The following is a 55325-nucleotide window of genomic DNA, read 5'->3' as shown; positions in this document are numbered from 1 at the left end:
ACCTGAAACGACGCGACCTGATAGAGCGCCTTGTTCATCCACGCTGTCTTGAACGCAGTGCCGTGACCGCTTTCGTGCCAGCGCGAATCCGCGGGACCGCAGTAGAGCGCGCCGTAAAGAAGGAATGCCGGAATCGCCCAGAGCGAATGTGCTTGCCACGCGAACCATGCAAGCACGCCGCTCGCGATGATCGCCGCATACCACAGCAACGTGTCGCGGATGGCGCGTGCGTCACCGCGCTGCATCAGGCTCTTCATCACGGGGCGCGGCACCGCGCACTTGTACCACTCGGCATTGACGAGGCCCGCGGCTTTCGCACGCTCGCACGCGCCGCCGATCAACTGGTAATCGCGATAGCCGTCCCGCTCGCCCGCGCGATGCCCTTGCCCGGATTCCATCATGTCACCTCATCCGATGATTGGAATTACATCATTGCTTATTATTGGATCGATGATAGGAGCGGAAGCGTCGGCTGTGCAATGTTCGCGCGCATTTGCTATCTTTAGGCATCATCGCGCGATCTGAAAATCCATCATTTACATCAACGATGAGCAAGCGTCCCACTCTTCAGTCAGTGGCCGAAGCTGCCGGGGTAAGTCCCGCAACCGTCGATCGCGTGTTCAACAGCCGCATCAGCGTGCGTGAAGGCACGGCGTTGCGCGTGATCGAAGCGGCCGAGCGTATCGGTTATCACGGCGCCGGACTGATGCGCGATCGCCTGCGCGCGCAACGCGGCGAACGTCATGAGCGATACACGCTGGGCTTTTGTCTGCAGAAGCGCGCCGATCCGTTCTATCAGACCTTCGCGCGCATCCTGACGGACGCGGCCGCGCGTCATGAACCCGAGCATTGCACCGCCGTCATCGAATACATGGATGAACTGGACCCGGCGTCGATTGCGCGCACGCTGCTTTCGCTCGGCGAACAAGCGCAGGCGCTCGGCGTCGTTGCGGTGGATCATCCGCATGTGACCGCCGCCGTCGAAACGCTTCACGCACAGGGAAAGCCGACGGTCACGTTATTGTCGGATTTGAGCGCGCCGTTACGTGCAGGTTATATCGGCGTCGATCCGCGCAAGAGCGGACGTACCGCAGCGTGGGCCGTGAGTCGTCTAACGCGTCGCGACGAAGGCACGGTCGGCGTATTCGTCGGCACGCCGCGCTATCTCGGTCAGGAAAGCTGCGAGATCAGTTTTCGCTCGTATTTGCGCGAGCACGCGCCTGGGTTGCGCGTGCTCGACACGCAGATCAATCTCGAAGACAAGCAACTCGCCTATGAAGCAACGCTGGCGATGCTCGCTCGCCATGCCGATCTCGCCGGCCTCTATATTCCCGGCGGCGGCGTGGGCGGCGTGATTCGCGCGCTGCGCGAAGAAGGCGCGGGACGACGCATCGTCACCGTGTGCAGCGATCTGATGCCCGACCGATACGAGGCGCTCGTCGAAGGCGTCATCGACCTTGTGATCGACACGCCGCTTCAGCGCATCGCGGAGACCGCCATTCAGGCGATGCTGCGGAGTTTGCAGGCGCTGCCGGGCGAAGCCGCGCAAGCGAGCCAGTATCCACTGCCAGCGCAGCTCTACACGCCGGAGAATGTCTGAGCGTTGGCGAAGCACTCACGATCGGCTAATTCTTCGCGCTTAGTCTCCTTATCGAGGTCCACTCAATCAAGGAGAATGATCATGAAGAAACTCGCAGTCGCGCTGCTCGCAGCCTCCGTCATGGTGCCGATGCTTTCCTATGCGCAAACGCCCGCGCCGGCCAGACGTGGCGACACCGAAGCGCAGAGCGAACAGTCGCATAAGGCCAATTCAGATTACGGACCCGGCATAGAGGGCAGCGTTCAAAGCGGCTGGACGACGCAGCCTTCGCCGCAGGCGCTTGGGCAATCGCTCTACATACATCATTGAAGCGAGTGGAAGCGCGACATCCGGACATGAACTTTTTTCTGCTTTACGTGTGAAAGAAGAAAAATGTACTCACGTTTCCAACAGCGCTTGCAACATGAAACGGTTTGTCACGCTTCCTTACTTTCAATGAACTTCGCATGTGTCCAAACGCACGGAGGACTATGCAACGAGTCCGGACGATAACGTTTGCGAGCCACTTCAGATGGCATTCCAGCTTCGCGGGCGTCACGTCCTCGTTTTTCTACTAGTATTTCTGAAGGATCAACTTGCAGACTGTCGGGGAACGTAACCCCTCCGATCTGCTCTATTAACGTGTTTTCCATCGACATGCACATCAGGCGGGGACATCCGGGGCCCGCCATATGACGTGACATGCTCCAACAACAACGCGTCCCTTGCGTCGCCATCAGACCAACTGCATGTCTCACCGTGCCGCGATTCACGCGCGTGGCACACGGAAACCCAATCATCGACGGAGAGCGTCATCTATGCCGTTTGAGAGTGACTCATTGCGAGACACCGGTCCGCTGCTCAGCATCGTCGTGGCGGCGTATAACATCGAGGGATATATCGAGGAAGCGCTCGAATCCCTTTTATCCCAACCTCATATCGACGCGATGAAGATCATCGTGGTCGATGACGGTTCTCGCGACGAGACCTATGCGGCAGCGCGCGCCATCGTGGAGCGCGATCGCGGCGTGCACGTCGAATTGTTGCATCAGGAAAACCGTGGCCTGAGCGCCGCGCGCAATACGGGCCTCGCGGCGGTGCGCACGCCGTATGTCGGCTTCCTGGACGGCGACGATATCTATCTGAAGGGTTTCACCGACGCGATCATTCCCGTGCTCGCCGAGCGCAAATGGGATGTGGTCGAATACAACGTCAAGATCATCGACGATAACGGGCGCGAGCTCGACGAAATCGAAATCGCCGACGACGCGACGAGCGGCGGCCACCCGATGGATCGCGCGGCGTTGAAGCAATTCGCGGATCGATTCCATACCTTCGCATGGGCGCGTACCTATCGCACGGACCTCTTCGACGAAGCGCCGTTTCCCGTCGGACGAAACTACGAGGACATGGCGCTCGTGCCCGCGACCTATCTTCGCGCGAACAGCATCTATCGTATTCCCAAGGCGCTGATCGGCTATCGCCGGCGCTTCGGCAGCATCACGCAAACCGCCAAGCTGAGCGATATGCTGAATCTGCGCGTGTCCGGCCAGGAGGCGCTCGCGCGTTGCGACGGGAGCGAGACGGACGATTACTGGCTCACCGTATTCGACAAGCTCTTCCATCGCGCATGCCATGTTTGCGCGCGCGTCGATCGTGCGTCGTTCAAACAGGCATCGGAGACGCTCACGGCCATGGCCGTCGATCATCGCAAGATGCGCGAGAAACTCACCGCGCACGGCGGGCGTGAAGTCGTCGCGCTTGCGCCGTTCGATCTGAACGTGCGCGCCGACCGCTCGATCCACTTCCTCAAGGGGCTCGTCAAGAAAGTATTGAGGCGCAGCCTCGATCATCATCAGCGCGAGCGCCGCCCGAGTACCTCGAATCAATTGAGCGGATAAGCGCGCGTCGTCTTCATGCCTCGTCGATCGCCCGCAGGCTCATTCGCTTGTAGGCATCGACGAGCATGGCGCCTTCGCTGCGCTTGTGCGCGACGGCGAGGCGCATCGTCTCTTCTCCTAGCTGCCAGATCAGGAACGCGAGCGCGCTGACGCGCTTGCTGTCCGCGCGCGGCGCCACGCGCCGGATCGCCGCTGCGAGCAACGCGCCGCATGCGCGGCTCTCCGCAATCTCGATGTTCATCAATTCCTTGTCCGAGCGCAGCGCCGACGAAATGTCGCGCATCACAGGCTTGTCCATCACGATCTCGTAGTACTGGTCGACCAGCGAGGCGAACGCGTCGAGCAGTTGCGCCTTGTTCTGCACGGCATCGAGCGCTTCTCGCACGCATCGGCGGCTTTCGTCCGCGTACAGCTCCGCGAGCGTGCGCACGATCGCGCGCTTGTCGGGGAAATACTGATAGAGCGAGCCGATCGATATTTCCGCAAGCTCGGCGATCTCGCTCATCTTCACGTGCTCGCTGCCCTTCTCCGCAATCAGTTGCTGCGCAACCTCCAGGATGCGATCGAGGCGTTCGCGGCTGCGCTGCTGCGCGGGCTTTCTGCGCGCGACGCTTCCCTTCGCTGCGATGCGTGGCGGCTTCTCCTGCATGGTGACTCCTTTGCCGCATGAAAGCAGGCTCGAAAATGCTTGACAGTCAAATGTGAGTATCTATCATGTTTAAAACGTGAGCAACTCTCATGTTTTAAACTCAGGAGACAGTCATGGCTCAATCGGACTTCGACGCCGCGCCCATCCTCGTTCTGGGCGCCAACGGCAAGACGGGACGACGCGTGGCGGAGCGGCTACGCACACAGGGACTCGCGGTTCGCGCGTGCGCGCGCTCCACGCAGCCCCGCTTCGACTGGAACGATCGCGCGACATGGCGCGCGGCGCTCGAAGGCGTGAAACGCGCGTATGTCACGTATCAGCCGGATCTGGCTGTACCAGGCGCGCTCGATACGGTCAGCGCATTCTTCGACACCGCGCTGGCAAGCGGCGCCGAACGAATCGTGCTCCTCTCGGGGCGCGGCGAGGAGGAAGCGCAAGCCGCCGAAGAAGCGCTGCAACGCTCGGGCGCGACGTGGACCATCCTGCGTTGCAGTTGGTTCATGCAGAACTTCAGTGAGAGCTTTTTGCTCGATCCGATTCGCGAGGGCACGCTCGCGCTGCCCGTCGGCGATATAAAGGAGCCTTTCGTCGATGCGGAAGATATCGCCGACGCAGCCGTTGCGGCGCTCACGCAGCCGGGCCATGAAAACAGGCTTTACGAACTCACCGGCCCTCGCGCGATCTCTTTCGCCGAAGCGCTCGGATGCATCGCGAAGGCTTCGCGGCGCGACCTGAATCTCGCGCCCGTACCCGCCGATGCGTTTCGCGCCGGTCTGCTCGAAGCGGGCGTATCGAACGAGGACACCGATCTGATCCTCTATCTCTTCACCACCGTGCTCGATGGCCGCAATGAGCAGCCTGCCGATGGCGTGCGCACCGCCCTGAATCGCGAAGCCCGCTCCTTCAAGGACTATGCGGCGCGAACCGCGGCAAGCGGCGTCTGGTGCGCATAGGTGCACAAAAGCGGTCACTGTTTCGCGGTAGACTTTAGGAATGGAAAAATGTCCCTACTGTGAGCGAATCCGTGACGAATGGGATTGTCACGGGCAGGAATGCCGCACCGCCATCGCCCGCGCGCTGCGCCGGCAGCGCATGGGATTGCCGATGGTGCCCAAGGTCATCCGCAATGAAATCCCGGCAGGCGCATCGACTGGCGAAGTGATCGCGCAGTTGTCGCGTCAGCGCTTGCGCGCGCGCCGCGCGAACGAGGAACGCCGCGCGCGCAAGGAAGCCGACGACCTCGATCTTTAGCGGCGGCACGCCTCATCAAACGCGCGCGGGCGGATCGACGTTCGATCCGCCGCGTGGCGCAAGCGTCCCTTCCTCGCGCCATGCACGCCGCGATTCGCGCATTTTCGTGAGCGCCATGCGTGCGACCTTGAGCCAGCCATAAGGACGCGGATCGGCGACCATGCTGAGCGCGCGCGCATAGTCGAGCGTGAGGCCGGGCGTCCAGGCCATCGTCACCGCGCGCTTGCGCACCTGCGCCGCGACCCACAGTTCCGGCGTGACGATCATCCTGAAGAGCGCGCCCCAGCCCGCGCGCGCACCGTACAAGCGCCCTGCCGCGCCTTCCAGCGCGGCATCGAGCGCGCGCGACACGCTGCTCGAACAATTGCGGTGCGTGAGGTTATACGTCGTATCCTCGCGATAGTTGCGCCAGAAGCTATCGAGCCGCGCGGGATCGTAATTGCGAATGCGCACGCGCACGGTCGATGGGCACCATGCCTTCGATTCGATCGCATAGCTCGGTTGAAACGTGCCCGGCACGTCGTTCTCGCGCGTGGCGCGCAAGAGGCGCGCGAAGTCTTCGGGTGAGCGGTCGATTTCCACTGCGGGATAGAGGCTCACGTAGATGCCTTCCGGCGATTCGAGCGCGGCATGCCCTGTCGAGATCACGCCATTGCGATCCACCGCGGCGATATAACGATCGACGATCGGATGCCACTGCGTTTCTGCCTTCGACGATCCCACCGGCGTCCATACGTGCACCGTGAGCGCTGGTTCATCGTCGGCGGGCGGGCCGTCCCACTCTCTCGCCTGCAATGCCGGAAGCGCGCTGTCATGTTCCTTGCCCGCAACGCTCGCCGCTTCCGCGCTCGCATCGCCCCATACGGCAGGGTTGCTCGTCAGCTTGCGCACGCGCGTCGCGATCATGATGAGATTCCATCCCGCGAAGATGAAGAACGCACCGATGCAGTACGGCACCGTGCCTTTATAGTGCGTCGGAAACGGTTGAATCATGAAGACTCCGAGAGCGATCTCGAAGATCGCGAAGCCGAACGCGACACGATAGCGCCGGTAACGCACGACGAGCGCCGACGTCGCCTGCAAGAGGCCATCGAAGAGAAACGCAAGACCGATCAGTATCGAGAGAATGAAGTGGCCGTGATGATTGCCTTCGAAGATAAGTGCCGCCGTGAGCGCGAACGCGATGCCCTTCGCGTAGCGCAACCTGCGCTGACCGCCGACGCCAGCCCATGCCACAGCCAGCGTAAGCGCGGCCTCGATCAGCAGCAACCAGCCGACGAAGGCGATCGGAAAGCCCAGCGCGCCGTCGAGCGCATCGATGAATACACCGATGCCGATAACGAGCAACAGCCAGCCGATCACCAGCAGACTGCGCCAGCGATTGCGCAAATAGTCCACGCCCAGCAGGATCATCATCAGCTTGACCATCGTTCTCTCTTTCCAAAAAATGACGGTAAGTGCCGGTACATGTTAGTGCAGTCAGCGCAGCAATCCCTATCGTACGATCGTTCGAATGCGCTGTACCGCATCACGAATGCGCCGTGACATACTTGCGCTGCCCATCCTCACGCGACGGAGACGCCATGTTCGAGCAATGCCGATGGATCAACGAGCCGGCGCAATGGCGTGTCGAGAACGACACGCTCTTCGTCACCACCGACACGCACACCGACTTCTGGCGCAAGACCCACTACGGTTTCGTGCGCGATAACGGCCACGTTCTGGCGGCGAGCATGGACGGCGATTTCACGGCCGAGGTCGCTGTCGATGGCGATTTCTCCTCGTTATACGACCAGGCCGGCCTCATGGTGCGCGAAAGCGCCGAGCGCTGGGTCAAGGCGGGCGCCGAATACAGCGACGGCGCGCTCAGCTTCAGCACTGTACTCACGAACGAGCTCTCCGACTGGTCGCTCAGCTCGCGCGCCGACACGAACCGCTTCCGGCTGCGCATGACGATCGCGCAAGGCGTCCTCAAAGTGCAATGCAGCACCGATGAAACCAACTGGACCCTCATGCGCCTCGCGCCTTTCGCGCCGGGCGGTGCGACTGCGCGCTGGCTCGTCGGCCCGATGTGCTGCACGCCTGAGCGCGGCGGTCTCAACGTGCGTTTCTCAGACTTCAGGATCGGCCCGCCCATCGTGAAGGACCTGCACGACGTCTCGATGTGAAGCGGCGCACTCCGGCTCGGTAAAAACACTCACTTGCTCCGTTCGCCTGCGCTTCCTAATATTTTGAAACGTTTCAAAATATCGACGACATCGCGCCTTGGACTCACGAAAAAAACCGGCCCGCACGTTGAAGGACGTCGCCAACGCGGCGGGCGTCTCACTCGGCACCGCGTCGAAGGTCATGGCGGGCGCGGAAGGCGTGAGTCCCGCACGGCGGCAGCAGGTCCGGGACGCGGCGCGCAAGCTCGGCTACCGGCGCAACAGTCTTGCAGCGGAATTGCGCAGCAGCCGTTCGACGTCCATCGGTTTCGTCGTGCCGGATCTGACCAACTCGTTCTTCATCGAGTTGCTGTGCGTGGTCGAGGATCATGCGCTCGCGAGCGGTTATCGACTGCTGCTCGCCCATGCGCAGGAGGATCCCGCGCGCGAAGCCGAACGCATCCGCTTCGTGCTCTCGCGGCAGGTGGCGGGCATGATCATCATCCCGTGTCATGGCTACGATCACGCGATAGAAGAGCTGCGCGAATGCGACGTGCCGCTCGTCATGGCGGATCGCGTCGACAACAGCTTTCCCGCCGATACCGTCACCACCGATAGCCGCCGCGCCGCGAGCGACGGCACCGATCATCTGATCGCGCTCGGGCACAAGCGCATCACGTTCATCGTCAATGCGCTCGATCTCGTCAACAGCCGCGAGCGCGCGGACGGCTATCTCGACGCGATGAAGCGCGCGGGGCTCGCGCGTCATGCGCGCGTCGTCGTGTGCGGGATGACGGATACGGAAAGCCATGCGGCCACGCTCGGGCTGCTGTCGGAACGCGAGCGGCCGACCGCGCTGTTCACGGGCGCGAACGTGGCGACGCTTGGTGCATTGCGCGCGATACGCGACGCCGAACTGCGCCTGCCCGACGACATCTCACTGCTCTCCTTCGACGATGCGCCGTGGATGTCGGTGCTGCATCCGCGCATCAGTTCGATCCATCAGCCCGTGGAAGCGGTGGGGCGCGCGATCTGGCAACTGCTGCACAAGCAGTTGCAAGGCGAATCATCGGAGCCGGTGCATCTGCGCATGAAAGCCGATTTGCGCGTGCGCGAAAGCACCGCGCCGCCGAGCAAGACCATGACCAGGGAAACCCGCAAGCGCGCCGCCCTCGCGGATCGCTGACGGCGCTATAACGTTTTATTTTTCATCGAAGATCAGAACCAGCGAGAGCATCAGCAAGCCCTGAAAACCAGACCCGAAGCTGGCAACCAAAACAGGAGAGACGCAATGGACAGCAAACGACGCATCATCACCGCGAGTCTCATCGCCGCACCGCTGGCCGGCGCGATCGGCTCGTTATCCGCGCTCATCGCGCAACCGGCGTTCGCGCAGCAGAAGAAGTATCGCTTCGGGTTCTCGCAGGTCACGACCGTCGAGCCGTGGCGCGTGCAGTTCAACAAGGACATGAAAGCCGAGGCCGCGAAGCATCCCGAGGTCGAGTTGATCATCGCCGATGCAGGCGACCGCACCGACAAGCAGAACGCCGACATGGAGAACTTCATCACGCAGAAGATGGACGCGATCTTCATCTCGCCCAAGGAGTCGGCGGGACTCACGGGCGTCGTGGAAAAGGCCTTCAAAGCAGGCATTCCCGTGTTCGTGCTGGATCGTGAAGTCAACGGCGACCAGTTCACGCAGTTCATCGGCGGGGACAACGTGCAGATCGGCGAGGAAGCCGGCAACTTCATCGTCAAGCTGACGGGCGGGCCGGGCAAGGCGCAAGGCAATCTCGTAGAGATCTGGGGCGGCTTCGGCGCGCAGCCCGCGCACGATCGTCACGACGGCGCGGACAAGGCCATCGCTAAGGAGAAAGGCATCAAGCGCGTCGGCGAACGGGTCGATTGCGACTGGAAGCAGGACAAGGCCTACGACTATATGAAGACCGTGCTGCGCGTGCAGCCGAAGATCGATGTGGTCTATGCGCACAACGACCCGATGGCCTACGGTGCATATCTCGCCGCGAAGGATGCGGGCCGCGAGAAGAGCATCAAGTTCGTGGGCATCGACGGCCTGCCGCAGGAAGGTGCGACATGGGTCGAACAAGGACTGCTCGCGGGCACGTTCATGTACCCGACGCCGGGCGCGGAAGGCATCCGTCAGTCGCTCAAGGTATTGCATGGCGACAAGGTGCCGAAGAAGGTCACGCTGCCGACGCAAGGCATCTTCGTCGACAACGCGAAGCAGTACATCGCGAGCCATTGAGCGAAACGGAGACACGCGATGGCAACCGTCGCAGCGCCGCTCATCGAAGCCGCGGGTTTGTCGATCTCGTTCAACGGGAGCGCCGCGCTGTCGGACGTCGACTTCGATGTTGCGGCGGGCGAGGTGCATGCGCTCGTCGGCGAGAACGGCGCGGGCAAGTCGAGTCTGATGAAGATTCTGGGCGGCCTCTATTCGCCCGATGCGGGCAGCATCCGCGTGCGCGGCGAGCCGACGCGCATGACGAGCGTGAACGACGCCACGCGCGCGGGCATCGCGATCATTCATCAGGAGTTGAATCTCGTCGACACGCTCTCCGCCGTCGATAACATCTTTCTCGGCAAGGAAATACGCACGCGCATGGGCTTTCCCGATCGCCGCGCGATGCGCGCGGCCGCCGCGAAAGTGCTCGCGCAACTGGGCTTTCGCCTGCAGCCCGAGACGCTCGTGGGCACGCTGCGCGTCGGCGAGAAGCAACTGGTCGAGATCGCGAAGGCATTGCTCGCCGATGCGCGCGTGCTCATCATGGACGAGCCGACATCCGCCCTTTCCGATACCGAAACGCACGCGCTGCTCGCACTCACGAAGGACTTGCGCGCGCAAGGCATCGGCATCGTGCTCATCAGCCATCGTCTGGGCGAAGTGTTCGCGGTCGCCGATCGCGTCACCGTGTTGCGCGACGGACGGCGCATCGCGACCTTGCAGATGCGGCAGGTGGAATCGTCGGAGGCGCTCGTCTCGATGATGATCGGCAAGGACTTCGCGCCGCCCGAACGCACCGAAGCCGAAGCGCCGCAAGAACGCCCGCTCGCGGTGACCGTGCGCGGACTCACGTTGTCGGGGCCGGCGCGCGCGCTCGTGTCGGCTGTCTCGTTCTCCGTGCAGCAGGGCGAAGTCTTCGGCATCTCGGGGCTGCTCGGCGCGGGCAAGACGGAGATACTGGAGGCGATCTTCGGTGTTTCGCCGTATCGGCGTGAAGGCGAGATACGCGTGGCGCATCATGCGCGCACGATCGATTCACCCGATCGCGCGGCCGCCGCAGGACTCGCGTTCGTCACCGAGGACCGCAAGAAGGACGGGCTCGTGCTGGATCAGTCGCTCGAAGCGAATCTGCTGTTGCCGTCGCTCTCGCGTGCGCCGGGTTTTCCGTTCTATCGGCGCGCACGCATGCACACGTGGGCCGCTTCGCAGGCGCGGGCATCGAACGTCAAGCATCGCACTCTCGCGCAGGATGCGAGCACGTTATCGGGCGGCAACCAGCAGAAGCTCATCATCGGCAAATGGCTGATGACGAAGCCGCGCATTCTTCTGCTCGATGAACCCACGCGCGGCGTCGATGTCGCCGCGAAGGCGGAGATCTATCGGCAGATACTCGCGGCTGCACGCGAGGGCGTCACGGTGATCGTCGCGAGCTCGGAAATCGACGAGCTGATGCTGCTTTCCGATCGGATCCTCGTGATGTGCGAAGGACACGCACGCGGCGTGCTGGCACGAGAACAATTCTCGGGCGATGTGCTCATCAAGATGGCCTCGCCCTGAAGGAAGAACCGGAGACTCACACCATGCTGCACGCGCAGGACCAACTCGCCGAGCCCGCGGCCAACGCCCGCCAGCGACACCTGAGCACGTTCCTCACGTATCTGAAGTATTACCTGGGGCTCATCGTGCTGCTGGTGGTCGGCGCGCTGACATCGCCGCACGCAGCCGATGGCGGCAACATCTTTCTGTCGAGCGCGAATATCTCCGACGTGTTCCGTCAGGTGGCGAACGTCGGCGTGATCTCCATCGGCATGACGCTCGTGATCATCACGGCGGGCATCGATCTCTCGGTCGGCGCGATCATGGGTCTCGGCAGCGTGCTCACCGCCATGCTGCTCACGACCGATGGCTGGAATCGCGCGACGTATGCATCGCTCGTGCTCGATGCGATCGCCATGTTCGCGATCGTGTTCGCCGCGCTCGGCGTCGTGCGCGGCATCGTGCGCGCCCGCGATACGCAGACGGTGCGCGTCGCGGACCGTTCATCCGTTGCCATACAGGCGGGCGTTGCGTTGCTCGTCGCGGCGTCGGCGTGCGCGTATATCGCGCTGCACGGCGGGCATCGCATGCCCCTGCTCGCCGTGATGTGGATCGTGCCGCTCGCGGGCTTCACGCTCGGCGCGCTCAACGGCTGGATCATCACGCGCGGGCGCATGCAGCCGTTCATCGTGACGCTCGCCGCGATGGTCGGCGTGCTCGGCGCCGCACGCCTGATCGCGGGCCAGGACACGGCCGTCTATTCGATCTATAGCGGCACCAATGCGACCTCCGATATCGAAGCACTGCGCGCGCTGCTTTTCAACGTGGTGCCCGTGCCCGCCCTCTTCTTTCTCGCGATCGCCGTGGTCGTCGGCTTCGTGATGAATCGCACGGTGTTCGGCAAGTATCTGTATGCGATCGGCGGAAACGAGAAATGCGCGGTCGTGTCGGGGCTCGATGTCGCGCGTCACAAGATGGCGGCGTATGCGATCTCGGGGCTCTTGTCCGCGCTCGTCGGCGTGCTTTACGCGGCGCAGTATCGCCAGGGAAAAGCGGATGCCGGCATGGGCTGGGAGCTCGATGCGATCGCCGCCGTGGTGATCGGCGGCACGAGCCTTTCTGGCGGCGTCGGGCGCGTGTCGGGCACGGTCGCCGGCGTGCTGATCTTCGGCTTTCTGAGCAATATCCTGCTGCTCAACGATATCGACAGCAATACGCAGCTCGTGCTGAAAGGATTGATCATTGTTATCGCCGTGTTCCTTCAACAGACGGATATGGGCAAGCGCGGATGGTTCAGGCGCTTCGGCACGCGAAAGTAATCACGACTCGAAATCGATACTCCGCGCGCGCAACTGCCGCATGCCGCTTGCGAGATGCGCCCGCGCGCTTTCGGCATCGCCCGCGCGCATCTGCTCATACGTGCGTTGCGCGATATCGTGCGGCACCGGCTTGAGCGGACGGTTCGCGCTCATCGCGCGCAATTGCACTTCCGCCGCGCGCTCCAGATAGTAGAGATCGTCCCACGCCTCGGCGATCGTCGCACCCGCAACCATCACGCCGTGATTCTTGAGGAAGAGGATATCGGCGTCGCCCATCGCACCGGCGATGCGATCGCCCTCGGCATCGTCGAGCGCAAGACCGCTGTAGTGCTCGTCGACCGCCGTGCGGCCGTAGAACTTGAGCGACGTCTGCCCGAGCCACAAGAGCGGCGGCCCGTCGAGCAGGCATAGCGCGGTCGCGTTCGGCATATGCGTATGAAAAGCGGCCTTCACGCGCGGCATCAGCTTGTGCACGCGCGCGTGAATAAAGAATGCAGTCGCCTCGGGCTCGCCTTCGCCGTCGATGACATTGCCGTCGAAATCGCAGATCAGCAGACGCGACGCGGTGATCTCGCCGAAGGCATAACCATAGGGGTTCACGAAGAACAGATCGTCGCGGCCCGGCACCATCGCGGAAAAGTGATTGCAGACACCCTCTTCGAAGCCATGCAGCGCCGCGAGCCGAAAACAGGCGGCAAGCTGACGGCGCGCCTCGGCGATCTCGGGGGCGTCGAGCCGGGCGGAAACGGCTGTAACGCGTTGCGCCGCATTGGAAAGCGTATGAGCCATATGAGTATGCCTTTGGTCATCTGCCTGACCGAAATGTCGAGAATAATCGACCGGGCGGACGGATAATGTCCGATCAAAAAGATTTCCGCAAAACCGGCGCTGGCCGCGTGAAGTATGACGCGCTTATGTTGTGTCTCTTAGCAGAAACGCTTATTTGAACTCCGCATTCTGGCATGGTAAAACTCTGTGTCGCTCGAAATTCGAAGCGCAACTTCAACGTTTAATCGTCTCAATAGGGTTCGGAAAAAATGGCAACAGGTACTGTCAAGTGGTTCAACGATGCGAAGGGTTTTGGTTTCATCACGCCGGACGACGGCGGTGAGGACCTGTTTGCACATTTCTCCGAAATCCAGTCCAAGGGTTTCAAGTCGCTCCAGGAGAACCAGAAGGTGAGCTTCGAAGTCAAGCAAGGCCCGAAGGGCAAGCAAGCTTCGACGATCCAGCCGCTGTAAGTTCGGCGCTGTCGCCTTAAGGCACAAAACGGCCCATCCGGGCCGTTTTGCATTGGTGCGCGAATAAGCTTGTCTTCGACGGGTTCGATCAGACAAGCGAGATATAAATAGATCAGTAGAATCGTCATCTTATTCAGGCCATACCCATTCGCGAAGACGCGAATTTATTTCCACTCACCTGCGTGAACTCGACAAGCAATCGGAAAAAATGCCGTACCTTCGTTCGGCATAAAACAAAGGCATTGCTCGTCTCCATGTGGATCCTGACTTGCGATGCGCACGCGCAATCGTTCGCGGCCAACCAGAAGGCGGCGCGCTTCGTCACGGAAGTCGTGATGAACGACTTCCACACGGCGCAGGCGGGCGGCGGTTATGTCTTCTCCTACGATAGCCACGAAACGGAAGCGTCTCTCGCGTCCAGGCTCGATCACTGGTTCTCCGGAACCGATCCGCAGGCAATCGCCATGGAACCCGCCGAAAAACAGGCGCTCTTTGGTTTTTATTGGGCCGCGAGCATGATGCCCGCGAGTTCGCCGTGCTTTCGCGACATCGCCGATCCCGGTTGTGGTGCGGACCTCTCGAAGTGGATGGCGCGCGAACTCGACGACGATCCGCGCTTCATCCGTGCCTACGAGGCCGCGAGAGTGCCGCTCGGCCTGCCCCCGCTCGCACGCAACGCGCATTGAGCGGCACGCGCGCGCGGCGTTCGCGACGTGCTTCGTGCCGCTCTTGGCGACTGGCGCATGCGGCCCGGACATGCCCGGCCGACACGGCTTCCGGCGCGGCGGGCCCGGTTTCGTCGCACATTCCGCGCAGCAACGCGATCTTCGCCGCGACGCTCACGAGCAGCGAAAGCGCACCGATGGTTTCGAGCAACGCGGGAATCATGATGGTCTCCCTCGCGCGATTCACGCGCATCATCGATGCGACAGCATCGGCCCGTAGGTCTTGACGAAAAATGCAATCGTGATGCCGGCGCTGACGGCCAGCGTGCCCGCGCGAATCCAGTGCGGCGGCGCGCGCCGGCCGATTTGCGCGCCGCTGTAACCGCCCGCGATCGCCGCGAGCAGCATCGCGATCGTTTCCGGCCAGCGCACGGCCTGCGCCGCCGCGAAGGTCAGCACCGCGACCGAGTTCGCCGCGCTCACGAGGAGCGTGCGCGGCGCGTTCAGGCTTTTCAGGTCGCGCGAATCGAGCAGGCCCCAGACGGCCATCATCATGATGCCGACCGCGCCGCCGAAGTACCCGCCGTACACGCCGAGCAGGAACTGGATCGACAGCACCGCCGCCACGCCGATATGCCAGCGCCGCCGCAACACCTCGCCGAGCTTGCGACCGAACGCGAGCGTGAAGCTCGCGCAAAGGAGAAGCCACGGCAGCACGAAGGAAAACGTTTTCGACGACGTGGACAGCAGGAGCGCTGCGCCGACGAAGCCGCCGATGAGCGTCGTCACGAGCATCTTGCGGATCGACACCGAGCCGACGGGACCGAGCCCGTCGCGATACGCCCACGCGCTCACCACGCCGCCGGGAAAGAGCGCGACGGTGCTTGATGCGTTCGCCTGAACCGGTGGCAAGCCGGCGGCGATCATCGCGGGCAGGCTCACGAACGAGCCGCCGCCCGCGAGTGCGTTCATCGCGCCCGCGAGAAAACCAGCGCCGATGACGAGAATAAAGGGTTCCATGCGACAGATGCTAACGAGGCCGCGCGGCCCTTACAATCTGGCATTTCCAATGCGAGGCTTCGGCTAAACCGAAGGATGGAGCATGCGTTTCGATCTGACCGACATGCGGCTTTTCCTGACCGTGGTCGAGCGCGGCAGCATCACGGCGGGCGCGCAGGCGATGCATCTCGCGCTGGCTTCTGCGAGCGAGCGCATCGCCGGGATGGAGGCCGCGCTCGGCGCGCCGCTGCTCGAACGCAACCGGCGCGGCGTGCAGGCGACCGCCGCCGGCGATGCCTTCGTGCGCCACGCGCGCGCGATACTCGGTCAGGTCGAGCAGATGCGCGGCGAACTGCGCTCGTTCGCGACGGGCCTCAAGGGCCGAATCCGGATGATGTCCAATACGGCCGCGCTGGCCGCCTTCCTGCCGCCTAGGCTCTCGCATTTTCTCGCCGTGCATCCCGATCTTTCGATCGATCTCGATGAGCGGCCGAGCGTCGATATCGTGCTGGCGGTTGCGGAAAGCCGCGCCGATCTGGGCGTCGTGTCGGACACCGCGGACCTCGGACAACTACAGACGCATCTGCTCGCGCAGGATCAACTGGTGGTCGTGGCGAACCGCGCGCATCGCATCGCGGGGGAACGCGCGGTGGCGTTCGCGGAGATCGTCGGCGAGGCCTTCGTGGGCTTATCGGATGCCGCGCTCGAATTGCATCTGGCCGAGCGCGCTTCACGGCTCGGCAAGCAGATCAGCTATCGCATCCGCATGCGCAGCATCGACAACGTCGGCATGCTGGTCGAGGTGGGCATCGGGCTGGTGATTTTGTCGGAGGCGTCGGCGCGCATGCTGGAGCGGCCGGAACTCGCCATCGTGCCGCTCTCGGAGCCGTGGGCGACGCGCCGCCTGCATCTGTGCGCCCGCGACTTCGACGCGCTCACGCCACACGCGCGCCTGCTCGCCGAGACCTTGATGGACGGCGCGAACGCGAGCTAGAACGGCCGCCCGACGATAAACGGATCGACCGCGCCGATCGCCTTGAGATCGCGATTCGCATACGGCAGCCTGTGCAGCACGTAGCGCATTGCGTTGAGCCGCGCGCGCTTCTTGCAATCGGAGCGCACGACGGTCCAGGGCGTGTCGGCGGTATCGGTGTGCGCGAACATCGCTTCCTTGGCTTCGGTATACGCGTCCCACTTGTCGAGCGACGCGAGATCGACCGGGCTCAGCTTCCACTGCTTGAGCGGATGAATCTCGCGCTCCCTGAAGCGACGGCGCTGCTCGGCGCGGCTCACCGAAAACCATAGCTTGATGACATGCGTGCCGCCCTGCGACAGATGCCGCTCGAACGCGGGCACCTGCTGCATGAATTCATCGTATTCGCGCGGCGTGCAAAAGCCCATCACGCGCTCGACGCCCGCGCGGTTGTACCACGAGCGGTCGAACAGGACGATCTCGCCCGCCGTCGGCAAGTGGCCGACGTAGCGCTGAAAGTACCATTGCCCCCGCTCGCGCTCGGACGGCTTTTCCAGTGCGACCACGCGCGCGCCGCGCGGATTGAGATGCTCCATGAAGCGTTTGATGGTGCCGCCCTTGCCTGCCGCATCGCGCCCTTCGAAGACAATCACGAGACGCTGGCCGGTGTCACGCACCCAGGCCTGCAACTTCAGCAATTCGACTTGAAGCCGGTACTTCTGCTTTTCGTACGCGCGCCGCGACATCAGATTCCGATACGGATAACTGCCTTCGCGCCACGACGGCGAGAGCTCGTCGTCCGGGTCGGCCGATCCGCCGCCCGTTCGAAGCACGGCGTCGCCATCGAAAAGATGAGCGCGCAGCATGGCGACTTCACCCGGCGACATTCCGCCGATCAGCGTTCTCACGGTATCGACCAGCGAATCCGCTTGTTCGTGGTCGTGCGGGTCGAAGCCTTGAAGAATGTCGCCGACGCTACTCGTCAGCAACTCATGCGCCGCTTCGACCGCGCGTGCTGCGATGTCGCCATCATTCGATTCAGCTGCCTTTTCTGGCGATATCAACTTCATGCCTTCCTCTTCATTGTCTTCCCTGCTTCACGCGGCTTCGTGCGCCTTTCTCAACACCGCATACAGCTTGTCCTTCAACAACAGCTTTTCCTTTTTCAGCGATTCGATGGTGAACGAATTCGCAGGCGCAACGCCCGTCTCCATGTTGGCGATCTGATGATCGAGCTCGTTGTGGCGCTCGAACAGCTTCGAGAAATGGGCGTCCTCGGTTTTCAGCCGCGAGATGAGATCGCGATACTCGGGAAACATGCGGTGATCCTCCGGTGCGTTCGTCGTAAATACTTCGAAGTACATAGTACCGACCAGGCGAATCCATTTGTTAGACGTTTATCAAGCGTGGCTGTGCCGTAACGTCGCAGAGCGCATGAAATGCACCTAGGCAAAACCCTCCTACTTCCGGGCACCGTCCTTGCACACAATGAGAACGCCGCCGTGCATCCGCGCGGCGAGCGTGATGCCCAAGGGAGGCCGTCATGAAGAAGAGCCGCAATCGCGCGCAACGTCGCGCTCTGCAAATTGCGTTGATCGCCGGCGCTGCCGGTATGTGCTTCGCCACGGCAGCCAGCGCGGACAGTCAGGCCGCGAAGAAGATGGGCCAGATGGGCGTCATCAACCAGACGCTGCAGCCCAAGCCGCTCAAGCCGCCCCCGGCGACCACCAACACGCCGAACGCCGCCACGACCAACCCGAATTACAACGCGAATTCCACCTATAACCCCAACGCGGCGAACGCCGCGAATGGCGTGAATCCCGGGGCCACCGCCGCGGGTGCGGGCCAGAAGAAGTAAGCGATGCGAAGCCGTCTGCCGGATCGGGCAGACGGCTTCGCTTTCTCATATCCTCTCTGCCGGTTCGGCACGCGCGTATGCGTACATTCGCGCACATTTGATCTTTTATACTTGGCTCACGGTTCCGCGTTTAAGTGCACACTCGTGAGTCCATGAAAAAAATCAAGCCCGGTCTCGTGCTCGAACTTGCCGCCAATCTGCTGCTTCCGTGGCTGGCGTATCGGCTTGCACTGCCGTATTGGGGCGATGTCGGCGCACTCTACGCATCGGCGGCGCCGCCGCTCGTGTGGAGCATTGCCGAATTTGCGCGTTCGCGTCGCGTCGATGCGCTTTCCGCGCTCGTGCTGTTCGGCATCGCGCTGTCGATCGTGATGCTCGCGATGGGCGGCAGCCCGCGCATCCTGCTCGTACGCGAATCGCTCGCGGCGGGCGCGACGGGCATCGTTTTCCTGATTTCGCTTTTCTTCCAGCGTCCGCTCATCTTCTATCTTGCCCGCGCCACCGTCACGCGCGAGCAGGCAAACGGCGCCGAGCGTTTCGAGGCGTACTGGAGCGAAAGTGCGTCGCTGCGCGCATCGTTGCGGCTCATGACTCTGGTGTGGGGCGTCGGCCTGTCGGTCGAAACCGTGCTGCGCTTCTGGTTCGCGTGGACGTGGCCCGTCGAGCGCTATCTCGTCGTGTCGCCCGTCGTGAGCTACGCGATTTACGGCGGATTGCTCGCGTGGACATTCTGGTTTCGCGCGCGGCTCATTCAGCGTCAGGGAAAAAGCGAGCCGTCGCGCGACGGGCTGTTGGGCTAACTGACGAGCTAATCGATGGGCTAACTGACGGGCCGCGCATCGCACGTGGCGATATGCTGTGCGATCGCCTCGTTCACCGCCTGCGCATGCGTAATCGGCCCCATGTGCCCCGCTTCGGGCACGATGATCAGCTTCGCCGCCGGCATCAGATCGGGTAACGACTCCGCGATCAGCCGCGTCGGCGCGGGCGCATGTTCGCCGCGCATCACGAGCGTCGGAATGCGCAGCTTCGCATACGCGCTCGCCGGCGTGGGCTCGTGTATCAGCGCGCGAAAATCGAGCGGCGCTTTCGACACCCAACGCGTGAGCATCGCCTGCACGGACGGCCGCAGCGCGGTCCACGCGCCATGCCCGCCCCAATAGTCGACGAACGAACGCGCCGCGCCACGCAGATCGCCCGCGACGACGCCCTCGGCTGTGCGCGCCGCAATCGCGAGAATCTCCGCGAATGCCGCCGCGCCGTGCGCGCCCATCCCCTTCAGCAGATGAAACGCCGATGGCTCGTACAGCGTGATGCTCGCAACGTCGCGCGGCCGCTCGAGCGCCGCACGCAGCGCGACGCCGCCGCCATATGAATGTCCGACGAGATGCACCTTGCCGCGCGATCGATCGATGATCTCGACGGTGCGCGCGGCTTCGTCCGCGAGCGTGAAGGCCCGCTCGCCGCTCCACGGTCCGACGCTGTCGCAGCCGTAATGCTCCGGCGCGATCAGCGAATAGCGCGTGTCGTCGGTATTGAGCGCGTCGAGGGTGTCGCCCAAGAGACGCCATTGACTCGCGCCCGCGCCCGAGCAATGCAGCGCGATGACCGGCGCGCCGGTGTGTTCGTCGTTCAAAGCCATCATCGTTCGTTCTCGCCTCGTGATTGATCAGGTTTCGCTGTCGCTGTCGCACGCGCGCATGCGGCGCTCGAGTTCACCGATATCCGCGCACGATCCGAGATAGGCATCGCGGCGGCCATGCTCCGCACGGTTCAGCAGGATCCCGGTCCAGCAGATCAGATGCGGCAGCATGAAGTCCTTTCCTACATTGATTAGGTATCCCAACATGATTCGCTCCACTTGCACCAGCACGTTACTTGATGAGATGCCGCTGAGCGAAGGTTAAAAACGGGTTAACCCGGAGAGTCGCTGAGGCGGCGGTGGCGAAATGTAATGCAGCCACCGTGCCAGTGATGCGAATCTCTTGTGCCACAAGGCTCGGCGCGAACTCGACCGCACGCCGGGCGACACTAGTGTCGGGCGCGAGCCAACGCTTTCTGTTCTGAAAGACGGCGAACCTCGAACATGTCCGAAGCCGGAGCCATGCTTGCGATACGGATAAAACCGCGAAAATATTCCCGTCGTGCGGGGTCAAGTTTTGCGCCGCCGCGCCGTAGACAGATTGATGGCCGCGCAAAACGCGGCATTGCCTCGCTGGGCCGTCTGACGAACGCCCCGGACGGCGCGATAAGATACGGCAGCGCCCGATCCGGCGCCCTGCAATCGCTCATTCGGAGACACGGCGTGCTCAGTCGCCAATCGCTCACGTTCAGGATGACGGTGTTCATCGTCATCGTCTGCATGCTCCTGATCGGTACCGATATCGGGCGCAGCGTCGCCGCGCGCCGCGTGCAGATCGACGAGATGACGACGGCGACATCGAACCTAGCGCGCGCGATGGCGCAGCACGCGAACGACACCTTCAAGGAAGCCGACACGACGCTCATCGGCATGGTGGAACGCGTCGAGGAAGACGGCACCTCGCCGCAGGCCCTCGCCCGGCTGCATCGCTCGCTCGTCTCGCGCGTCGAGCAACTGCCGCAACTGAACGGCCTCTTCATCTACGACAAGACGGGCGCGTGGCTCGTCAACTCGCAGCCCAAACTCGACTCGCGCTTCAACAACTCGGACCGCGAATACTTCGACTATCACCGTACACGTACGGATCAGAATTCGCATATCGGGCCGCCGTTCAGAAGCCGCTCGACGGGCAAGTGGGTCGTGCCGATATCGCGTCGCATCGATGCGCCCGACGGCAGCTTCGCGGGCGTCGCGCTCGCGACCATCGACATCGACTTCTTCTCGCGTTTCTACGACAGCCTCGATCTCGGCCAGTCGGGCGCGGCGGCGCTCGTCCTGAATTCGGGCGTGATGGTGGTGCGCCGTCCGTTCGAGGACCGTTTCGTCGGCAAGAACGTGATCGATACGGCGCTCTTTCGCTCGCATCTGGAACAGGGCCGCTCCGGCGTGTTCACGACGCGCTCTTCACAGGATCACATCAAGCGCCTGAACAGCCTGCGCGAATTGCAGGACTACCCGCTCTTCGTCGCGGCGGCGCTCTCGGAAGACGAGATCCTCGGGCCGTGGTGGCGCGACACGCTCTGGCACGCGTCGGTCACGACCGTGCTCGCGCTCGTGCTGGCGATGTTCGGCGCGCGGCTCGTGCGCCAGGTCACCGCGCGCACGCGCATCGAGCAGGAACTCGCCCGCAGCCTCGCGACGACGCAAACCGTGCTCGATACCGCGATCAGCCCGATCATCACCGTGGACGAGCGCGGCGCCGTCCGCTCGTTCAACTCGGCGGGCGAAAAGGTGTTCGGGTACAAGGCCGACGAGGTCATCGGGCAGAACATCCGGATCCTGGTACCGCCGCCATACCTGGATGCGTATAACGAATACATAATGCAATTCAAGGGCGAGAATGGCGTGGCGACCGCCGATTGCGAGCTTGCCGGGCAGCGGAAGGACGGCACATCGTTTCCCGCGCACGTTTCCACGGGCGCGATGCGGCTCGATGGCGTTTTGCATTTTGTATCTGTCATTACGGATATTTCCCGGCAGAGAAAGGAGCGGACCGAGCTGGCTCAGGCGCGCGACCAGCTTCTGCTTGCCGCCGACATCGCCGAGCTGGGCATCTGGTCCTGGGATATTGCGACCGGCAAGGTGCACTGGAATGCGCGCATGTTCGATCTTTATCAGTACCCGCCGGAACTGCTCGACAACGGTCTGCATTTCGAGCACTGGCGCCTGCGCGTTCATCCCAAAGATCACGACGCGATCATGAGCGACCTGCGCGCGGTCGCGGCGGGCGAGACCGAGACTTTGCCGCCGTTTCGCATCGTCCTGCCGGACGGCACGACGCGGCGCATCCAGGCCGGCCTGCGCACGCAACGCAACGCGAGCGGCACGGCTGTCGTGATGACCGGCGTGAATTACGACATCACCGACCAATACGAGCTGGAATTCCATCTGCGCAACGCGAAGGAACAGGCGGATGCGGCGAGCGCGGCGAAGTCGTCGTTTCTCGCGAACATGAGCCACGAAATCCGCACCCCGATGAACGCGGTGCTCGGCATGCTGCATCTCGTGCAACTGACGACGCTCAACGCGCGCCAGCAGGACTATGTGAGCAAGGCCGAAACGGCGGCGAAATCGCTGCTGAACCTGCTCAACGACATCCTCGATTACTCGAAGATCGAGGCGGGCAAGCTGGAAATCGACAGCCATCCGTTCGAGCCGGAGAAGCTGATGCAGGAGCTCGGCATCGTGCTGTCGGGCAATCAGGGCACGAAAGATGTCGAAGTGCTGTTCGATCTCGATGCGTCCTTGCCGGCCGTGCTGATCGGCGACAGCTTCCGGCTTCAGCAGGTGCTCACCAATCTCGCGGGCAATGCGCTCAAGTTCACGTCGAAGGGGCAAATCGTCGTGAGCGTGCATCGATGCGAAGACGCGAACGAGTCAGCGGGCGACGCGGTGCGCGTGCGCGTCGCGGTGAGCGACAGCGGCATCGGCATCAGCGAGGAACAGCTCGGGCGCATCTTCGAGGGCTTCACACAGGCGGAAGCATCGACGTCGCGGCGTTATGGAGGCTCCGGCCTCGGCCTCGTCATCAGCAAACGGCTCCTCGCGATGATGGGCAGCCAGCTCGAAGTCGAAAGCCGCGTCGGAGAAGGCAGCCGCTTCTGGTTCGACATCACGCTCGGCGTGGACACGTCCGGTGCGCTCATGCTTGACGACGTCGCGATCCCTGAACACGGCGCGCGCATTCTCATCGCCGACGACAACGCGATCGCGGGCGAGATCATGGCGCGCACGGTGCGCTCGCTCGGCTGGCAGGCGGATGTCGTGACGAGCGGGGCCGAGGCGGTCAAGCGCATCGGCGACGCTGCGCTGAGCGATGCGCCCTACGCTATCGCCCTGCTCGACTGGCGCATGCCGGGACTCGACGGCCTGAACGCAGCAAGGCAGATCAACGCGATGAAGGGCCGCGCGACGCCGCCTCTCGTGCTGCTGGTCACTGCTTTCGGACGCGAGGTTTTGCGAGAGTCGCAGGACGGCGGCGCTGCGCCCTTCGCCGCTTTTCTGACGAAGCCCGTGACACCGAAGCAGCTCGCCGCCGCGATTCGCGCCGCGTTGCCTCGCGCTAGCAAGGCGATGCCAACGACGATGCAGCCGCCGGCGAAGCAAGCCCGCCTTGCGGGACTTGCGTTACTCGTGGTCGAGGACAACGAACTCAACCGCCAGGTCGCGGAAGGCCTGCTCCTGGCTGAAGGCGCGTCCGTGACGCTTGCCGATGGCGGCCGCGAAGGCGTCGATCGGATCGTGACAGCCAATGCCCATTTCGATGCCGTGCTGATGGACGTGCAGATGCCCGATCTCGACGGCCTCGAAGCGACGCGTCTGATTCGCGCGGATGGCCGTTTCGCCGCGCTGCCGATCATCGCGATGACGGCCAATGCATCGGGCACGGATCGCGATGCCTGTTTGCAGGCCGGCATGAACGATCACGTGGGCAAGCCGATCGATGTCGAGCGGCTGGTCGCGGTGCTGCGCACGCACGTCGATACCCAGGACGCCGATGCCGAGACGATCATCGAGCCGCGCGATTCGATCGTCGCGCGCTTCGGTGGAAATGTCGATTTAATCCGTAATGCAATCGACCGCTTCAGCCCACAGACCGACAGGCAACTGGCGCGGCTCGACTCGGCGCTCGTTGCACACGATATGCAAAGCGCCGCATCGATGCTGCATGCAATCAAGGGAAGCGCGGGCACGGTTGGCGCGGCGGCGCTCGCGAAGCTCGCAAGCACGCTCGAAACCGATACGCAAGTGCTCGCAGCAACGCGCGCGAAGCTGCCGCGCATGCGGGAATTGCTTGCGTCGAGCGTGACACGGCTCGTCGATGAATTCGGCCGGCCGCCGTCGTCCGTGAACTCGGAGACCAGCAAGTCACCGCTCGATGATGAGGACTGGCGTGCTCGGCTCGCTGCGATCATCGAATTGCTCGATGCATCGAATCTGCAGGCGATCGCGCTATCCGAGAACCTGTCGCCTCATGCGCCGGGCGCGTACCGCGAGGACTTCGAGCAGTTTCTCGCACGCGTACGAGCGCTCGATTTCGCGCGCGCATCGGAGATCGCGCGCGACATGCTCGAGCAGGTTTGAAATGAAAGAGACGCTATAACCTAGCCGGCGCGTGTATCGCGAGCGAACACCGGAAACGGATGAACACTCGCGCCCCTCGCCGATTCGAGCTGCGCGCGCAATTCTTCCCGCGCTTGCCGCGCCGAAGTCAACGCGCCTTGCACACGCGCCTGCAACACTGCTGACCTCGCCGGACTCGCGATGACATCCGCTGCGCCGGCATCGAGCGTGCATTGCTCCGTTTCGATATCGCGCGCATCGGCCAGCACGACGATAGGCACGTGAGCCAGTTCCGCCAGCAACGTACGCACGGCGTCGCACGGGTTGTTGCAGCAACGCGCATCCAGCACGATTGCATCCGGCTCCTTGCTTTGAGCGAGACGCACAGCGGCTTCGCAATCCTTCGCCAAATCGAGTGCGCCGATGGCTTCGAGCGCATGGCGATGCGCCTCGACCATGTCGTCAGAAAGGATGCCGAGCACGCGCACGCCCGTGGGTTTCGCCATTGCGGGCTTCGCTGCCTGCGCCTCCATCACGCGATGCCGCAAACGGAGCTGCGCCCGCACGCGCGCGCGCAAGCGTGGCGCGACGAGCGGCTTGATCACGTAATCGGCGGCGCCCATGCGAAACGCATCGACTTCGAGCGCGGGTGCGTCGTGACTCGTGATGAAAATGACCGGCACACGCGCGAGCTTCGCGTCGCCCTTGAGAATCTCGCAGACATCGAAGCCCGTCATGTTGGGCAGATTGGCGTCGAGAAGAATAAGGTCCGGCGTCGATTCGCGCGCCAGGGCCAGCGCGGCCTCGCCCGTGAGAGCAAAGCGCTGGTTGGGAAATTCCGCAAGCATTTCGCCGATGACGCGGATCATCGCCGGATCGTCGTCGACCAGAAGCAAACGCGGCTGATAGGTTGAAGTGCGATTCTCTGGATTTTCCATGTTCGAACGGGTATTCATCAGACGGACGCGTTTACGAACTCTACGCTCGCAATGACAGCGCCACAAAAATGCATCAGGTATCAATTATCTGACATTTCAGCGCCGGCCACTTTCAGCTATGCAGATACATGCTGGACAAATCATATTCATAAGTGAATAAGTAATTTGTTCCGCCATATCTCCTCGGACGAAAGCCTCCCAGCATATGGTTGACCGCCCTAAAGCACATGCGTGCATTTAATTTCTGCACGAACGTAATGCAAAGATTACTCTCACGTACTTAATCGATTCCGCCGATCAATGTAAACAATCAAAATCTGGTTATCGTTTGCGAGACGTTTTACATTGCGGCAACCGGGCGCATACTTGCCGCTACACCTAAAAAAAAACCGGGAAAAGCCATGTACGGGGAAGCCAGAACGCTCTATTTCGTTGGTCGGGCCGTATCGGACGATTTGTCCGGGCGTTTGCATGATCGCGGCTGGGCCATCGAGCGCATCGATCCGGCAAAGCCGCCCAAATCCGCCAAGCACGGCAAACGCGCCGCCGCGGGGATCGTCGATCTGACGAGCCGCGGCTTCGCCGCCGAAGCGGCCACGCTCACCGCGATGCTCGCAAGCTATCAGATCGGCTGGGTCGCGACCGTGGACGCCGAGCATGTCGATAACCCCGAGATTTGCCGGCTGATTCGCGATTTCTGTTTCGACTATGTGACGGTGCCCTCTTCCGCGGACCGTATCGTCGATGCAGTCGGGCATGCGTACGGCATGGTGTCGCTGCACGACACCGCCAGCAACGATCCCCGCAAGGACGATTGCAAGGAAGGCAGTATGGTCGGCTCCTGCGATGCGATGCAGGCGCTGTATCGCTCGATTCGCAAAGTCGCGATGACCGACGCGCCCGTTTTCATCTCGGGCGAATCGGGTACGGGCAAGGAACTCACGGCAGTCGCGATTCATGAGCGTTCGGTGCGCCGCGATCAGCCGTTCGTCGCGATCAATTGCGGCGCGATACCCGCGCATCTGCTGCAATCGGAACTCTTCGGCTATGAGCGCGGCGCGTTCACGGGCGCGAATCAACGCAAGATCGGACGCGTGGAAGCAGCCGACGGCGGCACGCTCTTTCTCGATGAAATCGGCGATCTGCCGCTCGAAAGCCAGGCGAGCCTGTTGCGCTTCCTGCAGGAGCGCAAGATCGAGCGTCTGGGCGGACAAGGGTCTACGGATGTCGATGTGCGCATCATTTCGGCGACGCACGTCGATATGCAGTCGGCGATGATCGAAGGCCGCTTCCGTGCGGACTTGTACCATCGTTTGTGCGTGTTGCAGATCGACGAGCCGCCGCTGCGCGTGCGCGGCAAGGATATCGAACTGCTCGCGAATCACATGCTCGATCGCTTCAGAAAGGATGCGAGCCGCCGGCTGCGCGGCTTTTCACCGTGCGCGATCGCAGCGCTTCATAACTATGGCTGGCCCGGCAATGTGCGCGAATTGATTAATCGCGTGCGTCGCGCAATCGTCATGTCGGAAGGACGCCAGATTCTCGCAGCCGATCTGGAACTGGGCGAATATGCCGAAGCCGCGCCGATGACACTTGCGCAAGCGCGCGAGGCAGCCGAGCGGCAGGCTATCGAAGTGGCGCTGCTGCGTCATCGCGGCCGTCTCGGAGAAGCTGCGGATGAACTGGGCATATCTCGCGTGACGCTGTATCGCATGCTGACTGCGTATGGTTTGCGCGTGAAACCGGACCGCCCTCTGGAGGCGTCGGGCGGCTAGCGCTTAATGATCTCGTGCGTGAATCATGATTCGCTTAAAAGCGAACGAAGGAACCTTTGTTCGTGCTCGTCACTCCAACCACCGCATCGCAATCGATGCATCGTGAAAGCCTGAAGCGGCATTCGCGCATCATGCGCCGTTAGCCTCGTCACGCCTTTCCTCTTATAGCCCGCTGGCGTATTCTCGCGCCGCCAGCCACGCGCTACGCAGTCTCGTTTCATTCATATGCAGCCCGCCCGAGTTTTTTCGGCGCGCTCATACAGCGCTCATTCGCATGCCATAACCTTGACTCGCACGTCGAATGCATCGCGTGCTGGTATTGGCGTGCTAGCGAGTAATCTCGGGTTGTCAGTCATGGTTTCGCTCAACAAAAACGTATCCCTCGTTCGTCAATTCTCGAACTACGCCGTGCCTACCGTGCTCGCGGCATGGGTGTACTGCATGCACTCCGTCATCAGCGGCATCTTTATCGGACGCCATGTCGGCGCCGATGCGCTTGCCGCGTTGAATCTGCTCGTCCCCCTGCTTTATCTGCCCTATGCATTCAGCGTGATGATCGGCGTCGGCGGATCGACGCTCGTCTCACGCCTGCTCGGCGAGCGGCGCGAGCGCGAAGCCGCCGAAGCGTTCACGCAAGCGCTTTGGCTGCTCGGCTTATGCGGCGTGGCGTTCTCACTCGCCATTTATTTCTATGCCGATACCTTCGTGCAATGGACAGGCGCTCGCGGTGAACTCGCGCGCCTCGCAAAAGATTTCCTGCATGCCTATGCGCCGTTCGTCCTGTTTCCGACCGCATGTTATGCACTCGAACTCTTCCTGCGCATCGAAGGCGCGGCCAGGTTCGGCCTCGTATGCCTGATCGCGGGCGGCGTCGCCGACGTCGCGTTGACATGGTGGATGGTCAGTCACATGCAATGGGGCATGCGCGGCGCGGCGCTAGCGTCGGGCATCAGTCAGGCGCTCGCCTGCATCCCGATGCTGGCCTATCACTTCGTCAGGGCCCGGCACGTTCGTCCCGTGGCCCACGCATTCGCGCGGCTCGATCACGCGTGGCGCATGGCGTATAACGGCGTATCGGAGTTTCTCGGCGAGATCGCGCCGAGCGTCACGCTCTTCGCGTTCAATCACGCGGTGCTGCGCTGGCTTGGCGACACGGGTCTCGTCGCGTTCGCGGTCGTCGAATACATGACGATGATCGCCTCGGTCACGATGGTCGCGCTCGTGCAAAGCATGCAGCCGATCGTGAGCTTTCAGCGCGGCGCGGGCAATGCGCATGCCGTGTCGCGCGCATTCTCGATCGGCATCATGGTCACGGCCGGCTTCGCGCTAGCTGCCGCCTTCGCGATTCTCACGCTCGCACAACCGCTGGGCGCGCTCTTCGTGCCCGACAGTGCGGCGGCGCAAGCGCTCCTGCGCGACGCGTTGCCGTGGTGCGCGCTCGCGTTCCTGCCGGCCGCGATCAATGTCGCGATCAGCGGCTATCTGACCGCCATCGAGGCGCCGCTCGCGTCGATGATCGTCGCGCTGCTGCGTAGCTGGATGTTGCTGCTGGGGATGCTGTGGCTTCTCACCGAATGGCTCGGGCCGAACGGCATCTGGATGACCGTCGCCATCACCGAACTGGCGACGCTGGCCGTGAGCATCGTGTTGTATCGCACGCGCGGTCGGCGCATCGACATGGCGGTGACGTTCACGGCTCAAGCGAATCCTCGCGGCTAAGCTTCACGCGTCAGGCGAAAACGTCTGTCCACGGATGCGAGCAGGCGTCTCGACAAGCGTGTCGCACGCCCTTGAATCAGACGGTCCGACACGCGCGAAAGCGCATAAGAAACGACCAGCACCACGATCAGTGTCGCGCCGAATAGCGCGAGCGAAGTCTCACCGTTCTTTTCTCCGAATGTGTGATCGAAGAAATGAAACGTCGCATAGACGCAGATGAAGTGCCAGAGATAGATGCCATAACTTTCGCGGCCGAGCGCGGCGGCGCAACGTCGGACGAACGTGGCGCGCTGCGCCGCTCGCGCGCTATCGCGGCGTCTTCGGGCGTGATGCGAGCACACGAACAGCAGAAACGCGACGGCGCTGCACGCAGCGAATACGGGAGCGAGTGCATGCGCCTTGTCGAGCCATACGCCGAGCGCGGCGGTCGCGAGTGCAAAGCCCAATGCGAGCGAAAAATAGAGCCACGATATGCGCCTCGTGACATCGGACGCGCCGAGCAAATGCGAGCGGAATGCATACCACGCCCACATGCCGATGATGAAGCACGGCCCTTGCACAGGCGGCCAGAAGTAGCTGAACGTGTTATTGGCGACATTGCAATCGAGGCTGCCGTTGCAGTCGCTCATCGACATCGTCGCATAAGAGAGCGCCAGCAGCAGCGCCGTAGCGAGCAGCAGACGCGCGCGATTCATCGCGAGGAAGAACAGCAGCGGCGCGATCAGATAGAACAGCATCTCGACACCGATCGACCATCCTCCCGGCACGACGTTATTGATCGCGGTCGGCGAAAACGCATGCAGAAAGAGCATGTTGAGCAGAACGTCCATCGGGCCATGCGCGCCGAGAATCCATGCCCGCTCGATACCCGAACGCGTCGCGCCATAGCTGATGAGGCCATAGACCGCGATCGCCGCGTAATACAACGGCGCTATGCGAAAAAAACGTTTGATGTAGAAGCGCAACGTGACATGACGCACATCCGCGCAGCGCGCGTGATCCATTTCGAGCGTCATGAAGATCGTGATCGCGCTGATCACGAAGAAAAGCTGCACGCCGTATTGACCCATGCGCGCGATGAGCGTCACGGCGCCGGGCAGATTGGGGAATTGAAACGACAGGTGTACTGCGACTACCCCGACGATCGCGAGCGCCCGGCCTGCGTCGAGCGCGGCAACACGTCCTTTATCCATCGATACTCTCCTCGCGGTTGATGCCGACCTTCGAAGGCCGCGAGGCTCGTGGACACTGGCGCTTTCGGTGAAGTTCCTGCGAATGCCGATGCACCGGCAACTCTTACAAGAGGAAACTTCATACACTTCTTGATACAACTCTTCGCGCACTCGCTAGATCGCGGGCGCATCCTGCCTCAGAAACCGCAGGATGCGGCTGACGACGGTACTCGGCTGCTCCTGCTGCACCCAGTGCCCCGCGCCTTCGATCAGATGCGTCGCGCGAAAATTGGTGCAGGCCAGAACGCGCATCGCTTCGAAATCGCCCGGACGCTGGTAATAGCCCCAGTCGCTCGCGCCCGCGATGAAACATGACGGCACGTCGATCGTGCATCCCGACCAAAGCCGTAATTCGGCCGCATAGTGCGGGTCTGTGCCGCAGCGATACCAGTTCAATCCGCCCTGAAATCCGGTGCGCGCGTATTCGCTCGCGTACACGTTCAAATCCTGATCGGAAAGCCACGCGCATGCGGCAATCTTATCGGCGGCGGGCATATGCTCCGCAACGGTCTGCGGCATCGTCGCATCCGCATTCATCACGTAGTACGTGGGCAGCATCGCGAGTTGATCGGGCGTGACGGATGCAAGCGGATGAGGATGATTGCCCGGCCAGTCCGCGCTCTTGACGTGGTAATACGCGCGGAAGAACGCGGCGAGCCCTTGCGGCGGATGCCACATATCATCGTTGGCCTGCGCGCCCGAGTAATACCATTGATAATGCTTGCGCGGCCGATCGAGCGATTGAAGCCCCGCCACTGCCTCCGCCATGACCGATGGCGCCGTTTCGACGCGCGCGAGGCTCGCATCGTCCTTCGCGGTATTGAACGCGAATGCGGGCGGCCCCGCGAAAGGCGCGCTCATCATCACGACGGACGCGAACACATCGGGGCGAATCAACGCACACCACGCGGCCACAGGCGACCCGAAGTCATGACCGATGACCGATGCAACTCTGCGATAACCCAGCGCCGAGACGAGGCCGAGCACATCGCGCACGAGGTTCGGAAAGTTGAACGCGTCGAGATCGGTATCGAATAGAGCAGCGCCGCCGACCGTGCGTCCATAACCTCGCTGATCGGGTGCGACGACATAAAAGCCCGCATCCGCAAGCGGTTTCATGATTTTGCGCCAGCTATAGGCGAGTTCGGGAAAGCCGTGCAAAAGCACGATACAGGGCCTTTCAGGTGCATCGAATCCGGCTTCGAGCACATGCATCGAAAGTCCGTTGCCGTTGTCGATCATGCGCGCGCGAATGCCCTCCGGCAAAGGCAGATCGTTCGAAATTTCATTCATGCATGTCTCCTCATGCTTCGAGCAAGGCCGCGAAGCGATCCGCGAGTGTGGGACGCGAGCGCATCGGCCATATTGCGCTGAGTTCGAAGGGTGGCAGGTTATCGCCGTCGCGCACATCGCAAAAGCGCACGCCAGCGAATTGCAGCGCCGTCACCGATTGCGGCAGCAGCGATGCGCCGCATCCCGCCGCGACGCAAGCGAGCACGGTCAGCGAGCGATTCGCGTCCTGCACGACGTTTGCTTCACAACCTGCCTTACGAAAAGCACTCAGGATGCCCGCGCGGACAACCGGTAACTGATCGCTGGGAAACCACACGAGGCCCGCATCGGAAAGATCCTTCAGGCCGACCTTTCCATCGTCGCCGATAGCAAACGGGAGCGGCAGCACGGCGAGCAAGCGTTCTCTTGCGATCATCTTCTCGCGCATACGCCCTCCTACCGCAACGGGCGTATGCAGCAAACCGATATCGATCGTGCCTTTCTCCAGCGCGCTCGCCTGCTCCGCATTGCTCATTTCCCTGAGCATGAGTTCGACATTGGGCACTTCCTCACGCAGCGCCGCAATTGCGCGAGGCAAGAGACTGAAAAGCGCCGCCGATGCAAAGCCAATCGTGAGCCGCCCGCCACGTTGCGCGCCGATCTCCCGTGCGCGGTGCGATGCGGCATCGATACGCGCTACGCTCAATCGTATGTCTTCGACGATCGCTTCGCCTGCCGGTGTCAATTGCGCGCCACGGCGCGTGCGCTCGAAGAGCTTCACGCCCAGATCGCGTTCCATGCGCGAAAGCGCCTGGCTCAACGCGGGTTGCGCGATATCGAGCACCTCGGCCGCGCGTGTCACGCTGCCTGCATCGACCACGGCGAGGAAGTATTTGAGGTTGCGCGTCTCCATGTCGCGAGCATATCAAAATGTTATGAAAAACGAACGTATCCATAGTATGCGAGGCCGCGATTCGTTTCTAGAATGCAGTGACATATTGAACAAGAGCCGGCCCGGCGCCAGCACAGGAGACGCAAGATGAATTGGTACCGTGAGATTTCCACGGCGGAAAAACGCACGCTATGGGGATGCTTCGCAGGCTGGGCGCTCGATGGCGTCGATACGCAGGTATTCAGCCTCGTTATCCCGACGCTCATCGCGACCTGGGGCATCGGCAAGGGACAGGCGGGTCTGATCGGCGGCGCGACGCTCGTCGCGGGCGCATTGGGCGGACTGCTTGCGGGCGTGCTCTCCGATCGCATCGGGCGCGTCAAGGCATTGCAGGTGACGGTTCTCTGGTTTTCGCTCTTCACGTTTCTCAGCGCCTTCGCGCAGAACTTCGAGCAATTGCTCGTGCTCAAGTCGCTTCAGGGACTGGGCTTCGGCGGCGAATGGACAGCGGGCGCGGTATTGCTCAGCGAGACGATTCGCGCGAAACATCGCGGCAAGGCTATGGGCATCGTGCAAAGCGCGTGGGGCTTCGGCTGGGCCGGTGCGGTATTGCTCTATACCATCGTGTTCTCATACGTTTCACCCGATTGGGCCTGGCGTGTGCTATTCGCGGTCGGTCTGTTGCCCGCGTTGCTCGTGGTCTATATGCGCCGCAATATCGTAGAGCCGCCGCGCGAATCGAAACCTGTCGAACAAGGTGATGAGCAACCTCGAGGCACGTTCGCTATTCTCGCCGGCATCTTTCATCCGTCGGTATTGCGCACGACGATCGTCGGCGGATTGATCGGACTCGGCGCGCATGGCGGTTATCACGCCATTACGACATGGCTCCCGACTTACCTCAAAACCGAACGTCACTTGTCGGTGCTCGGCACGGGCGGCTATCTGGCCGTCGTGATTACCGCGTTCATCATCGGATGTTTTGTCAGCGCGTGGTTGCAGGACAAGATCGGCCGCCGGAAAAACGTGATTCTCTTCGCGATCTGCTGCGCGGTCACGGTCAACGTGTATGTGTTTCTGCCTATTGGCGATGTTGCAATGCTGATGCTGAGCTTCCCGCTCGGGCTCTTCTCCGCAGGCATTCCGGCGACGCTCGGCGCGCTCTTCAACGAGCTGTATCCGCAAGGCGTGCGCGGCACGGGCGTCGGCTTTTGCTACAACTTCGGGCGCGTGGTGTCCGCTGTGTTTCCGGTGCTCGTCGGGCACATGGGCAATTCGATGCCGCTTGGACAAGCCCTCGGCATCGACGCGGGCATCGCATATGGACTCGTCGTCGTGGCTGCGTTGCTGTTGCCCGAAACGAAAGGCCGTCGCATTGCGACCGTGCCCGCTCAAGCTGCATCGAGCGAGCGATCGCCCACGCATGTCTGATTTATCCATGATGCATACACTCCACTCCACACTCGTCGACGAGCAATGGCTCGCAACGACGCCCGCGGCAATCGAAGCCATCGACAGTCACGCGCATGTCTTCGTGCGCGGCCTTCCGCTCGCACCGCATCGCCGTCATGCACCCGATTACGACGCGACGCTCGATGCCTACGCGGATCATTTGCGCGCGAACGGCATATCGCATTCGGTGCTCGTGCAGCCGAGTTTTCTGGGTACGGACAATTCGTTTTTCCTCGATGTGCTGCAGCGCTTTCCGCAACGCTTTCGTGGCGTGGCGGTCATCGATTCTTCCATCAGCGATGATGAATTGCGGCATCTCGCGGCGCATGGTGTCGTCGGCATGCGGCTGAATCTGATCGGCCTTGCTCTGCCCGATCTGCGCGAATCTCATTGGCGCGAATTGTTCAGGCGCATCAATGCGCTCGGCTGGCATGTCGAGATTCATCGCGATGCGATCGATTTGCCGATGCTCATTACGCCGCTGCTCGAACAAGGCTGCACGATCGTGGTCGATCATTTCGGCCGACCCGATCCCGCATTCGGCGTCGACGATCCGGGCTTTCGCTATCTTCTGACGACCGCAAAGAGCGGGCGCGTGTGGGTCAAGCTATCGGCGGCTTATCGCAGCGTCCGCGGCGAAAGCGGCGTCGCGATCGGCCAAGCGCTCACGTCCGCGTTGCTCGATTCCTTCGGCGCGGCGCGGCTCGTGTGGGGCAGCGACTGGCCGCATACGCAGCATCAAAGGCTGATCGACTACGACGCCTCCCGCGATGCGCTCGACCGCTGGATTCCGGACGCATCGCTGCGTACCATCGTGTTGCGCGATTCGGCGCGCGCCCTGTTTCGCTTCGCGTGATAGTCACGCGAGCGCCGAAGCGCATCGCGAGTTAGCATTGCAGACGCCGAACATGAACTCACTTTCCGGACCCGAAGCCATGACCACTTCCTCTTCACGCCGCCGTGCCGCCTTTCGCGAACGGGTCAACGCACGCAGCGCCCTGCTTCTGCCCGGCGCGTTCAATGCGATGAGCGCGCGCGTCGCGGCCGATCTGGGTTTCGAAGCGATCTACATCACCGGTGCGGGCGTGACGAACATGTCGCTCGGCATGCCGGACCTCGGCTTCATCGGCCTCGCGGAAATTGCGGAGCATACGTCGCGCATTCGCGATGCAGTGGACGTGCCGCTCATCGTCGATGCGGATACGGGCTTCGGCAATGCGCTCAACGTGCGTCATGCAGTGCGCACGCTCGAACGCGCGGGCGCCGATGCGATTCAACTCGAAGATCAGGTGATGCCGAAGAAGTGCGGCCATTTCGCGGGCAAGGCCGTGGTCTCGACGAATGAAATGGTAGGGAAGATACGCGCGGCGGTCGATGCGCGCGAAGACGATAACTTTCAGATCATCGCGCGCACTGATGCGTGCGCGGTGGAAGGCTTCGACGCGGCGATCGAGCGCGCGCGTGCATTCGTCGAAGCGGGCGCCGACATTCTCTTTGTCGAAGCTATCGAAACGCCGGAGCAGATCGCATCGCTGCCGAAGCTGCTCGATGCACCGCAACTCATCAATATCGTGATTGGCGGCAAGACGCCCGTAACGGATCAGGCCGATCTGGCGCGCCTGGGTTTCAGTCTCGTGCTGTATGCGAATGCCGCGCTGCAAAGTGCCGTGCGCGGCATGCAGACCGCGCTCGGCGCATTGAAATCGCAAGGACGGCTCGATGAAGATCCGGCAGTTGTCGCGCCGTTCGCCGAACGTCAACGTCTCGTGAACAAGCCGCTCTTCGACGAACTCGACCGCAAGTATGCTGCGGACTGAATCCTCCGCCTGAAGTAACGGCTTATCGCGAGTACATCGCGTTCCAGTCCGATTGCGACACGCGTGCACCGCCCGATTGCCCCGTGCCGTTAGCCGCACCGCCATAAGCCGTCGCGCCATCGCGTGCGGCGAGCTTCGCTTCGGCTGCCTGAATCGCTTCCGGATAGTGAGCCTGATCGCCGTCGCCCACGTGATAACCCACGCTCTGCAATTCAGCGAGTTCCGCACGGACCTGAGCCCGCGTGATCTGGCTTTGAGCGAACGAAGCGACAGGAACGACAAGAACGGTTGCGACGACGGCCGCGCGGATGATCGACTTCATGATGAAACTCCAGTGTTATGAGGTGCCTGGCTTCGAACAGGATGTCGTTCGAAAGCAGTAATGGCAGTCTATGACGCTCGTCTTCACGGGTTAACCCCTAGCGCAAGAAAGCACCTTTCACGGAAACACGCAGAATCGAGTGCGCGGACGGCGCGGGCATCCGCATTCGAGAATTTGCTATGCTGGCCGCCGGACTGAACGCAATCGCGCATTGCGTTCGCCTCATGGCGCAACGCGCCCGTCAAACATTGGAGATACAGATGGCAAAAGGATATTGGGTCAGCGTGTACAAGAAGATCATGAAGCCCGAGCAAGCCGCCGAATACGCGAAGATCGCAACGCAAGCCATCGCGGAAGGCGGCGGCCGTCCCCTCGTTCGCGGCGTCGCGGCGATGGCGCAGGGCGAAGGCGCGATCGAGCGCACGGTGGTCATCGAATTCGATTCGCTCGATGCGGCCGTCGCCGCCTATAACAGCGCGACTTATCAGCACGCGCTGGAAGTGCTGGGCGATTCCGTGGTGCGCGACTTCCGCGTCGTCGAAGGCGCTTAACGGCGCTTAAAGTCGCTTCATCGGCCGATGTTATCGGCGCTCAGGCGCCCACGGCATCGGCCAGTTCGTTCATGTCGTTCGCGACGACATCCCAATCGCTCTCGGCTTTCAGATCGATTGTCTGACCTGGACCGCGCTCATACGGACGCGCGATGAACGCAGTGCGCAGGCCGCACTTTCTCGCCGCAGCGAGATCGTCGTTATGCGCGGCGACAAGGCAGACCTCTTCCGGCTTCAGCATCAACACATCCGCCGTGCGCAAATAGGCCTGCGGATCCGGCTTGTAAATCTGCGCGATCTCCGCGCCGAGAATCGCATCCCAGGGCAGTCCGGCACGCTTCGCCATATCCACCATCAGCCTGATATTGCCGTTCGAAAGCGGCGCGATGATATGGCGCGCCTTGAGCCGTTGCAGGCCCGCTATCGAATCCGGCCACGGGTCGAGTCGATGCCACGCGAGGTTGAGTTCGTCGAGCGCCTCGGAAGGAACAGCTTTCGGATCGATGCCGAACTCCGGCAAGACATCCACCAGATTCTCGCGATGCAGCACATCGAGCCGCACGAACGATCGCTCGCCGCCGATGATCTTGCGCATCGCGGGCACATAGCGGCTGCGCCATGCATCCGCGAAGGCTTCAGGCGCAGCGCCCGTTGCGCCGTGGCGTTGCAGGAACGGCGCGGCCTCGCGCGCGACGCCGCCGCGCCAGTCCACGACCGTGCCGAATACATCGAATACGAATGCTTTCACGTTGCGCACGCTCACGTGTATCTCCCATTGAATGATTCGTCTGATCGATTCGCCCGCGACGCATTTGTTCCTCACATGCAAGACTGATTGTCCATCGCGTGTGTACGCAACGAATCTCGAAGGGCATAAATTACGAGCCATCGGAGCCGTCGGTCCGATCCGCAACAGGCCCAAATCAACATCTATCGAGGTTCATCATGAGCAACGCAAACAAAGTCGCTATCGTCACCGGCGCGTCGCAAGGCATCGGCGCTGAGATCGTCAACGCTTTTCGCGCGAAAGGTTATCGCGTCGTTGCGACCGCCCGTTCCGTTACGCAGCCGGACGATCCGAACGTGATAGCCGTCGCGGGCGATATCGGCGATCGCGCCACCGCGCAACGCGTAGTCGATGCGGCGATCGCAAAGTTCGGCCGCATCGATACGCTCGTCAACAACGCCGGCATCTTCATCGCCAAGCCCTTCACGCAATATACGCAGGAAGACTATGCGGCGTTCCTGAACGTGAACCTGAACGGCTTCTTCAACATCACGCAACTCGCCGTCGAGCAGATGGAGAAGAACAAGAGCGGGCATGTCGTCAGCATCACGACGACGCTCGTCGATCATGCGGTGAGCGGTGTGCCTTCGGTGCTGGCGTCGCTGACCAAAGGCGGCTTGAATGCCGCGACGAAGTCACTCGCGATCGAATATGCGAAGTCCGGCATTCGCGCGAATGCGGTGTCGCCCGGCATCATCAAGTCGCCGATGCACGCGCCCGAAACGCACGAAGCCCTCGGCGCGCTGCATCCGATGGGACACATGGGTGAAATGAGCGACATCGTGAACGCCGTGCTGTATCTTGATTCCGCGCCGTTCGTGACGGGCGAGATCCTGCACGTCGACGGCGGTCAAAGCGCGGGACATTGATTGATCGATTCTTCACCGGTTGCGAATGCGCCCTTCGCGGGCGCTTCGCTGTTTCCCATTCAAGGAGATCGTCATGCCGATGGTTACGATTCAGGTGACACGCGAAGGCAGCAAGCCCGGCACGAGTGCCGTCACCGCCGATGAGAAAGCGCAGCTCATCAAAGGCGTGAGCCAGTTGTTGCTCGACGTGTTGAACAAGCCGCTCGACGCCACGTTCGTCGTGATCGAAGAAGTGGAGATGGAGAACTGGGGCGTGGGCGGTTTGCCGGTGCAGGAGTATCGTCGGCAGAAGCAGGCGAAGTAAAGTCGATACTACGGCATCGCCGCATGAAGGATCACGGCGATGCCTTCGTTTCTCTGTCTTATTGACCCGGTGCGTAGAGGTCGAGCAGCTTCAGCGTGACGCCATTGGTCCATCCGAAGCCATCCTGCAACGGATATTCGCCGCCGCCTCCGCCGCCCGTTCCCTCGCCTTCCACGATGTACTTCTCCACGAGCTTCTGTTGCGTCTTGTAGACGTTATTCACGTCGGCAAGAAAGCGCGTGCCGATCTGCTGCGCGAGATCGCTGCGCCCGTATCGCTTCAGACCTTGCACCGCGATCCAGTGCAATGGCGCCCAGCCGTTCGGCGCGTCCCACTGCTGCGTCGTGTTGTAGGTGGTCGTCGTGAGGCCGCCCGGCTTCAGCAGCATCGCTTCGACTGTCTCCGCTGTCTTGTGCGCGCGATCCGGCCACGCCGCGTTGGCGAAGAGCGGATACAGCATCGCCGCCGACGGGTTATTGCGCGGTTGTCCGAGCTTCCAGTCGTAGTCGCCGTAATAGCCGTTCTTGTTCCAGAGATACTTGTTGATGCCGACGGCACGCTTCGCCGCGCGTCCGATGAACTCGCCGACGCAACCGAAATCGCGCGCCTCGCCGCAACCGATAGCAATCGTCGTTTCGAGGTGGAACATCAGGCTATTCAGATCGACGGGAACGATCGATGTCGTGCGGATCGTGGCGAGCGTCATGTTGTCGCCGAACCAGCGCGAACTGAAGTCCCAGCCGCTTTCGGCCGCCGCGCGCAGATCGCGATACACCTCGTTCGCTGGGCGATTCGTAACTTGTTTGGCGGTGGCGACGTCTTCCGAATAAGACTCGTCGCGCGGCGTGTCGCGCTCGTCCCAATAGCGATTGAGCACGGTCTTGTCCGGCAGCATCACGACATTGCGCACTGCGTCGCCGGGCTGCAACGTATTCGCGCCCTGCATCCAGTAACTATGTTCCTTGCGCAACTGCGGCAAATACTTCTGATAGACCCGCCCGCCTTCCTTGTGCGCGGCAAGTTCGACCATATAGGAGAAAAACGGCGGTTGCGACCGGCTCACGTAGTACGTGCGATTGCCGTTTGGAATATGTCCGATCGTGTCGATCAGATACGCGAAGTTATCGAGCATGTCGTCGACGAGATCTTCGCGGCCCGCTTCCTGAAGACCCAGCATCGTGAAATACGTGTCCCAGTAGTAACCTTCGCGAAAGCGCCCTCCCGGCACGACATATTGCTTGGGCATCGGAATCAGCGAACTGTTGGGCGGTACGTTGGCGGTCGTCGTGAGACGCGTGAGTTCCGGCCAGAGCCAGTCGATATGTTCGCGCAGCGACTGGTTGGGCGGCGGCGTGATGACCTGATCGGTCGGCGGCGTGAAGTACTGCGCGACGAACGTCTTCAGCGAAAAGCCCGGTACCGACATCTGCTGATGATAGGCCTGCACGATCTGCGCGGGATCGATCTTGGGTGTCGCGTCGACGAAGGTCTTTTGATCGGGATAAATGCCCTGTGTCTGCACGGCGACGAAAAGATCGCCGTATAACTCGCTCGGCGGAGGCGGCAGCGTATAACCGGTTTGCGCGTCCGCATACGCGAGGTTTGCAGCCGCGCTCATGACGAGCCAGCCGCATAGCACTCCGCGTGCCTTGAACTGGAAACGCCGCGACGCCTCGTGCGCCGCGCGATGCGATAACAGTGCGATCATGCTCCCTCCTCAAAAGGATCAGTGAACCGGACTGGTCTCGCTCGGGCCGTTTTTGTTTTGATTGATTCGCAGCACGGCGAAGCATCGCACGCCTGCATGACGGTGGCAACCCTCCGACATCAGTGCGAACAGGCTATTGGATGGCTAGCGCCTTATGCGCTTCGGACTGAAATTGCGTCGGCGTGACGCCGGTCTGCTTGCGGAAATAGCGGCTGAAATATGCGATGTCGGCAAAGCCCAATCCATGCGCGATTTGCTTGACCGACATGCTCGAATAAACGAGATCGCGCTGCGCCTCGCGCACGAGATGCTCGTTGATCATCGCGAGCGGTGAGCTCGATATCTCCTCGCGGCAAATGCGTCCGAGTTGCGTGACCGTCATGCCGAGCTTTTGCGCATAGAAATCCACGGGCTGATGCTCGCGAAAGTGCGCGGCCACCAGTTCCCTGAAGCGCTTGATCTGTTGCACGCGCCTTTCCGTCGATGCGACACTCGGCGCGGACGCACTCTCGCATAGCCGCGCGACATGCACGAAAAGTGCAATCAGCAGCGACATCCCCGCCGCCATGTGTCCTCGATTCGTCGCGCGAAACTCGCGCTCCAGCAATTCGAGGATCGGCATGAACGCGCTTTCCTTCACGGACTGGGCGCTGATACGCGAAAGCCCCGCGCGTTGCAGCACGGGAATGAGCCCCGGCGCGGCGATCGATGCGAGCGCCTCGATCGATCTTTGCGCGACGGTCACGACCAGACCATCGACGTCCGGCGCGAAGTTGAATCCATGCACCGTTTGCGCAGGCAGCACGATGACGCACGGCGGCAGGATATCGATCATGCTGTTCTCGATCAGCACTTGCCCGCCGCCGCCGCGAATGTACAGAAATTGCAAGAGCGCGTCATGACGATGCGCGTCGATCTGCCAGTCGTTCGGCGCGCTGCGCTCGGCGATCCACTCGAAGTTGAACGCGTCATACCACGGCGGGCGCGCCGACTCTCCGTACAGGTTGTAGTTAGGGATTTTCCTCATGTCGGGCGTCTCCTGATGCACAAATTGTCCTGTCGTCTGCCGCCTTTGTCCAATTTTTTATGCAAGGCCGTGAATATACTTTTTTCACGGGCAAGGCTATCGCGCCTTCGCATCGAATGAACTCAGGAGACAAGGATGACTAATCAGGTCGCGCGGGATCAGACCGCGCCGCATTGGCTCGGGCTCGAATCGAGCGTGTGTGTGGTGACGGGTGCGGCGGGCGGCATCGGCCGCGCCATTGCATCGACATTCGCGGATGCGGGTGCTCGCCTCGCATTGCTCGATCGCGATGAAGCGGGTTGCAACGAAGCGGCCGAAGCGCTGCGCGCAAGCGGCATCGATGCGATTGCCATTGCCTGCGATATCGCCGATGCGGCGAGCGTGAACCGCGCACGCGATCAGGTCGAGCGAAAGTTCGGCCATGTCGATGTGCTCGTGAACAATGCGGGTTTGTTGAGAGCGGGCGGCATCGAAGATATCGGCCTCGATGCGTGGAATGCGATGCTCGCAGTCAATCTCACGGGCTATATGTTGTGCGCACAAGCATTCGGACGCGGCATGCTGGCGCGTGGCGCGGGCAGCATCGTGCATATCGCATCGGTGGCGGCGCATCATCCGCAAACCTGGAGCGGCGCATATAGCCCGAGCAAGGCCGGCATCGCGATGCTGTCGCGCCAGATCGCCGCCGAATGGGGGGCGCGTGGCGTGCGCAGCAACACGGTCTGCCCCGGCATGATCCGCACGCCGCTCTCGAAGGCATTCTATGAGCAAGGCGATGTCGAAGCGCGCCGCAGCGCGATGACCGCGAGCAGGCGTATCGGCGAGCCGCGCGATATCGCGCAAGTCGTGGCGTTTCTCGCGAGCCAGCGCGCGGCGTATGTGAACGGCGCTGAGCTTGCCGTCGATGGCGGCTTCGAATGCATGTTGATGGACCTCGTTCCGCGTCCCGGCTTCGAAGCGCCGCGCACCGCCTGAAACACGGCCTTCCATCTCACGGGTGCGCAACGCGCCCGCTTCCAATCAAAGGACATCATCATGACTACCGTAACGCGGTCGTCCGATCTCGCTTGCGATGTGCTCGTGATCGGCTCGGGCGCCGGCGGCCTTTCGACGGCCATTACAGCGAAGAAGCAAGGGCTCGACGTGATCGTCGTCGAGAAGGAACAATACTTCGGCGGCACGACCGCATTCTCGGGCGGCGTGCTGTGGATACCCGGCAATCGCCACGCGAAAGAAGCCGGGGTTCAGGATACGCGTGAAGCCGCGATTCAATACATGCGTGGCGAAACCGGCGCGATGTACGACGAAGCCGCCGTCGATGCGTTTCTCGACAATGGCCCGCGCATGATCGACTTCTTCGAGCGCGAGACCTCAGTCGAATTCCTGCCGACGCTGTACCCCGACTATCATCCCGATGCGCCGGGCGGTGTCGATGTAGGGCGTTCTGTCGTCGCAAAGCCCTTCGATGCGCGCGCACTGGGCAAAGACATCGCGCGCCTGCGCCCGCCGCTCAAGACGATCACGTTCATCGGCATGATGTTCAATTCGTCGAGCGCGGATCTCAAGCATTTCTTCAACGCGACGAAATCGCTTGCATCGGCGTGGTACGTCGCAAAGCGGCTTGCGAGTCATATCGGGGAACTCGCGCTCTATAAGCGCGGCGTGCAGATCACGAGCGGCAATGCCCTCGCCGCGCGCCTCGCCAGGTCCGCGCTCGACCTCGGCATTCCGATTCATACGAACACGGGCGCGAAGGAACTCACTACGGTGAAGGGCCTCGTGACGGGCGCGACCGTGATCGCGGATGGACGCGAAACGCGCATCACCGCGCGGCGTGGCGTAGTGCTCGCGTGCGGCGGCTTTTCGCATGATGTCGCACGCATTGCGAAGGCTTATCCTCATGTGCGGCGCGGCGGCGAGCATGTATCGCCGGTGCCCGCAGGCAATACCGGCGATGGCGCGCGCATGGCCGAGCGCGTGGGCGGCCGCGTCGATATCCGCTATCCGCAGCCTGCCGCATGGATGCCGGTCTCGCGCGTGCCGCTGAAAGACGGGAAATACGGCGTGTTTCCGCATCTGCTCGATCGCTACAAGCCGGGCGTGATCGGCGTGACGCGCGGCGGCGTGCGCTTCACCAACGAATCGAATTCTTATCACGATGTCGGTGCCGCGATGATCGAAGGATGCCGTGATGAAAAGGAAACGGCGATGTGGCTCATTTGCGATCACGAGACGATCCGCAAATACGGCCTCGGCTTTGCAAAGCCCGCACCGATTCCGCTCCAGTCCCATCTGAAAAGCGGCTATCTCGTCAAAGGCCGCACGCTTGCAGAACTCGCGCGGCACGCAGGCATCGACGCGAGCGCGCTGGAAGCGACCGTGCGCGAATACAACCGCGACGCGGTGGCAGGCAAGGACAACGCATTCGGCCGTGGCACGACTTCGTTCAACCGCTATCTCGGCGATCCCGCGCACAAGCCGAATCCTTGCGTCGCACCGATCGGCGATGGCCCGTACTACGCGCTCAAGGTCGTGATGGGCGACCTCGGCACCTTCGACGGCATTGCAACGAATCCGCACGGACAAGTACTCAAAGGCAGCGAGCCGATTCCCGGGCTCTATGCAGTCGGCAACGATCGCGCGAGCGTCATGGGCGGCAACTATCCCGGCGCAGGCATCACGCTCGGCCCAATCATGACATTCGGGTATCTCACCGGGCTACATCTCGCGGGCCGTATCGACGCGCGCGCGAATTCCAGCGAATTGAGGAGCGCAGCATGAGCAAGCCATTCATCGATCATCGTATCTACACGATCAAGCCGCGCGGCATGGCGGAATTCATCGACGTATTCGATCGTCTCGCGATGCCGATACAACTCAAGTACCTCGGCGCGCCGGTCGGCTTTTATATGAGCGATATCGGGGCATTGAATCAGGTCGTGCATCTGTGGGGCTACGAGAGTATCGGGGATTACGACCAGCGGCGCACCGCGCGCGACAACGATCCGGAATGGCCCGCATATCTACAGGCATCGGCGCATCTGATCGTCGCGCAGGAGAGCCGCATCATCAGGCGCGTCGAGTTCAGGAGCCTTTCGCCCGCATTGCGTTAGAGCCCGGCATAGCGGCACGAAGAAGGCCGCATTCTTGCGATAGCTTTTAGATAAACGAATGGAGACATACCGGCATGGAAAAGAACTTCGGGACCATCGAGGTCCAGAGCTTCATCGACGGCGAGCGCTTCTCGCCGTATCAATGGGTCATCCTGATCCTGTGCTTTCTCGTCGTCGCGGCCGATGGCTTCGATACGGCGGCAGTCGGGTTCATTGCGCCGTCGTTGATCGGCGACTGGGGCATCACGCGAGCAGCATTGGGTCCCGTGATGAGCGCGGCGCTCGTCGGGCTCGGCATCGGCGCGCTCGCTGCGGGACCGGCTGCCGACCGCATCGGACGCAAGGCGGTGCTCGCGCTTTCCGTGTTCTTCTTCGGCGTATGGAGTCTCGCGTCGGCACAGGCAAGCTCGGTCGAAACGCTGACCGCGTGGCGCTTTCTCACCGGCCTGGGCCTCGGCGCTGCGATGCCCAACGCCGTCACGCTGATGTCGGAGTATGCACCCGCGCGCATTCGTGCCGTCGTCGTCAACACGATGTTCTGCGGCTTCTCAGTGGGCCTTTCGATAGGCGGATTGTGCGCCGCGTGGCTCATACCGCATTTCGGCTGGCCGAGCGTGCTCGTCGCCGGCGGCATCGGCCCGATCGTGCTCACGGTGCTGCTCCTCTTTCTGCTGCCCGAGTCGGCGCAGTTCATGGTCCTGAGAAAACATCCCGCGCAAAAGATAGCGCGCGTGCTGCGACGCATCTCCAACGATGCGCGTCTCGACGAAGGCGCACGCATCGCGTTCACTGCCGCCGATACGCGCACGGGCGGCGCGGACAAGTCCGCGCTCGGACTCATCGTCTCGCGTCCCTATCGTTTCGGCACATCGATGTTATGGCTCGCGTATTTCATGGGCCTGTTGATCTTCTATCTGCTGACCAACTGGCTTCCCACGCTTTTCAAGGACGCCGGCTTCTCCGCCGAACGCGCCGCCCTCACGACGTCGCTCTTTCCGCTCGGCGGCATTCTCGGCAACCTGTGTCTGGGCTGGGTGATGGACAAGGCCAATCCGCGACGCGTCAACGCATGCGCCTATGTGCTCGCGGCGGCGCTGGTGCTGACGGTCGGACGCGGCGTCGCGGATCAGTTCTGGCTCGCGGTGCTCATCTTCCTGACGGGAACGGCCGTGACGAGCGCGGTCACGTCGATGTCGGCGCTCGCGGCATCGTTCTATCCGACGCGAAGCCGCGCAACGGGCGTTGCCTGGATGCTCGGCATCGGACGCATGGGCGCGGTGGCGGGCGCGATGACCGGCGGACTTCTCATGAGCATGGGCCTGCAATTCAGCGCGGTCTTCACGCTGCTCGCGATTCCCGCATTCATTGCGGCGTTCGCACTGGGCGCGTTGAGCAGGCGCGATGCATCGCGTCAAGCAAACCAACTCGATCAGACGGCGCGCGTGCCTGCCGAATGATCCGTGGCATCGTTATTCGTTGCAAGTGAAACGATATTGACGATGCCCTTGCGCGCCATCTTCGTATAAGGGCAAAAGCGCTCCGTGTTGCGCACGAGTTCTTCCGCTGCCGCGCGTTCGATGCCAGGCATCTGAACGCGCGTGTGCGCGGTGAGCACGAAGAGGCCGTCCATCGGATCGCGGCCGAATTCGACCGTAACGGACACGCTTGCGCCCTCGGCCACGATACCCGCGCGCGCGGCGAGCAAGACCAGCGCGCCATGAAAGCACGCGGCATAGCCCGCGGCGAACAACTGTTCGGGGTTCGTGCCGCCGCCGGGGCCGCCGAGCGCTTGCGGCATACGCAGGTCGAGTTCGAGATTGCCGTCGTCGGAGCGGGCCGCACCCGAGGCGCGGCCGTGGCGCGCATCGCCGCCCGTGACGGTGACGGTCGTCGAATACAACGGCTGCACGTCGCGACCTTCATACTTGTCGAGCAGGCTGACGGGCGGCGGCTGGAGCGGCTCCATGACGGCCCCTTCTACGAATCGTTCAACGCGCCGCTTGAACCTCGCTCCGGGTCTCTTCGAACCACGCATCGAAATTCACCGCGCCGAGATGCGCTTGTGCGCTTGGCAAGAGCGTGTCCGCTGCGAGCTGTGCGCCGAAGTAGAGCGCGTTCTCGTCGACGACGACCGTCCTTGCATCGCCCGTCGCTTTGAAATAGCGCTGCATCAGATCGGAGAGACGCGACTTCTCCGGGCCCGCAATCTCGACCACACCATTGACCGGTGCATTGACGGCGCGATCCGCGACGGCGCTCGCAACGTCGCCCGAGGCGATCGGCTGAATGTACGCATCCGACAGATGCACCGCGTTTTCATTGGCGCTCGCTTTCGCAATGCCGCCGAGGAATTCGAAGAACTGCGTCGACTGAACGATCGTGTACGGCACGCCCGATTCGCGGATCAGCTTCTCCTGCGCGATCTTGCCGCGAAAATAGCCGCTTTGTGCGAGGCGATCCGTGCCGACGACCGAAAGCGCCACATGATGCGCGACGCCGGCCGCCTTCTCCGCGGCGAAGAGATTGCGTCCCGACGTTTCGAAGAATTCGAGCACGGCCTTGTCTTCGAACGAAGGCGAGTTGGCCACATCGACGACCACGCGCGCATCCTTCAGCGCTTCTTTCAGGCCCTTGCCCGTCATCGTATCGACGCCCGATGCAGGCGACGCTGCGATCACTTCATGTCCGCGCGCACGCAAGTTCTTCACGACCTTGCTGCCGATGAGTCCGCTTCCGCCTATCACTACGATCTTCATGATGTTCTCCTTTGAAGCGATGCGCGAATGGTGTCGCGCTCGCTGAATGTGTCGTGCGTGATGCATCGTAGGTGGACGCGCACGCATCCGGTAGCGCCTTCAGCGGACGCGCGGTGTTGCCTTCGATGCATCAATCGGCGATCACGACCGTCGCATCGCTCCTGTTCGTCATGTGGGTCGTCAGGCAATGCAGATCGAGCGCGCGCGTATGCTCGGTCATGTAATCGACGAATACACGCACGCGCGCGGGCAGTTGCTTGCGGCTGAGATAGCAGAGATAGTGACCGCCGTCGTCGGGCGCATGTTGAGCGAGACATATGACGAGGCGCCCGGCCTTGAGCGCATCGCACACGAGATAGGCAGGCAGTTGCGCGATGCCCTGCCCGTCGAGCACCGCTCGCAGCATCAGGTCGATGTCGTTGAACGTCTGCTTCGCGGCGAGCGAGCGCTTGTGCGGCAGGCCATCGACCTTGAACTCCCAGTCGGCAATACGCCCCGCCGATGTACGGAAATTGATGCAGCGATGTTTGTCGAGCTCATCGACACGACGCGGCAAGCCGTGCTGGCACGCATACTCCGGCGATGCGCACACGACCATCTGCATCGGAATCAACTGCTTCGCGACGACCTCGCTGTCTTCCATATGACCGTCGCGAAATGCGACATCCACACGGTCGGCCGTGAAATCGCACGGACGATCGTTGAGCACGAGTTCCAGTGCGATCTCCGGATAACGCGCGTGGAAGCCGGACAGAAGCGGCGCGACGACCCTGCGGCCGAAACCCGGCGCGGACGCGATGCGCAAGTGTCCGCGCGGCGGCCCGTTGCGCAGTTCGCGCATGTCTTCGAGCGCCTGCACGATGCGCTCGACGCCCGGCTGACAGTTCTTGTAGAAGAGCTCGCCCTCGCGCGTGAGCGACGTGCTGCGCGTGGTGCGAAGAAAGAGACGCGCATCGAGCTGTGCTTCCAGCTTCTGCACGTTGCGGCTGACGGCGGAACGGCCGATACCCAGGCGATCGCTCGCTTTCGCGAAGCTGCCTTCATTGGCGACCGCAAGAAACGAAACGACGCCCGCATAACTCGTCACGAAGCTATAGGCGAGCGAATCGTCGGAATGACACGCAAGATCTGATGGCATGGCGGCACGAAACGTAGTGGCTCTGTCTCACTAGACGTTCACGCCCTGCACTTTGTGACACGCCATGCTCGATTTCTTTTATTTCACCGGCGTCAGAACCGGTTTGCCCTTGTCTTTGAGAAGCAGCACGATGAACTTCGCGCGCTTCGTCTTGCTGGCGTTGCGGCCCACCGTGTGAATATCTTCAGGGCCTTCATAGAACGTATCGCCGGCTTTGAGCGTCACGGCCTTGCCGCCCTGAAGCTGCATGATGATCGTGCCTTCGAGCACATACACGAATGCATGCGCGTCATGCCGATGCACCGGATCGACCGAGCCCGGCGGATACTCGACGCTGATCATCAGCGCTTCCTTGCCCGGATATTCGGGCAGCGGCTTCGTCATGAGCTCCTTGACGATGGCCTCCGGCGCTGCCTGCGCCGTACTCGCGGCAAGCGCCGCGCATCCGAAGACGAGCGTGAGTCCCACGCGTTTGATGCTGTGCATGATCCGTTCTCCCATGATCGAATGACGGCGCGAACACATCACGACAGGTTTGCCTTGTCGAGGCCGAAGGCCTTGTCGGACGAACCCGGCACCGTCTGGAATGCGACATTCGCACGATTCCATCCGTTGATCGCCATGACGGCGTAGGTCAGGTCGGATAGCTCCTTTTCCGAGAACTGCTCGCGCACGCGTCCATAGAGCTCGTCGGACACGCCATGTTCGGGAATGCGCGTCAGCACTTCGGTCCACGCGAGCGCGGCGCGTTCGCGCGGCGAGAACAGCGTCGACTCGCGCCAGATCGCCACGTGATGCGTGCGCAGTTCGCGCTCGCCGTGAATCTTCGCTTCCTTCACATGCATATCGACGCAAAAGGCGCAGCCATTCATCTGCGATGCGCGAAGCGTCACCAGGTCGCGGGTTGTCCGCTCGATCGAGCATTCCTGCAGGACCTGGCTGAATTCATAGAACTTCTTGAACAGTTCGGGCGATTGTTGAACGTAGTTGATTCGCTGCGTCATGATGACTCCATGCCTGGTTGAAGATATCGCCGGCGCTCCATGGCCGGCACGGATGTCATCGTAAGTTTGCGCGCCTTCTCGCGGTAGACGCGCGAACGTGCGCACGCTATTGCTTCGCGCGCATCAATCGCAAAGGCAATCCATCACGCGTGCCCGTAACGCGCCGCGATGCGTTCGAGCTTCTCCGGGTTGCGCTGCACCTGAATACGCACGATGTGCTCGTCTTCGATATCGTAGGTCTGGGCCGATTCGAGCTTGCCGTCGATAAAGCGCAAGAGCGCCCATTGGTCATTGAGCATCACGAGTTCGATGCGCACGCCCTTTCCGTGACGCAGGAATGCCGCATAGAAAAGCTGCGCGATGCGCTTGCCGCCGAGTAGCGGCTCCGGGAAGCTCTGCACGTGGCCGCCGCCATCGCCGACGAGCGTCGCGTCATCCGCGAGCATTGCGTGAATGGCCGCGAAATCGCCGTGTTCGATCGCATGTGCGAACGCGTGCAGCAAACGCCTGTGGATTTCACGCGGCACTGAACGGCGCGGACGTTCTTCGCGCAGTTGCGCCTTCGCGCGGCTCACGAGCTGCCGGCACGCGGCCTCCGTCTTCCCGATGATGCTCGCGACCTCCGGATAGTCGGCATCGAAAACTTCGCGCAGCAAGAACGCCGCGCGCGCTTCGGGCGTCAGGCGCTCGAGCAGCATCAGAAACGCGACCGACACATCGTCCGCGCGCTCCGTGACTTCTTCGGGCGTCGCGGGCGGCTCGGTGATTTGCGGCTCGGGCAGCCAGATGCCCGTGTAATGCTCGCGCTGCAATTTCGCGGCGCGCAGCCGGTCGATCGAATGGCGCGTCGTGACGGCGACGAGCCAGGCTTCGGCATTCTCGATAGCTTCGCGCGCAGCCGCATGCCAGCGAAGCCATACGTCCTGCACGATGTCTTCCGCCTCGGCGACCGAACCGAGCATGCGATAGGCGATGCCCTGCAAGCGAGGGCGCAGCCGGTCGAACTCGCGCGTGGCGTCATCCATGAAGACGATTCCTCGTTCGTAAGCGAACTACGAAGCCAGCGAATCTGAAAGGTGATCGTATATTACTCGCCTTGTCTTCGTGACGATTACGACGAAGCATTAATAATATGAGCAATGCGGCCGTTAATATCGGAAGCCGGATTCGAATGCATCCATCTCCGTTCATTCATGACTCAAACCGAACAACAAAAAACGTCTGGGAGTCTGACGCGCATCATCGTCGCGACGGTGATCAGCAATGGCTTCGTCGCCTACGACTTCACCGTGTACGGCTTCTCCGCGGCGATCATCGGACAGCTCTTCTTTCCCGCGCACGACGCCGCTGCGTCGCTGTTGCTCTCGCTCGCGACATTCGGCGCGGGCTTCGTGATGCGTCCGCTCGGCGCGATGCTGATCGGACGATACGCGGACCGGCACGGCCGCGAGGCCGGCATGCGGCTATCGATCGCGTCGATGGCGGCGGGCACCTGGCTGATCGCATGCCTGCCGACGCATGCGGCGATCGGCGCGAGCGCGACCGTGCTGATCGTGTTCGCGCGGCTTCTGCAAGGGCTCGCGGCGGGCGGCGAGATCGGCCCGGCATCCGCGCTGCTGATGGAGTCCGTGCCCTATGAACGACGCTGCTTCATGGTCAGCTGGCGCGGTGCGAGCCAGGGCGCGGCCGCATGCGCGGCGGCGCTCGTCGGCGCGTGCACGTCCGCGTTGCTGTCGCACGAGCAACTCGTGCAATGGGGATGGCGTGTGCCTTTCGTCATCGGCGGACTGATCGCGCCGCTCGGCTGGTTTCTGCGCCGCGTGCCGGGCGATGCATGGGCATCGAAAGCGCGTCCCGCGCGCACGACGCTTTCGATCGTGCTTCGCGAACATGCGCGCCCGCTTGCATGCGGCATCCTGATGATGGCCGCACCTTCATCGAGCATCTACATCGCCGTGCTGTACATGCCGAGCTATCTGACGCATACGTTGCAGCGGCCACCGGCGATCAGCTTCATGATCGCGTCGCTTTCCGGTCTCGTGATTCTCGTCGTCACGCCGCTCGTCGCGCTCGCCGCCGATCGCCTGATGAGCCGCAAGACGCTGCAATACGCATCGCTCGTCGGCGCGCTCGCGACGGCATATCCCGCGTTCTATGCGCTCACGCGAGGCGCACCGGATACGCTCGCGCTTGTGATCATCCTGCTCTATGTCGCCATCGCGCTGAACAACGCGGGCGCGGGCTCGGTGCTCATGCTCGAAGCCTTCCCGAAGCATCGGCGCGCAGCGAGTCTCTCGGTGATCTACACGTTCGGCGTCGTCATCTTCGGCGGCTTCTCCCCGCTCGCGGTCGCATGGCTCATCGGCGCGACCGGCAATGTGATGACGCCCGCGTGGTATCTGCTCGCCGCGAACTGCGTGACGCTCTTCGCACTCAGCCGCTTCCCCGAACGCCCCTCGAATGCGCGGCGTGCATGCGCATGACGGGATCGCTGTCCGCCGCGCGCATCAGGTCGAGCGCACGCAGACGCATTTCCAGCGGGCTCACATCGAACGCGCGACGGAACGCGCGCGTGAAATCCGATGCGCTCTTGAAGCCGAGACCGAATGCGATATCGGCAATCTGCAGGTTCGGAAACCGCGCGAGTTCATCGGCTGCTTCGCGCAGACGGCGATGTCGAATGTACGCGCCGAGGCCGCCTTCCTGCTCGAACCATCGATAGATGGTCGCGCGCTTCAGACCGAGTGCATCGACGATCTTCATCGGCGTGAGATCGGCTTCATGGAGATGCGTCTCGACATAACGCTTCACCTGGCCCTTCACCGCCGTTTGCAGCGCGGCGCGTGAGTCGTGCAATGCATGCGGCTTTTCGGCGAATGCCGCGAGCAGGAGTTGCGCGCCGGCATCGAGGGCGTCGATGGCATCGGGACGTTCCAGCGTCGGCAGTGCGCGCGCGGTGGCATCGAAATGCTGGAAGACGAAGCGCGCGAGCGGCGCGTCATCAGGCACGACGCGGCCGTGCAGCGCATCGCAGTCATCGATATGCGCGGCGACGACCGAGCGCGGCACGAACATCGTCAGCACGCGGCACGCCGGACGTTCGACGCGAAAGCGCTGATTCAGATCGAACGCGACGATGCCGCGCATCGAACCCGGCGCAGTGCGCTTCACGCTCGGGCCGCTGACATGGCCGGACTCGCCTTCCACATACACATGAAACGCGAAATCGCGGCGCGTGTCGGTCGAGACGCGCGCGATCGATCGCTCGAGCACCAGCGCTTCGGTGCGCGCCTCCGTGAACACGAGGCCGCCCGCCGCATGCAGATCGATGCTGCCCGCAAAGCCGCGTGCGATGCGATCGTTATCGGGAAGAACATCCACCACATGCCCGACGCGATCGCGCCATGCGAGCAACTGGCGCTCGCGCGGCAGTGCCTGCGTCGAGAAGCGGGTGAATAGCGTGCGTGGATCGGAATCGGCGGGCATGGAATCGATGTCGTTTCAAATAGTCCTTTCGAGCAGTGGCGCACACGATGCGCGCCGGCAAATGAGACGCATGGTAAAGCGAATTCGAAATGCAGGTATATCGTGCTGAACGAGGAGCAGCGTGTGCGGCGTCGCGGGCGGTTCAGGTCGGCGATTCCTTGCCGTCATCCCGCTGTCACATCGCTGTCTCCCACTCATTGGTTTACGGCTGACTAAGAACAAATACACAGCCGCATGCAGCAAAAAGGCGTTTCGGGGCGTCAACATGGAAAAGTCGAAAGTATTGCAAGCCAGCCGCGCCGCGCAAAGCACGCGAGCAGCGCTCAAGCCTGCGCGCATTGCGGACGCGCAACTCGATCATCTCGAGCACATGATCCGCTCGCTTGCAGTCGCGGGCAATCAGAAGGCGTTCGCCTGTCTCGATCGCGCCTACTGGAAAAGACGGCTCGCCGCACTCGGCGACGAAAGCGATCTCGTGTCCACGCAACGCGCTCGCGTACTGCGGCTGTTCGATCTTCTCGCACAGGATCACGCCGCCGGCCCCGACAAGGCCGCCGCGTAGTCATCCACTGAACACGCATGCGGAATGCAAAACGCAAAGAGGCATTCCGAATGCAAAACGAAAAATGCCAGTAATAACTGGCAAGCCGATTGCAAGGCCGGCCTGAGAGAGCACGATCGACGCGCGGTCGATTTTGACCGTCGCGTCGAAAAGTGCTATTACGACGGGGCTTCGCGTCCCGCGCATGGTTCGCCACGAACACGCGAGGTCATGCGCGGGACACGAAAGCTCCTCGTAATCGCATCGGCATTCAAAGCGATGCGCGTTAGCTCAAGGTCACCGTGAATCGCACAAGCCTGACTCCCTTGTCGGCCCACGACACTCAATTGCTGATCGCCTGCGCGCTCGGCCTCGCGATCATCATCGTGCTCAAGCTCGCGCCGTTCCTGTCCATTCTCGTGGGCACGCGACGCGGGCTTCTGGATGGTGCGCGAGTACTTCGGGCTCACGCTCAAGCGCACGGTCGCGGTGTGGTCCGTGTTGCAGACGATCGTCTCGGTGGTGGGACTCGTGCTGACGCTCGCGTTGTGGAGCGTGCTGAGGTAAAGACGTTCAGGCGTTCAGCCCGGCGCTTCCTCGCGCGCGAGATCGCCGATGGGCGCGGCGGGCGCATCGCCCTTTGCGCGCTCTAGCACGGCGAGCACTTCGCGCGCGGTGTTCTCCGAATGCTCGCGCAGGATCGCGGGCAAACCTTCGCGCGCGGGATTTTCGAGCGCGGCCAGAATGGCTTCGTGCTCGCTCGCCGATTCGGCCCAGCGCAGCGTGTCGGCATTCGCCGCGCCGCGCGCCCGATGCACCTTCGACATCAACGTCGAATAGACGCTCGCGAGCACGGGATTGTCGGCGGCATCGACGATCATCTGGTGGATCTGCTGATTCAGCTTGAAATACTCGACGCGCTTGCCGGCGTCGTGACATTCCACCATGCGCCGATGCTTCGCCGCGATCGCCGCGATTTGCGTATTGGTGATGCGCTGCTGCACCAGGCCACCCGCCATCGCTTCGAGTCCGTGAAGCAGCTCGAACGTGGCGGCGAGATCGTCGAGATCGATCTCCGCGACGCGATAACCGATGTACTGCCGGTGCGTCACGCGCCCCTCCGACACCAGCACCTTCAGCGCCTCGCGCAAGGGCGTCTTCGAGACATCGAACGCGCTGCTCAATTCTTTTTCGTCGATGCGCGCGCCGGGCGGCAACTCGCCCTCGTCGATCATGTCGCGCAGGCGCGCGGCGATCTCCGCGGCCATGCCGCGCGTGCGCAAAAGGAGGGGGCTTTTAGTGGTCTGGTTCATCGCAGTGCAAGCTTATCACGAACTTGGTGAAAACCCTGCACCGTCATCGTGCACTTTAAATTTCAATAAAACCAAGCGTTTACACTGTTTGTAATTATAAATTTCTAATCCTATACTCTGTTCAACGTTGCGCGACGTCACGAAAACATCCGCCTATCCAGGAGCCCGTACATGTCTTCAACATCCGGTGTTGCCGCATTGACGGTGGGCAAATCCACCGTTCGCTGGAAGATTTTCGTCGTCATGCTGAGCCTCATCGCGATCAACTACATCGACCGCGCGTCGCTGTCCGTCGCGATGCCGCTCATTTCCAAGGAGTTCGATATCGGCCCGGCGATGGAGGGGCTCATCCTTTCCTCCTTCTTCTGGACCTACGCGGTGATGCAGATTCCCGGCGGCATGCTCGCCGACCGCTTCAAGCCGCGCATCGTGATCGCATCCGCGACCGTGTTCTGGGGTTTCTTTCAGGCGATCGCGGCGGTCTGCACGAACGCGCCGAGTCTGCTGCTCACGCGTCTCGGACTCGGCGCATCGGAAGCGCCGATCTATCCGGCGGGCGGCAAGCTCAACGCGATCTGGATGACGCAGACCGAGCGCGGCCGCGGCGCGACGCTGCTCGACGGCGGCGCACCGCTCGGCGCGGCGCTGGGCGCGATTCTGATCACCGGACTCATCGCGACGCTCGGATCGTGGCGGCTCGCATTCGCGGTGGCCGGCGTCGGCACGGTGCTCGCGGGCGTC

The 55325-nt window shown here is 62.3% G+C and carries 56 protein-coding genes and 1 pseudogene (2 of these 57 only partly in view); 32 read left to right on the top strand and 25 right to left on the bottom strand.

The window, feature by feature from the left end:
• Window positions 1-401, bottom strand: the 5' end (the start) of a protein-coding gene (locus PQR08_RS03750; RefSeq protein WP_250485369.1) for a fatty acid desaturase family protein. 685 nt of this gene lie to the left of the window's left edge; only the first 401 of its 1086 coding nucleotides appear in the window; it begins with the start codon at window positions 399-401; the stop codon falls past the left edge of the window.
• Between the two features lie 146 nt (window positions 402-547).
• On the opposite strand from PQR08_RS03750, the gene PQR08_RS03745 reads away from it, so the two are divergent.
• The 3 genes from PQR08_RS03745 (at window position 548) to PQR08_RS03735 (ending at window position 3480) form a co-directional block, all read left to right on the top strand.
• On the top strand, window positions 548-1600 hold the full coding sequence (locus tag PQR08_RS03745) for a LacI family DNA-binding transcriptional regulator (RefSeq protein WP_187604202.1): 1053 nt from the start codon (window positions 548-550) through the stop codon (window positions 1598-1600).
• A gap of 81 nt (window positions 1601-1681) precedes the next feature.
• Window positions 1682-1909 carry a hypothetical protein gene (locus PQR08_RS03740; RefSeq protein WP_187604201.1) on the top strand — a complete coding sequence of 76 codons (228 nt, stop codon included), beginning with the start codon at window positions 1682-1684 and terminating at the stop codon, window positions 1907-1909.
• A gap of 488 nt (window positions 1910-2397) precedes the next feature.
• Complete coding sequence (locus tag PQR08_RS03735; protein WP_250485370.1) at window positions 2398-3480, top strand: glycosyltransferase family 2 protein; 1083 nt, start codon at window positions 2398-2400, stop codon at window positions 3478-3480.
• Window positions 3481-3493: 13 nt separating this feature from the next.
• Here PQR08_RS03735 and PQR08_RS03730 read toward each other — a convergent pair whose 3' ends face one another.
• Window positions 3494-4129 (bottom strand): TetR/AcrR family transcriptional regulator, encoded by a 636-nt coding sequence (locus PQR08_RS03730; RefSeq protein WP_187604199.1) that lies wholly within the window; start codon window positions 4127-4129, stop codon window positions 3494-3496.
• 113 nt (window positions 4130-4242) lie between these two features.
• On the opposite strand from PQR08_RS03730, the gene PQR08_RS03725 reads away from it, so the two are divergent.
• Together PQR08_RS03725 and PQR08_RS03720 are read left to right on the top strand one after the other, a co-directional pair.
• The gene (locus PQR08_RS03725; protein ID WP_250485371.1) at window positions 4243-5082 is read left to right on the top strand and encodes an NAD(P)H-binding protein; all 840 of its coding nucleotides are present in this window, start codon (window positions 4243-4245) and stop codon (window positions 5080-5082) included.
• A gap of 40 nt (window positions 5083-5122) precedes the next feature.
• Window positions 5123-5380, top strand: a complete 258-nt coding sequence (locus tag PQR08_RS03720) for a hypothetical protein (RefSeq protein WP_035499747.1) — start codon at window positions 5123-5125, stop codon at window positions 5378-5380.
• 15 nt (window positions 5381-5395) lie between these two features.
• Here PQR08_RS03720 and PQR08_RS03715 read toward each other — a convergent pair whose 3' ends face one another.
• Complete coding sequence (locus PQR08_RS03715; protein ID WP_250485372.1) at window positions 5396-6808, bottom strand: HdeD family acid-resistance protein; 1413 nt, start codon at window positions 6806-6808, stop codon at window positions 5396-5398.
• A gap of 155 nt (window positions 6809-6963) precedes the next feature.
• Between PQR08_RS03715 and PQR08_RS03710 the strand changes: the two genes are divergently transcribed.
• From PQR08_RS03710 to PQR08_RS03690, 5 genes are all read left to right on the top strand, one after another.
• On the top strand, window positions 6964-7548 hold the full coding sequence (locus PQR08_RS03710) for a DUF1349 domain-containing protein (protein ID WP_250485373.1): 585 nt from the start codon (window positions 6964-6966) through the stop codon (window positions 7546-7548).
• A gap of 97 nt (window positions 7549-7645) precedes the next feature.
• The gene (locus tag PQR08_RS03705; protein ID WP_250485375.1) at window positions 7646-8713 is read left to right on the top strand and encodes a LacI family DNA-binding transcriptional regulator; all 1068 of its coding nucleotides are present in this window, start codon (window positions 7646-7648) and stop codon (window positions 8711-8713) included.
• Between the two features lie 105 nt (window positions 8714-8818).
• On the top strand, window positions 8819-9793 hold the full coding sequence (locus tag PQR08_RS03700) for a substrate-binding domain-containing protein (protein WP_035499743.1): 975 nt from the start codon (window positions 8819-8821) through the stop codon (window positions 9791-9793).
• An 18-nt stretch (window positions 9794-9811) separates the two neighbouring features.
• Window positions 9812-11329 carry a sugar ABC transporter ATP-binding protein gene (locus PQR08_RS03695; protein ID WP_250485376.1) on the top strand — a complete coding sequence of 506 codons (1518 nt, stop codon included), beginning with the start codon at window positions 9812-9814 and terminating at the stop codon, window positions 11327-11329.
• Window positions 11330-11352: 23 nt separating this feature from the next.
• Window positions 11353-12627 (top strand): ABC transporter permease, encoded by a 1275-nt coding sequence (locus PQR08_RS03690; protein ID WP_250485377.1) that lies wholly within the window; start codon window positions 11353-11355, stop codon window positions 12625-12627.
• On the opposite strand, the gene PQR08_RS03685 is transcribed toward PQR08_RS03690, so the two are convergent.
• Entirely contained in the window at window positions 12628-13416 is a 789-nt protein-coding gene (locus tag PQR08_RS03685; RefSeq protein WP_250485378.1) for an aldolase, read from the bottom strand. It abuts the gene before it with no gap.
• Between the two features lie 248 nt (window positions 13417-13664).
• Here PQR08_RS03685 and PQR08_RS03680 point away from each other — a divergent pair, with 248 nt between their 5' ends.
• Both PQR08_RS03680 and PQR08_RS03675 read left to right on the top strand, forming a co-directional pair.
• Complete coding sequence (locus PQR08_RS03680) at window positions 13665-13868, top strand: cold-shock protein (protein WP_008347993.1); 204 nt, start codon at window positions 13665-13667, stop codon at window positions 13866-13868.
• A gap of 254 nt (window positions 13869-14122) precedes the next feature.
• Window positions 14123-14554, top strand: coding sequence for a hypothetical protein (locus PQR08_RS03675; RefSeq protein WP_250485379.1), 432 nt, complete (start codon window positions 14123-14125; stop codon window positions 14552-14554).
• Window positions 14555-14785: 231 nt separating this feature from the next.
• On the opposite strand, the gene PQR08_RS03670 is transcribed toward PQR08_RS03675, so the two are convergent.
• The gene (locus PQR08_RS03670) at window positions 14786-15553 is read right to left on the bottom strand and encodes a sulfite exporter TauE/SafE family protein (RefSeq protein ID WP_250485380.1); all 768 of its coding nucleotides are present in this window, start codon (window positions 15551-15553) and stop codon (window positions 14786-14788) included.
• 82 nt (window positions 15554-15635) lie between these two features.
• Between PQR08_RS03670 and PQR08_RS03665 the strand changes: the two genes are divergently transcribed.
• The gene (locus PQR08_RS03665) at window positions 15636-16526 is read left to right on the top strand and encodes a LysR family transcriptional regulator (protein ID WP_250485381.1); all 891 of its coding nucleotides are present in this window, start codon (window positions 15636-15638) and stop codon (window positions 16524-16526) included.
• Here PQR08_RS03665 and ppk2 read toward each other — a convergent pair.
• Window positions 16523-17575, bottom strand: a complete 1053-nt coding sequence (gene ppk2 / locus PQR08_RS03660) for a polyphosphate kinase 2 (protein WP_250485382.1) — start codon at window positions 17573-17575, stop codon at window positions 16523-16525. The two genes, PQR08_RS03665 and ppk2, sit on opposite strands and share 4 nt — an antisense overlap.
• 27 nt (window positions 17576-17602) lie before the next feature.
• Window positions 17603-17824 carry an HP1242/YdcH family protein gene (locus PQR08_RS03655; protein ID WP_035499904.1) on the bottom strand — a complete coding sequence of 74 codons (222 nt, stop codon included), beginning with the start codon at window positions 17822-17824 and terminating at the stop codon, window positions 17603-17605.
• A 224-nt stretch (window positions 17825-18048) separates the two neighbouring features.
• Between PQR08_RS03655 and PQR08_RS03650 the strand changes: the two genes are divergently transcribed.
• Window positions 18049-18363, top strand: a complete 315-nt coding sequence (locus tag PQR08_RS03650) for a hypothetical protein (RefSeq protein WP_035499729.1) — start codon at window positions 18049-18051, stop codon at window positions 18361-18363.
• A 152-nt stretch (window positions 18364-18515) separates the two neighbouring features.
• Entirely contained in the window at window positions 18516-19163 is a 648-nt protein-coding gene (locus tag PQR08_RS03645) for a VC0807 family protein (protein ID WP_250485383.1), read from the top strand.
• Window positions 19164-19183: 20 nt separating this feature from the next.
• On the opposite strand, the gene PQR08_RS03640 is transcribed toward PQR08_RS03645, so the two are convergent.
• Window positions 19184-20008, bottom strand: a complete 825-nt coding sequence (locus tag PQR08_RS03640; protein ID WP_408161052.1) for an alpha/beta fold hydrolase — start codon at window positions 20006-20008, stop codon at window positions 19184-19186.
• Window positions 20009-20032: 24 nt separating this feature from the next.
• Window positions 20033-20212 (bottom strand): DUF3563 family protein, encoded by a 180-nt coding sequence (locus tag PQR08_RS03635; RefSeq protein WP_238288931.1) that lies wholly within the window; start codon window positions 20210-20212, stop codon window positions 20033-20035.
• A gap of 486 nt (window positions 20213-20698) precedes the next feature.
• On the opposite strand from PQR08_RS03635, the gene PQR08_RS03630 reads away from it, so the two are divergent.
• Entirely contained in the window at window positions 20699-24589 is a 3891-nt protein-coding gene (locus PQR08_RS03630) for a response regulator (RefSeq protein WP_456264716.1), read from the top strand.
• Window positions 24590-24609: 20 nt separating this feature from the next.
• On the opposite strand, the gene PQR08_RS03625 is transcribed toward PQR08_RS03630, so the two are convergent.
• Entirely contained in the window at window positions 24610-25524 is a 915-nt protein-coding gene (locus PQR08_RS03625) for a response regulator (RefSeq protein ID WP_250485385.1), read from the bottom strand.
• A gap of 383 nt (window positions 25525-25907) precedes the next feature.
• On the opposite strand from PQR08_RS03625, the gene PQR08_RS03620 reads away from it, so the two are divergent.
• Complete coding sequence (locus tag PQR08_RS03620) at window positions 25908-27281, top strand: sigma-54 dependent transcriptional regulator (protein ID WP_187604185.1); 1374 nt, start codon at window positions 25908-25910, stop codon at window positions 27279-27281.
• A 408-nt stretch (window positions 27282-27689) separates the two neighbouring features.
• Entirely contained in the window at window positions 27690-29000 is a 1311-nt protein-coding gene (locus PQR08_RS03615) for an MATE family efflux transporter (RefSeq protein ID WP_250485386.1), read from the top strand.
• On the opposite strand, the gene PQR08_RS03610 is transcribed toward PQR08_RS03615, so the two are convergent.
• The 3 genes from PQR08_RS03610 to PQR08_RS03600 all read right to left on the bottom strand — a co-directional run bounded on the left by PQR08_RS03610 (window position 28997) and on the right by PQR08_RS03600 (window position 32417).
• Window positions 28997-30193, bottom strand: coding sequence for an acyltransferase family protein (locus PQR08_RS03610; protein ID WP_250485387.1), 1197 nt, complete (start codon window positions 30191-30193; stop codon window positions 28997-28999). The genes PQR08_RS03615 and PQR08_RS03610 overlap by 4 nt on opposite strands.
• A gap of 153 nt (window positions 30194-30346) precedes the next feature.
• On the bottom strand, window positions 30347-31474 hold the full coding sequence (locus PQR08_RS03605) for an alpha/beta hydrolase (RefSeq protein WP_408161055.1): 1128 nt from the start codon (window positions 31472-31474) through the stop codon (window positions 30347-30349).
• A 61-nt stretch (window positions 31475-31535) separates the two neighbouring features.
• Complete coding sequence (locus tag PQR08_RS03600; RefSeq protein WP_250485389.1) at window positions 31536-32417, bottom strand: LysR family transcriptional regulator; 882 nt, start codon at window positions 32415-32417, stop codon at window positions 31536-31538.
• Window positions 32418-32543: 126 nt separating this feature from the next.
• Here PQR08_RS03600 and PQR08_RS03595 point away from each other — a divergent pair, with 126 nt between their 5' ends.
• The 3 genes from PQR08_RS03595 to PQR08_RS03585 all read left to right on the top strand — a co-directional run bounded on the left by PQR08_RS03595 (window position 32544) and on the right by PQR08_RS03585 (window position 35665).
• The gene (locus PQR08_RS03595; protein ID WP_187604181.1) at window positions 32544-33827 is read left to right on the top strand and encodes an MFS transporter; all 1284 of its coding nucleotides are present in this window, start codon (window positions 32544-32546) and stop codon (window positions 33825-33827) included.
• Between the two features lie 7 nt (window positions 33828-33834).
• The gene (locus tag PQR08_RS03590) at window positions 33835-34704 is read left to right on the top strand and encodes an amidohydrolase family protein (RefSeq protein ID WP_408161051.1); all 870 of its coding nucleotides are present in this window, start codon (window positions 33835-33837) and stop codon (window positions 34702-34704) included.
• 79 nt (window positions 34705-34783) lie between these two features.
• The gene (locus PQR08_RS03585) at window positions 34784-35665 is read left to right on the top strand and encodes an isocitrate lyase/PEP mutase family protein (RefSeq protein ID WP_250485390.1); all 882 of its coding nucleotides are present in this window, start codon (window positions 34784-34786) and stop codon (window positions 35663-35665) included.
• A 22-nt stretch (window positions 35666-35687) separates the two neighbouring features.
• Here PQR08_RS03585 and PQR08_RS03580 read toward each other — a convergent pair whose 3' ends face one another.
• On the bottom strand, window positions 35688-35987 hold the full coding sequence (locus PQR08_RS03580; RefSeq protein WP_250485391.1) for a DUF4148 domain-containing protein: 300 nt from the start codon (window positions 35985-35987) through the stop codon (window positions 35688-35690).
• A 260-nt stretch (window positions 35988-36247) separates the two neighbouring features.
• On the opposite strand from PQR08_RS03580, the gene PQR08_RS03575 reads away from it, so the two are divergent.
• Window positions 36248-36538 carry a DUF1330 domain-containing protein gene (locus PQR08_RS03575; RefSeq protein WP_035499900.1) on the top strand — a complete coding sequence of 97 codons (291 nt, stop codon included), beginning with the start codon at window positions 36248-36250 and terminating at the stop codon, window positions 36536-36538.
• A gap of 40 nt (window positions 36539-36578) precedes the next feature.
• Here the strand turns inward: PQR08_RS03575 and PQR08_RS03570 are convergent, their stop codons facing one another.
• A complete protein-coding gene (locus tag PQR08_RS03570; RefSeq protein ID WP_250485392.1) occupies window positions 36579-37301 on the bottom strand; it encodes a haloacid dehalogenase type II in 723 nt (240 codons plus the stop codon).
• A gap of 182 nt (window positions 37302-37483) precedes the next feature.
• On the opposite strand from PQR08_RS03570, the gene PQR08_RS03565 reads away from it, so the two are divergent.
• Both PQR08_RS03565 and PQR08_RS03560 read left to right on the top strand, forming a co-directional pair.
• The gene (locus tag PQR08_RS03565) at window positions 37484-38194 is read left to right on the top strand and encodes an SDR family NAD(P)-dependent oxidoreductase (protein WP_187604176.1); all 711 of its coding nucleotides are present in this window, start codon (window positions 37484-37486) and stop codon (window positions 38192-38194) included.
• A gap of 73 nt (window positions 38195-38267) precedes the next feature.
• Entirely contained in the window at window positions 38268-38498 is a 231-nt protein-coding gene (locus PQR08_RS03560; protein ID WP_035499705.1) for a tautomerase family protein, read from the top strand.
• 58 nt (window positions 38499-38556) lie between these two features.
• Here PQR08_RS03560 and treA read toward each other — a convergent pair whose 3' ends face one another.
• Together treA and PQR08_RS03550 are read right to left on the bottom strand one after the other, a co-directional pair.
• Window positions 38557-40206: an alpha,alpha-trehalase TreA gene (gene treA / locus PQR08_RS03555; protein ID WP_238211338.1), complete on the bottom strand. Its 1650-nt coding sequence runs from the start codon at window positions 40204-40206 to the stop codon at window positions 38557-38559.
• Window positions 40207-40339: 133 nt separating this feature from the next.
• A complete protein-coding gene (locus PQR08_RS03550; RefSeq protein WP_250485393.1) occupies window positions 40340-41233 on the bottom strand; it encodes a helix-turn-helix domain-containing protein in 894 nt (297 codons plus the stop codon).
• 135 nt (window positions 41234-41368) lie between these two features.
• Between PQR08_RS03550 and PQR08_RS03545 the strand changes: the two genes are divergently transcribed.
• The 4 genes from PQR08_RS03545 (at window position 41369) to PQR08_RS03530 (ending at window position 45803) form a co-directional block, all read left to right on the top strand.
• Window positions 41369-42208, top strand: coding sequence for an SDR family NAD(P)-dependent oxidoreductase (locus PQR08_RS03545; RefSeq protein ID WP_250485394.1), 840 nt, complete (start codon window positions 41369-41371; stop codon window positions 42206-42208).
• 60 nt (window positions 42209-42268) lie between these two features.
• On the top strand, window positions 42269-44014 hold the full coding sequence (locus PQR08_RS03540; protein ID WP_250485395.1) for an FAD-dependent oxidoreductase: 1746 nt from the start codon (window positions 42269-42271) through the stop codon (window positions 44012-44014).
• Window positions 44011-44346, top strand: coding sequence for an NIPSNAP family protein (locus PQR08_RS03535; RefSeq protein WP_250485396.1), 336 nt, complete (start codon window positions 44011-44013; stop codon window positions 44344-44346). The genes PQR08_RS03540 and PQR08_RS03535 overlap by 4 nt, the downstream gene beginning before the upstream one ends.
• Window positions 44347-44420: 74 nt before the next feature.
• Entirely contained in the window at window positions 44421-45803 is a 1383-nt protein-coding gene (locus tag PQR08_RS03530) for an MFS transporter (RefSeq protein WP_250485397.1), read from the top strand.
• On the opposite strand, the gene PQR08_RS03525 is transcribed toward PQR08_RS03530, so the two are convergent.
• The 6 genes from PQR08_RS03525 to PQR08_RS03500 all read right to left on the bottom strand — a co-directional run bounded on the left by PQR08_RS03525 (window position 45776) and on the right by PQR08_RS03500 (window position 50269).
• Entirely contained in the window at window positions 45776-46312 is a 537-nt protein-coding gene (locus tag PQR08_RS03525) for an Ohr family peroxiredoxin (protein WP_250485398.1), read from the bottom strand. The genes PQR08_RS03530 and PQR08_RS03525 overlap by 28 nt on opposite strands.
• A gap of 22 nt (window positions 46313-46334) precedes the next feature.
• Complete coding sequence (locus PQR08_RS03520) at window positions 46335-47102, bottom strand: SDR family oxidoreductase (RefSeq protein WP_250485399.1); 768 nt, start codon at window positions 47100-47102, stop codon at window positions 46335-46337.
• A gap of 130 nt (window positions 47103-47232) precedes the next feature.
• The gene (locus PQR08_RS03515; RefSeq protein WP_250485400.1) at window positions 47233-48240 is read right to left on the bottom strand and encodes a LysR family transcriptional regulator; all 1008 of its coding nucleotides are present in this window, start codon (window positions 48238-48240) and stop codon (window positions 47233-47235) included.
• 78 nt (window positions 48241-48318) lie between these two features.
• A complete protein-coding gene (locus tag PQR08_RS03510; RefSeq protein ID WP_035499898.1) occupies window positions 48319-48726 on the bottom strand; it encodes a cupin domain-containing protein in 408 nt (135 codons plus the stop codon).
• 38 nt (window positions 48727-48764) lie between these two features.
• Entirely contained in the window at window positions 48765-49244 is a 480-nt protein-coding gene (locus PQR08_RS03505) for a carboxymuconolactone decarboxylase family protein (RefSeq protein ID WP_187604165.1), read from the bottom strand.
• Window positions 49245-49387: 143 nt separating this feature from the next.
• Window positions 49388-50269, bottom strand: coding sequence for an RNA polymerase sigma-70 factor (locus PQR08_RS03500; RefSeq protein WP_250485401.1), 882 nt, complete (start codon window positions 50267-50269; stop codon window positions 49388-49390).
• Window positions 50270-50437: 168 nt separating this feature from the next.
• On the opposite strand from PQR08_RS03500, the gene PQR08_RS03495 reads away from it, so the two are divergent.
• On the top strand, window positions 50438-51727 hold the full coding sequence (locus PQR08_RS03495; RefSeq protein WP_250485402.1) for an MFS transporter: 1290 nt from the start codon (window positions 50438-50440) through the stop codon (window positions 51725-51727).
• On the opposite strand, the gene PQR08_RS03490 is transcribed toward PQR08_RS03495, so the two are convergent.
• Window positions 51678-52730, bottom strand: a complete 1053-nt coding sequence (locus PQR08_RS03490) for a helix-turn-helix domain-containing protein (RefSeq protein WP_250485403.1) — start codon at window positions 52728-52730, stop codon at window positions 51678-51680. The two genes, PQR08_RS03495 and PQR08_RS03490, sit on opposite strands and share 50 nt — an antisense overlap.
• Window positions 52731-52995: 265 nt before the next feature.
• On the opposite strand from PQR08_RS03490, the gene PQR08_RS03485 reads away from it, so the two are divergent.
• Both PQR08_RS03485 and PQR08_RS03480 read left to right on the top strand, forming a co-directional pair.
• Window positions 52996-53292 (top strand): hypothetical protein, encoded by a 297-nt coding sequence (locus tag PQR08_RS03485; RefSeq protein ID WP_238211323.1) that lies wholly within the window; start codon window positions 52996-52998, stop codon window positions 53290-53292.
• 393 nt (window positions 53293-53685) lie between these two features.
• Window positions 53686-53838, top strand: a pseudogene (locus tag PQR08_RS03480) (GntT/GntP/DsdX family permease); the annotation flags it as partial.
• A gap of 14 nt (window positions 53839-53852) precedes the next feature.
• On the opposite strand, the gene PQR08_RS03475 reads toward PQR08_RS03480, so the two are convergent.
• Window positions 53853-54584, bottom strand: coding sequence for a GntR family transcriptional regulator (locus PQR08_RS03475; protein WP_250485404.1), 732 nt, complete (start codon window positions 54582-54584; stop codon window positions 53853-53855).
• A gap of 171 nt (window positions 54585-54755) precedes the next feature.
• Here PQR08_RS03475 and PQR08_RS03470 point away from each other — a divergent pair, with 171 nt between their 5' ends.
• Window positions 54756-55325: the beginning of an MFS transporter gene (locus PQR08_RS03470; protein ID WP_035499683.1), read on the top strand. Its footprint extends 729 nt past the window's final position; only the first 570 of its 1299 coding nucleotides appear in the window; it begins with the start codon at window positions 54756-54758; its stop codon lies beyond the right edge, outside the window.

It is taken from the genome of Caballeronia jiangsuensis (assembly GCF_046030135.1).
GTDB classification, from domain to species: Bacteria; Pseudomonadota; Gammaproteobacteria; order Burkholderiales; family Burkholderiaceae; genus Caballeronia; species Caballeronia jiangsuensis.
This window is presented reverse-complemented; position numbering and strand designations above follow the sequence as displayed.

Bases quoted from the DNA above. Each gene is read 5' to 3' on its own strand.
- PQR08_RS03515 (WP_250485400.1), bottom strand. From the start codon at position 48,240: ATGCCATCAGATCTTGCGTGTCATTCCGACGATTCGCTCGCCTATAGC.
- PQR08_RS03665 (WP_250485381.1), top strand. From the start codon at position 15,636: ATGCGTTTCGATCTGACCGACATGCGGCTTTTCCTGACCGTGGTCGAG.
- PQR08_RS03710 (WP_250485373.1), top strand. From the start codon at position 6,964: ATGTTCGAGCAATGCCGATGGATCAACGAGCCGGCGCAATGGCGTGTC.
- PQR08_RS03525 (WP_250485398.1), bottom strand. From the start codon at position 46,312: ATGGAGCCGCTCCAGCCGCCGCCCGTCAGCCTGCTCGACAAGTATGAA.
- PQR08_RS03575 (WP_035499900.1), top strand. From the start codon at position 36,248: ATGGCAAAAGGATATTGGGTCAGCGTGTACAAGAAGATCATGAAGCCC.
- PQR08_RS03550 (WP_250485393.1), bottom strand. From the start codon at position 41,233: ATGAGGAAAATCCCTAACTACAACCTGTACGGAGAGTCGGCGCGCCCG.
- PQR08_RS03510 (WP_035499898.1), bottom strand. From the start codon at position 48,726: ATGCACAGCATCAAACGCGTGGGACTCACGCTCGTCTTCGGATGCGCG.
- PQR08_RS03545 (WP_250485394.1), top strand. From the start codon at position 41,369: ATGACTAATCAGGTCGCGCGGGATCAGACCGCGCCGCATTGGCTCGGG.
- PQR08_RS03670 (WP_250485380.1), bottom strand. From the start codon at position 15,553: ATGGAACCCTTTATTCTCGTCATCGGCGCTGGTTTTCTCGCGGGCGCG.
- PQR08_RS03600 (WP_250485389.1), bottom strand. From the start codon at position 32,417: ATGGAGACGCGCAACCTCAAATACTTCCTCGCCGTGGTCGATGCAGGC.
- PQR08_RS03500 (WP_250485401.1), bottom strand. From the start codon at position 50,269: ATGGATGACGCCACGCGCGAGTTCGACCGGCTGCGCCCTCGCTTGCAG.
- PQR08_RS03720 (WP_035499747.1), top strand. From the start codon at position 5,123: ATGGAAAAATGTCCCTACTGTGAGCGAATCCGTGACGAATGGGATTGT.
- PQR08_RS03685 (WP_250485378.1), bottom strand. From the start codon at position 13,416: ATGGCTCATACGCTTTCCAATGCGGCGCAACGCGTTACAGCCGTTTCC.
- PQR08_RS03585 (WP_250485390.1), top strand. From the start codon at position 34,784: ATGACCACTTCCTCTTCACGCCGCCGTGCCGCCTTTCGCGAACGGGTC.
- PQR08_RS03625 (WP_250485385.1), bottom strand. From the start codon at position 25,524: ATGAATACCCGTTCGAACATGGAAAATCCAGAGAATCGCACTTCAACC.
- PQR08_RS03505 (WP_187604165.1), bottom strand. From the start codon at position 49,244: ATGACGCAGCGAATCAACTACGTTCAACAATCGCCCGAACTGTTCAAG.
- PQR08_RS03695 (WP_250485376.1), top strand. From the start codon at position 9,812: ATGGCAACCGTCGCAGCGCCGCTCATCGAAGCCGCGGGTTTGTCGATC.
- ppk2 (WP_250485382.1), bottom strand. From the start codon at position 17,575: ATGAAGTTGATATCGCCAGAAAAGGCAGCTGAATCGAATGATGGCGAC.
- PQR08_RS03740 (WP_187604201.1), top strand. From the start codon at position 1,682: ATGAAGAAACTCGCAGTCGCGCTGCTCGCAGCCTCCGTCATGGTGCCG.
- PQR08_RS03735 (WP_250485370.1), top strand. From the start codon at position 2,398: ATGCCGTTTGAGAGTGACTCATTGCGAGACACCGGTCCGCTGCTCAGC.
- PQR08_RS03730 (WP_187604199.1), bottom strand. From the start codon at position 4,129: ATGCAGGAGAAGCCGCCACGCATCGCAGCGAAGGGAAGCGTCGCGCGC.
- PQR08_RS03590 (WP_408161051.1), top strand. From the start codon at position 33,835: ATGATGCATACACTCCACTCCACACTCGTCGACGAGCAATGGCTCGCA.
- PQR08_RS03580 (WP_250485391.1), bottom strand. From the start codon at position 35,987: ATGAAGTCGATCATCCGCGCGGCCGTCGTCGCAACCGTTCTTGTCGTT.
- PQR08_RS03700 (WP_035499743.1), top strand. From the start codon at position 8,819: ATGGACAGCAAACGACGCATCATCACCGCGAGTCTCATCGCCGCACCG.
- PQR08_RS03650 (WP_035499729.1), top strand. From the start codon at position 18,049: ATGAAGAAGAGCCGCAATCGCGCGCAACGTCGCGCTCTGCAAATTGCG.
- PQR08_RS03530 (WP_250485397.1), top strand. From the start codon at position 44,421: ATGGAAAAGAACTTCGGGACCATCGAGGTCCAGAGCTTCATCGACGGC.
- PQR08_RS03485 (WP_238211323.1), top strand. From the start codon at position 52,996: ATGGAAAAGTCGAAAGTATTGCAAGCCAGCCGCGCCGCGCAAAGCACG.
- PQR08_RS03490 (WP_250485403.1), bottom strand. From the start codon at position 52,730: ATGCCCGCCGATTCCGATCCACGCACGCTATTCACCCGCTTCTCGACG.
- PQR08_RS03635 (WP_238288931.1), bottom strand. From the start codon at position 20,212: ATGTTGGGATACCTAATCAATGTAGGAAAGGACTTCATGCTGCCGCAT.
- PQR08_RS03715 (WP_250485372.1), bottom strand. From the start codon at position 6,808: ATGGTCAAGCTGATGATGATCCTGCTGGGCGTGGACTATTTGCGCAAT.
- PQR08_RS03475 (WP_250485404.1), bottom strand. From the start codon at position 54,584: ATGAACCAGACCACTAAAAGCCCCCTCCTTTTGCGCACGCGCGGCATG.
- treA (WP_238211338.1), bottom strand. From the start codon at position 40,206: ATGATCGCACTGTTATCGCATCGCGCGGCGCACGAGGCGTCGCGGCGT.
- PQR08_RS03520 (WP_250485399.1), bottom strand. From the start codon at position 47,102: ATGAAGATCGTAGTGATAGGCGGAAGCGGACTCATCGGCAGCAAGGTC.
- PQR08_RS03680 (WP_008347993.1), top strand. From the start codon at position 13,665: ATGGCAACAGGTACTGTCAAGTGGTTCAACGATGCGAAGGGTTTTGGT.
- PQR08_RS03645 (WP_250485383.1), top strand. From the start codon at position 18,516: ATGAAAAAAATCAAGCCCGGTCTCGTGCTCGAACTTGCCGCCAATCTG.
- PQR08_RS03655 (WP_035499904.1), bottom strand. From the start codon at position 17,824: ATGTTTCCCGAGTATCGCGATCTCATCTCGCGGCTGAAAACCGAGGAC.
- PQR08_RS03540 (WP_250485395.1), top strand. From the start codon at position 42,269: ATGACTACCGTAACGCGGTCGTCCGATCTCGCTTGCGATGTGCTCGTG.
- PQR08_RS03630 (WP_456264716.1), top strand. From the start codon at position 20,699: ATGACGGTGTTCATCGTCATCGTCTGCATGCTCCTGATCGGTACCGAT.
- PQR08_RS03610 (WP_250485387.1), bottom strand. From the start codon at position 30,193: ATGGATAAAGGACGTGTTGCCGCGCTCGACGCAGGCCGGGCGCTCGCG.
- PQR08_RS03725 (WP_250485371.1), top strand. From the start codon at position 4,243: ATGGCTCAATCGGACTTCGACGCCGCGCCCATCCTCGTTCTGGGCGCC.
- PQR08_RS03620 (WP_187604185.1), top strand. From the start codon at position 25,908: ATGTACGGGGAAGCCAGAACGCTCTATTTCGTTGGTCGGGCCGTATCG.
- PQR08_RS03565 (WP_187604176.1), top strand. From the start codon at position 37,484: ATGAGCAACGCAAACAAAGTCGCTATCGTCACCGGCGCGTCGCAAGGC.
- PQR08_RS03495 (WP_250485402.1), top strand. From the start codon at position 50,438: ATGACTCAAACCGAACAACAAAAAACGTCTGGGAGTCTGACGCGCATC.
- PQR08_RS03535 (WP_250485396.1), top strand. From the start codon at position 44,011: ATGAGCAAGCCATTCATCGATCATCGTATCTACACGATCAAGCCGCGC.
- PQR08_RS03560 (WP_035499705.1), top strand. From the start codon at position 38,268: ATGCCGATGGTTACGATTCAGGTGACACGCGAAGGCAGCAAGCCCGGC.
- PQR08_RS03675 (WP_250485379.1), top strand. From the start codon at position 14,123: ATGTGGATCCTGACTTGCGATGCGCACGCGCAATCGTTCGCGGCCAAC.
- PQR08_RS03595 (WP_187604181.1), top strand. From the start codon at position 32,544: ATGAATTGGTACCGTGAGATTTCCACGGCGGAAAAACGCACGCTATGG.
- PQR08_RS03640 (WP_408161052.1), bottom strand. From the start codon at position 20,008: ATGATGGCTTTGAACGACGAACACACCGGCGCGCCGGTCATCGCGCTG.
- PQR08_RS03690 (WP_250485377.1), top strand. From the start codon at position 11,353: ATGCTGCACGCGCAGGACCAACTCGCCGAGCCCGCGGCCAACGCCCGC.
- PQR08_RS03745 (WP_187604202.1), top strand. From the start codon at position 548: ATGAGCAAGCGTCCCACTCTTCAGTCAGTGGCCGAAGCTGCCGGGGTA.
- PQR08_RS03605 (WP_408161055.1), bottom strand. From the start codon at position 31,474: ATGATCGACAACGGCAACGGACTTTCGATGCATGTGCTCGAAGCCGGA.